Below are 55,831 nucleotides of genomic sequence, written 5' to 3' on the forward strand. Positions count from 1 at the left end.
TGACTGTGGTTGCCGATGACTCTGTCGATGGGGAAATCTGGACGACGCGTTTATTCGGCCAACCTACCGACGTGATCCTAGCCGCATTAGATCACTCGGAAGCCATCGACGGCATCCTGATCACGAAAGACGGTAGCCTCTACTGCTCCAAAGGCTTGGAAAACCGGCTGCAACGCAAACAACTTTCTCAATCACGTGTTTAAATGATTCATAAAAAATTTACAAATTGGAAGGAAGTATTCACATGAATAAATTAATCGGCCTCGTCGGCACAAACTCGGACCACTCCACTAACCGCATGCTGTTGCAATACATCCAAAAGCATTTTGCGGATAAGGCAGACATCGAAATCGTCGAAATCAAGGACCTGCCGATCTTCAACAAACCGGCAGACATGCAGATCCCGGCTGAGGCGAAAGCCTTGGCGGAAAAGATCGAAGCAGCTGACGGCGTCATCATCAGCACACCAGAATACGATCACGCAGTTCCTGCTTCCCTGATGAGCGCTTTGAGCTGGTTATCCTACGGCATCTACCCCTTCGTCGACAAGCCCGTCATGATCACAGGGGCTTCCTATGGCGTACTGGGTTCGTCACGGGCGCAAGCGCATTTGCGTCAGATCTTGGATGCGCCGGAATTGAAAGCCCGCATCATGCCAAGTTCTGAGTTCCTGCTTAGCCATTCTTTGCAGGCTTTCGACGCAGACAACAACCTGAAGAATCCGGATCAGGTCCAAGAGCTGGAAGGCTTGTTCGAGGACTTCCTAATATTTATCAACATCATGAAACAACTATCGCACACCCACGCCGCACACGTTAAAGCAGCTGAAAACTTTTCTTGGGAAAATAACTAGAGATCGGAGACAAACATTATGAAATTAGTCGGTATTGTAGGTTCCAACGCGGAAGTGTCATATAACCGCATCTTGTTGAAATACATCAAAAAGCAATTCAGCCACTTGTTCGACCTGGAGATTTTGGAAATTAAGGACATCCCTTTGTTCAATCAGAGTGATGACCAAACAAACAGCGCCCCTGTCCAAAAACTGACCCAAAAAATCCTGCAGGCGGATGGCGTCATCATCGCCACTCCTGAACATAACCATACGATCCCTGCAAGCTTGAAGAGTGTACTGGAATGGTTGTCCTTCAAAATCCATCCATTGGAAAACAAACCGGTCATGATTGTGGGAGCTTCCTACTATGATCAAGGATCTTCTCGGGCCCAACTGCACCTGCGTCAAATTCTCGATGCACCAGGCGTCAATGCCATCGTCCTTCCGGGTAATGAATTTTTGCTGGGAAAAGTCAAAGAAGCCTTCGATGAACAGGAAAATCTGAAAGACAAGCGCACCATCGATTTTCTGGGCACTTGCCTGGAAAAATTCACTCAGTTCATCACGTTGGTCTCTGCTGTTGAAGGACCGAAAAAACCGGTTCTCGATCCGGAAGATCTGTACGCTACCGGAAAGATCGCAACAACGATTGAAGGCGTCGATAAAGAAGCCGATGACTGGCTGGAACAAGCCGCTGAGCTTGTGGGCGCTGTGGAAGGCAATACCTACGTCAAACTGGAACGCGGCTTGTTGACTGTTGATCAGCTGAATTACTTCCTGGCGTCGATGCCGATGGAATTGACGTATGCAGACAGCAACAACCAATTCCTTTACTATAACCATACGAAACCTGCCGAAGAAATGCTCGCTGCGCGCGTGCCCGGCCAAGTCGGAAACCCGCTCTCCAAATGCCACCCGGAAAGAGTGCATAAAGGAGTGGAATGGGTACTTCAACAATTGCGTTCCGGCACAATGGATGCCTTCCGTGTCAACGTTCCGACGCATGGACCGGACAAGTATGTCGTGCATAATTATCAAGCGCTGCATGACAAAGACGGCAACTATGCCGGCGTCAACGAATATATCCTCGACTTCAAACCGATCATTGACTGGTATTTGACCCAGACCGGCCAAAAACTGATTGGCGATGTCGATGCCGTTTCCAGCGCTTCCGTCAAAGACCACCACAGCGATGATGTGGATGCTGGTACAAGCGCGTCGGTTAAGGCATAAGCACTGTGCAGAGATGCTTTTCATCTCCAAAAGCAAAATCTATATCAAAAAGACCTCATACTATAAAGTAATGAGGTCTTTTTGGATAGAGTTTAGTATAACTATTTTAACGGAACGATATTTTATTACTCTTTTACAAAACTAACCGTTATTTTAGGTGCATCGCGACTATAATCCGGAACTTTCTTAGCGAAGTTTTGCAAATGAGGCGTTGCATTATGTAACTCAATTGCTTGTTGATTTTCCCATTTTTCAACCATTACAAAATTATTTTCATCTGTAACTGCTTCGTAAAGTTTATTAGACAAGCAACCTTCTTCTTTTTTGGATGCCTGAATTAATTCCGAAATTTCATTTAAAAATTGTTTTTTTTGCTCAGGTACAATATAAAATTCTGCATTGATTACTATCATTTCTCCACCTACTTAAAATTAGTTATTTTCTCTGGCGCAAACCGCACGGATTCATAGCCTTCTTCCATTGCTTTGCCGATTGACAAGATCATAACCGGCACATACCGTTCCTTGTCGAGATCGAACGCATCCGCCAACTGATCTGCTTCAAAGCCGCCGATAGGGTTCGTGTCATAGCCATGGGCGCGGGCAACCAGCATGAATTGCATCGCTGCCAAACTCGAATCGATTTTGACAACATCATTCATCTGCTCTTTAGAAAAGTTCTTGTAGTAAGGAATGATTGCGGCTAATTGTTGGTCTCGGACTTCGGCGGACATTTTGCCTTGTGCGACAGCTGCATCGTAGATTTCTTCTCCATACTCGTAGCATTGCATATCGCCGAATATCAGAACCATTGCTGACGAAGTATCATTTTGTCTGGTATTGAAACGGATCAGCGGTTTCAATTTGGCTTTTGCTTCCTCACTCTCAACAACCACAAAACGCCAAGGTTGCATATTCACGGATGAAGGTGTAGTCGTAGCTTCCTGAATCATTTCCAACATTTCTGCTTGACTGATTTTAAAATTTTCATCATAAAGACGGATCGATTTTCTTCCGAATGCGATATCCGAAAAATCGTTATTGATAAATTTATTGGTCATGTTTATAGCCTCTTCCTTTTTAACTTTGTAAGTATAGTTTATTCAGCAAAATGGATAATTGCTCTGCTTCCTCGTCGCTTAATGACAGTGATAAGGAAAATTTCCCCTGATCATGTTCTTTTCCGCACGCCTCCAAATCTTGTATTGCCCTGTCGGATAATTGAACAAAGACCTCTCGGTTGTTCTCAGCATTCCGTTCCCGGATGACATAGCCCTTTTGTTCCAATATTTTCAGATGGCGTGTAATAGCCGCACTGTCTATCTTCAGTTCTGTCTGAATCTGATTTTGGGAACACGTCCCCTTGTCTTTCAGGAACATCAGCATCTCATAGCGCGTCAAGCTGAAACCTGTTTCTTTTTCGAACAGCGTATTGATTTCCTGATTTGTGAGCTTAATCTGATAAAGCAATCTGCTGATTTCTCTCAAGTTCATACCAATTCACCTCGATTTTGCGGATTATCCTGACTGATCAAACAATTGACTTGTCAACTGTTGACCTGTCAATCATAACGTAGGAACTAACTTTTGTAAAGTAACTTGCTTAAAATTACCCGCTATCCAAAAAGAGCCTCGTCTTTGGGACAAGGCCTTGCAATGAAAATAGATGGACTGATCAATCGATTTCTAATTTGAACCGTTACAGCTATTAATTGATGTCTCGAACTTGCTGAGAAGTAATCAATTCAAAGGTTTCAAGCTTACTTCCGTCCAGATCTGCAGGATTCAAATAGACTGCACTGATTTGGTTATTCCCGTAAGTTTTGTAATAATAAATGCCTTTTTGCGTATTCATGCATGCCGAATAGATCGTTAGTTCTTCTCTGCCATCTTCGTTGACAGCACACCCTTTTGTAAAGGCCACAGCATCCAAAATATGGAAAAATTGAGCCACCTCTGAGCCTTCATCTGTTTCTTCCGTCGCATTCACTTTCGTAAAAGCAGCACGCACAAATCGCGATGGAGAAGAAAGATCGCCTGGCAAGCCGATACTGCCCATACCGATGCTGGATGCCGACAAATCCACTTTTCCGGAGAATCGATTGGTCGGAGGGGCTGATGTAAGATTCAGGTAATTATTCAGATTCGTCAAATGATAATCAAACGTTGGGTTATTCGTCAGGACACCCACTGGATTATCAAATATCTTCAATCCATGCGACATAGGTTCAACAACAATCGAGCGCTTCTGATCTGAGATGATCCAATGCAGTGGTGCCAAAGGCAGAAAATCATTGAATGGTTCATTTATCAGAATCGTATTTCTCAATACAGCCACGGCTTCTTCCACACTGCTGCAGTTGCCGAGAATAAAGGGAATGAATTCGAAAGGAGCAATATTTTCCATTCCTTCTTTTCTGGACAAATAACAGGCATTCCCAGGAAAATTTAGTCCCGCCATGCATAACCCTTTTTCATTCATTGCATCATAATACAGCGGATAATTATCGATTACCGCAGCCATCCCGATCATCGCCCAGTGAGACTTGATTGCTGCTTCATTCCTGAACCGAAATTCAAACTGCCGTGGAGTACTCGTTACTTTCTCGTTGAACGAAACATCTAAGTCCAGATTTCTGCCAAAATAAAAATTCATCCCTTCATATGTCACTGCCGTACACATAAAAAATTCCTCTAGTCCTTTGCAGAATACAGGCTATTCTTTTGTATTGTTTCCCTTACTATATTCCTACATTTGGTGAGGTGCAATCACAAAGCTCTCGAGAGTGTTTTCTCTTTTTCAAATGATCTTACACTTAATTCTGACTCCAAACAAAAAGACCGCACTCTTTCGAATGAGATCTCCAGATTTGAGATATGCTAGCGATCAGAACTTGTTCATTCATACAACGCTAATTACTTGTACAGTATTTCTGTCATTCATTGCTCCAAAGTTTTATAAGCCAGCTTACTTATTAAAAATTTTTGGACCTTTACGCATGTTCTTGATATCATTTTTCGGCGTGTCGATTTGCTTGGATTTTCCGCCGCCTTGTTTATTCTTGATTATCTCTAGCATTTTCTCTTTTGGACTCACTGTTTACACCGCCTTTGTTGATGGAATGCTCCATACTTTCATTTTATTGAATTTATGCCATAAAAAAAGCACCAGCAAGATGCCGATGCTTTAAGGTTGTTAATTGATTTTTCAGAACGTTGATACAATAAATGTTAACGTTTAGAGAATTGTGAAGCTTTACGCGCTTTTTTCAAACCTGGTTTCTTACGTTCAACCATACGTGGGTCACGTGTTAACAGACCAGCTGCTTTTAATGGTGCGCGGAAGTCAGGATCTACTTCTAGCAATGCACGAGAGATACCGTGACGAGCTGCTCCAGCTTGTCCAGTGAATCCGCCGCCGTTTACGTTAACGAAGATATCGTAGCTACCTAAAGTACCTGTAAGGTTTAAAGGTTGTTTGATTACTTCATATAAGTAAGCGAATGGGATGTATTCTTCCATGTCTTTTTTGTTGAAAATGATTTTACCTGTTCCTGGTAATAAACGTACGCGTGCAGTCGAATTCTTACGACGACCAGTTGCGATATATTGTGCTTGTGCCAATGAATTTCCCTCCTTAAATTAGGTTAGTGATGTCTAAAACTTCTGGTTGTTGAGCTTCGTGTGGGTGAACTGCTTCACCGTATACGTGTAACTTAGTGAATTGTTTAGCGCCTAAAGAGTTCTTTGGCAACATGCCTTTAACAGACAATTCAACTAATTTTCTTGAGTTCTTAGCACGTAATTCACCAGCTGAAATTTGTTTTAGCCCACCTGGATAACCTGAATGACGGGAATAAATTTTGTCAGATGCTTTTTTACCTGTTAATGTAACTTTGTCTGCATTGATAACAATCACATAATCACCAGTATCTACGTGTGGTGTGAAAGTTGGTTTGTTTTTACCGCGTAAAATAGTTGCAACTTGTGTTGATAAACGTCCCAATGGGATGTCAGTTGCGTCGATTACGAACCATTTACGGTCCATTTCGCTTGCTTTAGCCATGTATGTTGTACGCACGTTTGTTTCCTCCATATTCTTCTCTGTCTGTTTGATCCAATTGAGTTTCCGGGGCTCATCGTGGGGCAAACAATACCGTCTTATATGATACGACATTCCAAAAGGATTGTCAATGATTCAAAAGAAATAATTTGTCCTTTTCATCCCCCAAAAAAAGTCTCCACATACCACATAGCTGCGATTGTGAAGGCTTCTCTGATTATTTCTTCAGATATAAATATAATTGCTCGATGACCTCGGCCGGCACAAACGGATAGGCCCCTTTTCCGGATGTCTTGTAGGGTTTGAATGCTTCGATAATGGCGTTATCTTTCACGATGTCTTCCACCGCAACGAACGCGCCTTTTTTTGTGAGCGTCACTTCAAAAGCTTCATATTCTTCAACCGGGACATTCTTTTTCGGGGTCGAGTAATGCGCCATGCTGGCCTGCACGGAAAGGATCACATCGTTCGGACAACCGATTGCTTCATAAAATTGGGGCATAGCAGCTGCCACAAAATCCGGCACATCGCCGCGTGGGATCCGCTTGAGTTCCTTTGTGAACGTTATCATTCTTACACTCTCCTTCATTCGTTCTTATACTTCCATTATACGCGAGTTTCAGTATTTTAACACCATTCGAGAGAAATAACCGCTCAAGCCTGATCGGTTATTTCTCACAACTTCACTGACTTTAAATCCATAAATATATTGACCACATTCAGCCCTCATGATACCATTGCAATAACATTAATTTTAAATGATAAAAAGATGGCAATACTTTTGTGTATGTCATTTCGGATAAAGGAGAATCGACGATGGACAGTATCAGCATTCAAAGCTACCTTGCGCAATTAGGCAATAGAAAAGATCCAAATACCGGCGCCGTCAGTGCACCGATTTATTTGTCCACAGCATATGGACATCCTAGTCTGGGCCAATCAACCGGCTATGACTACACACGCACCGCCAATCCGACTAGGGACATCCTTCAGGAAGGTTTGGCTGTTCTTGAAAATGGCGTTCAAGGGTTTGCTACCAGCTCCGGCATGAGCGCCATACAGCTTGCTTTCAGCATTTTTCCGGCCAACAGCCATTTTATTGCATCTAGGGATCTTTACGGCGGCAGCTTCCGCTATTTCCAGGATATGGAGAAAAAAGGCTTCTATTCCTTCACTTATGTCGATGACCCGATTGATATCACGTCCGCCATCCAGGATAATACGGCCGCAGTCTACATCGAAACGCCGACGAATCCGTTGATGAAGGAAACGGATATCTCCTCGGTGGCTGAGATCGCCAAAAAACACGGTCTGCTGGTGATTGTGGATAATACCTTCTACACACCTCTGTTGCAGCGTCCTTTGGATTTGGGTGCTGATATCGTCGTCCACAGCGCCACCAAGTACCTCGGCGGCCATAATGACCTGTTGGCGGGGGCTGTCGTAACGAACGATAAAGCACTCGGTGAACAGTTGGCTTTCCAGCTGAATACGGCCGGCGGTACTTTGGATGCCTTCGACTGTTGGCTCTTGGTCCGCGGAATGAAGACTTTGCCGTTGCGCATGAAGCAGCATCAAGCGAATGCACAGGCAGTCGTTGCTTATCTCGAATCGGAAAAACTGATCAAATCGGTCTATTATCCGGGTAAAGGCGGTATGCTCAGCTTCACGCTGCATGATAAAGCAACTATCCCTGTCGTCTTGGATGCCCTGAATATTTTCACTTTCGCTGAAAGCTTGGGTGGCGTCGAAAGCCTGATTACCTATCCGACCACCCAGACCCATGCCGACATTCCGATTGAAGTCCGCGAATCTTATGGTTTGACCGACGATCTGCTGCGCATCTCGACTGGAATCGAAGATGCGGATGATTTGATCGCCGATCTGCGCCAGGCCTTTGCGAAGGCTGCTGTAACAGCCATAGTCTGAGAAGATAGATCGAAAAATAAAAGTTGCTCAAGCGCACAAAAAGCGGCTGCGGAAAAGATTTCGTCTTTTCCGCAGCCGCTTTTTCAGCATACTTCTTTATTCTTCGTTCTGTTTGGTTTCAAATGCCTTTGTGATCGTCATCAAGGAGCGGAAGAGGTCTTCCACGCTGTCTTCGTAGGCTTTGTTCTCGGTCAGACGGCGCACTTTATCCAACACCTTATCTTCCCTGGATTGGTCAAGAATCGGCAGCTTATGCTCTTTCTTGATCCGCGCGATCTCCGTCACTGCATCCATCCGGCGTTCGAACAGTGTTACCAACTCCCGGTCGATTATATCGATCTCCGCTCTTTCTTTTTCAAACATCGCTTTTCCCCCTAACCGTTCCTTAATTTTTCTTCATCATAATAGACTTCCACGAGATACAATCCCTGCGACGGGGCTGTCGGTCCGGCTTTGCGGCGGTCTTTCACTTCCAAAAGGCGGTCGATTTCCTCGACCTTTTTCAGGCCGTCAGCGATCTGCAGCAGCGTTCCCACGAAAATTCTGATCATATTATAGAGAAAGCCGTTGCCCCTGAATGTGAAGACCAGCTCGTTATTCACTTCGTCCTTCCTGACGCTGGCTTCGTAGACCGTGCGGACTAGATCGGTTTTATCCGTCTTTGTCGAGCAAAAACTGGTGAAGTCGTGTTCACCTTCCAGTTTTTTGATGGCCTGCTCCAAATTCTCCATATTAAAGCGGTAAGGATGGTGCGTCGTGTAGAGTCGTTTAAAGGGATTCGGGAAGCGATCAAGATCGACCCGGTAAATGTATTTTTTCCCTAGCGCGTGGTAGCGCGAATGGAAATCCTCTGCAGCGCGTTCCACCGATTTGATTAAAATGTCATCGGGCAGCAGGCTGTTCAGCGCCCGCAGCAGATGATCCGGCTTAATCGCAGCCGGGTAATCGAAATGGATAACCTGTCCAAGCGCATGGACGCCCGAATCGGTCCTTCCGGAAGCTTGGATCGGAATGATCTGCCCGTTCGACATTTTTTCCAACGCCTTTTCGATTTCTGTCTGGACACTGTTGCCGTTAGGTTGGACCTGATAGCCCACATAACTTGTTCCGTCGTATTGCACGATGCATTTGTACCGTTGTGCAGTCATGGTTGGCGTATGCCCCTTTCTTATTTTGCTGATGTATGTGGTAGTTTTTCCATTTTAAAAGGGACCGGAATTGCTACCCGGTCCCCAGACTCGTTCTCTAGCGGCTTAATCAGCCCGTATGCGCTCATGAGCGGAAGAACAGTAACAAACCTGTCAATGCGACAAACGCCAGCATACTCAACGTATCGCGCTTCTGCCAATCAAGGATGCGGTACTTCGTCCGGCCTTCTCCGCCTTGATAGCCACGTGCCTCCATGGCATTTGCCAATTCATCAGCCCGGTTGAAGGAGCTGACGAAGAGCGGCACCAAAATCGGTGTGACGGCCTTCATCTGCTTGACGATGTTGCCTTCGCCGAATTCGACACCGCGGGCCCGTTGTGCATTCATGATCTTTGAAGCCTCATCCATCAGCGTCGGCACGAAACGCAACGCGATGGAAAGCATCAGCGCAATTTCATGGACAGGAACTTTAAATCGTTTCAATGGTCCCAACAGCTTTTCAATCGCATCGGTCAACGACAACGGCATCGTCGTGAGCGTCAGCAGCGTCGAAATGAAGATGATGAGAACGAAACGCATGAAGATGAAGGCCCCATTGATGATTCCGAAGGAAGTGATGCTGATGGGTCCAAATACAAAGTACGTTTCCCCTCCCCGCGTGAAGAGGATCTGCAGCAATACAGTGAAAAGGATCAACCAAATCAGCGGTTTCACGCCGTTCAGAAAGACTGACAGTTTAATATCGGACAGGATAACGCACAAGAAAGTAAACAGCGTCATAATCAAATACGTCTGCCAGTTATTGGCAAGGAAGATGACCATGATGAAATAGAAAGCACCTATCAGCTTTGCGCGCGGATCCAGTCTATGGACCAACGAGCTGCCTTGGATATAGCGCCCGAACAGTAATTTATCCAACATGATTGCCACCCTCTTCCTTAGCGGCATTTTTGGAGCCTTTATTTTCGTTGATTTTAGCGATCAACACAGCCGCCAGCTGTTCGGTACGAAGCGGTCTTTCGTCGCCGAAGTCTACTCCGGTCCGTTTACTCAACCTATCCAGAAATGCTAGCGCATCCGGTAAGCCCAACTGCTTTTCTTGCAGCCATTGGGCATCCTGGAAAATCTCATCGGGCTGTCCCATTTTGACGACTGTCCCTTTTTCGAGAATGACAACATGATCCGCATAAGTCGCGACATCATTCATCTGATGCGTGACCAATACAATCGTCAGACCTTTGTCGATATGGAGTTGATTGAACATATTCATGATTTCCCGTCTGCCCGCAGGATCCAATCCTGCCGTTGGTTCATCCAGAACCAGCACTTCCGGTTCCATGGCCAATACGCCGGCTATCGCTACGCGTCTCATTTGACCCCCTGAGAGGTCGAATGGGGAACGATCCATGAAGGATTCATCCAAGCCAACCAAAGGCAATACGCGCTTCACAATCGCCATTGCATCCTCTTCGCTGACGCCGAAGTTCATCGGTCCGAAGGCGATATCCTTAGCGATCGTCTCCTCGAACAGTTGCGACTCCGGAAACTGGAACACAATCCCTACCTTTTTCCGGAGGTCCTTCAGATTTTTGTTGTTCGATTTGTTCGTTATAATGCGGTCCCCTATCGTCACACTGCCTTCAGTGGGTTTCAATAAAGCATTCAGATGCTGCGTGACTGTTGATTTTCCGCTGCCGGTATGCCCAATCAATGCCGTATAACTGCCGTCCGGGATATTCAGGTTCACATCATAAAGAGCCCGGCTTTCGAAAGGCGTTCCGGCTGAGTACGAGTAGCCTACTTTTTCGAAAGTAATGTCCATAACCAGTTCACCATCCCTTCCTCAGTCAAATAGTCTTCAGGAACTTCCAGTCCCTGTCTCTTCAATTGGTATTTCAGTTTTTCTGGGAACGGTATATCCAAACCGATATCGATGATTTCCTTGCCCAAGCTGAATATTTCTTCCGGCGTGCCGATCCGGGTCAATTGCCCAGCCTCCATCACAAAGATGCGATTCGCTTTTGCAGCCTCATCAATGTCATGGGTGATCGAAATCACCGTCAGATTTTCTTTTTCTTTTATTTCCTGGATGGTCTCGATGACTTCATGACGGCCTTCCGGATCCAGCATGGTCGTTGCCTCATCGAGGATGATGATATCAGGAGACAAAGCCACGATTCCAGCGATCGCCACCCGTTGCTTCTGCCCGCCCGAAAGTCGTGCCGGTTCCTTGTCCATGAAGTTGGCCATATTGACAGCCGCAACCGCATCGGCTACCCGCTTGACCATTTCCTCACGGGGAATGCCGACATTCTCCAAGCCGAAAGCAACGTCGTCCTGCACTGTTGAACCGACAAACTGATTGTCCGGATTCTGGAATACCATTCCGATTTTCTTACGGACATCCCAAACCGTCTCTGCATTCAGAGCTACTCCTTCGATGATGACTTCTCCGGAGTTCGCTTCTATCAGGCCATTGATCGTTTTGGCCAAAGTTGACTTGCCTGAACCATTAGGCCCGATGATGGCAATCCATTCACCTTGCTGGATTGTCAACGAAACGTTGTTCAATGCCGGCCTTGCATCTTCCTCCGAATAGGAAAAAGTCACATTGCGCAACTCGATAATTTCATTCATGATTGCAGTCCTACTTTCTCTTTTATTGAATCTGTTAGTCCGTATCGGATCATCCGCCCGCAGACAAGCGGGTATAAAAAAAGATGAAAAATACGGCAAGGAAATGTCTACTTTAGTAAGTATAAACTACTCTCCCGTATTTTTCATCCACTGTCTTGACACAGCAAGGAAATAAAACGCTTTTATTTATATATCAAAAGAAACTAGAAAATATATTGGCATTTTCTAGTTTCTTTTGATAAAAAAAGGCACTTTTTTTGATGAAAAAATGCCCTTCCGAAAATCATGCGATCTTCGGAAGAACCTTGAGCTAGACTAGGGAAGCAAGAAGCAGACCCATCATCATAACACTCTATTTCATCTAAAAGTGAACGTTTCATCTTTATGCGATTGAATTATACTAATTCAATGATAACCATTTGTGCAGCATCGCCACGGCGAGGTTCAGTCTTCAAAATACGAGTGTATCCGCCTTGACGTTCTGCATAGCGAGGTGCGATATCAGAGAATAATTTTTGTAACGCTGATTGAACAACGATTTTATCATCTTCTTCACGAACATCTGCTACTTCGTTACGAACGTATGCTGCAGCCAAACGACGAGCAGCTAAATCTCCACGTTTGCCTAAAGTAATCATTTTTTCAGTAGTTGAACGAATTTCTTTAGCACGTGCTTCAGTTGTAACGATGCGTTCGTTGATGATTAAATCAGTAGTCAAATCACGAAGCATTGCTTTTCTTTGAGCGCTTGTGCGTCCTAATTTACGGTAAGCCATCCTAGGTTTTCCTCCTTTGTGCAGTACTAGTCGTCTTGACGCAAGCCTAGATTAAGATCATTCAGCTTGTTCTTCACTTCTTCAAGTGATTTGCGTCCCAGATTACGTACTTTGATCATCTCTGCTTCAGACTTGTCTGTCAATTCTTGAACTGTATTGATGCCTGCGCGTTTCAAACAGTTATAAGAACGTACGGATAAATCCAATTCTTCGATAGTCATTTCCAGCATTTTCTCTTTATGTGTTTCTTCTTTTTCAACCATTATCTCGGCCTTGCGGGCTTCATCGGTCAGATTAACAAAAATATTCAAATGTTCCGTTAAAATTTTGGCAGCCAAGCTGACTGCTTCTTCTGGGCTGATGGAACCATCTGTCCAGACATCCAACGTTAATTTATCGTAAATATTTTTTTGTCCGATGCGAGTATTTTCAACCTGATAATTCACCTTGCTGATTGGAGTATAAATGGAGTCGACTGGCAAAACACCGATCGGCATATCTTCCGTTTTGTTATATTCGGAACGAACATAGCCACGGCCATTTTTTACATCCAAACGAACATGAAAATGTGCTCCCTCTGAAACTGTACATATATATAAATCAGGGTTTAAGATTTCCACATCGCTGTCATGGGTAATATCCGCTGCAGTCACGACTGCTGGACCTTTTACGTCAATCTCGATTGTTTTGTCTTCGTCCGTATACAATTTCAAAGCTAATTTTTTGATGTTCAGAATGATTTGGGTAACATCCTCGACAACACCATCAATCGTTGAAAATTCATGTAGAACACCATCGATTTGGATAGTTGTTACAGCTGTACCAGGAAGTGAAGATAATAGAATTCGACGTAATGAGTTCCCAAGTGTTGTTCCATAACCGCGTTCTAGTGGTTCTACAACGAATTTACCGAATTTGGCATCTTCGCTGATCTCAATCGTTTCAATTCTTGGTTTTTCAATTTCGATCATTTATCAATTTACCCCTTTCAAAACGTGAAGTTCATGTTAGTGAGTCCATTGCGTTTCGTTACATAACAGTACAATTCTCAATTAAACACGACGACGTTTTGGTGGACGGCATCCATTATGAGGAACGGGCGTTACATCGCGGATTGCGGTAACTTCCAATCCTGCAGCTTGTAATGAACGAATGGCAGCTTCACGTCCAGAACCAGGACCTTTAACAGCTACTTCGACTGTTTTCATGCCATGTTCCATAGAAACTTTAGCTGCTGCTTCTGCAGCCATTTGTGCAGCATAAGGAGTAGATTTACGAGAACCTCTGAATCCTAATGAACCTGCTGACGACCATGAAATAGCATTTCCATGAACATCTGTAATCATAACAATAGTATTATTAAAAGTTGAGCGGATATGTGCTACACCAGCTTCAACATTCTTTTTTACGCGGCGTTTGCGAGCTACTTTTTTAGCCATGAAGTTTTGACCTCCTTCACTTAATTATTATTTTTTCTTACCAGCGATTGATTTAGCTGGGCCTTTACGAGTACGTGCATTGTTCTTAGTGTTTTGTCCGCGAACAGGCAAACCACGACGGTGACGCATTCCTCTGTAAGATCCGATTTCGATCAATCGTTTAATATTTAGGTTTACTTCACGACGAAGATCACCTTCAACCTTTAATTTATCCACTTCAATACGGATACGGTCTAATTCATCATTCGTTAAATCACGAACACGAGTATCTTCTGAAACCTCAGCTGCTGCTAAAACTTTTTGAGCTGTGTTTAATCCGATACCAAAAATATAAGTTAATGAAATAACTACACGTTTGTCACGCGGAACATCTACTCCTGCGATACGAGCCATTTATAGGCACCTCCTTGTTATTATCCTTGGCGTTGTTTGTGTTTGGGATTTTCGCAAATCACCATAACACGACCATTGCGGCGAATGACTTTGCATTTTTCGCAAATGGGTTTTACTGATGCTCTAACTTTCATTTAAATTCCCTCCTATTTAGTGATGGAGTGCAATTATTTAAAGCGGTAAGTAATGCGTCCACGAGTAAGATCGTACGGAGATAATTCTACCGTAACTTTATCGCCTGGCAAAATGCGGATGTAATGCATTCTAATTTTACCAGATACGTGAGCTAATACTATGTGACCATTTTCAAGTTCGACTTTAAACATTGCATTGGGCAAAGTTTCAACGACAACTCCTTCGATCTCAATGACATCGTCTTTCGCCACGCCTGCTAACCTCCTAACATTCTGTTGAGCTGATTAATCTCATGTCTTGGCAATTTTTACTCTAACTGCTAGATTATACCATAGCAAGTATCTATTGAAAAGAAATTTACGATTAACTTCAAATGACATTTGCGACTATTCTATAATCTTTTGGATTTCAGTAAACAACATGTCGATGCCGATTTCGCCATCCACATTGTGCAACAATCCTTTTTCGCTGTAAAATGCAATGATTGGTTGAGACTGTTCAAGATTAATCTGAATGCGATTTTCTACGGTTTCAGGTTTATCATCTTCGCGTTGATAGAATTCGTGTCCGCCACAACGATCGCACGTTCCTTCTACTTTAGGAGGATTGTTTGTTTTGTGGTAAGTCGCTCCGCAAGAGCGGCAAATGATTCTACCCGTTAGACGTTGCATCAAAACCTCAGGGTTCACATCAATGTTAATAACAGCATCGATTTTTTTGTCGAGTTCATTCATGATAGCTTCAAGTGCTTTTGCTTGTACGAGGGTTCTTGGAAAACCATCCAACAAAAAGCCTTTTTCAGTATCAGATTCTGCTAATCTCTCTTTAACGATTCCGTTTGTAACTTCATCTGGAACAAGTTCGCCTTTATCCATATATGATTTTGCTTCCAGGCCCAAAGCTGTCTCATTTTTCATAGCAGCTCGGAACATGTCCCCTGTAGAGATATGCGGAATATTGTATTTCGCGATGATCTTTTCAGCCTGTGTTCCTTTTCCAGCACCGGGAAGACCCATAATAATTAGGTTCATCATTTTACTGCCTCCTAAAGATGTAAGCATATGTGACGAGGAAATCACTTTCCCCCTCACAAACTTACTATTGAATAAATCCTTGGTAATTACGTTTAACCATTCGACCTTCAATTTGTCTTGCCGTTTCCAATGCAGTACCAACTACAATCAGAAGACTTGTACCGCCAAGGGCGAGCGAGTCCGGCAAATCCCACAAACCTGAGGCAATGATTGGCAATAGCGCAATCAGTCCAAGAAATAGCGCGCCGACCGTACTTAATCGCATAATCATACCGGAAATGTAATCTTCTGTCCCTTTACCCGGGCGTACACTTGGAATATAGCCGCCTTGCTTTTGCAAGTTCTCTGCCATTTTTTCAGGGTTAATCTGAATGAAGGCATAGAAGTAAGTGAAGACAACGATCAATACCGTATAGATTGTTGCACCGATGGGTTCACGGTAATTAAAGATGGTTGACAAAATTTGATACCAGCTGGCTTCACTTTGACTTGCCGCGAAAAATCCAAGGATCGTCTGCGGTGTCATCATGAAAGAACTGGCAAAGATTACTGGAATGACTCCAGCTGAATTGATTTTCAAAGGCAAATGCGCGGATTGATTCGAACCGGAAGCACGCTTGGAATATTGAATGGGGATTTTACGTTCAGCTTGTTGAACGTACACAACGAGTATGACCACCAATAATATTGCTATCAATAGCGCGACCGAGAACAAAATATTGTTCATCAAATCGGATCCTGCATCCACAAAACGATCATTATAGTAAGTGTAAAGATCTGAAGGGATTCTTGCGATGATACCAGAGAAAATGATCAATGAGGTTCCGTTTCCGATCCCATGCATTGAAATCGATTCTCCGATAAAAACAACAAGCATCGAACCTGCCGTCATCACTAACGCGATGATCATATAAGTTGTCATCCCCGGATCATTTACCAGCCCAAATGCTGAGAGTTGGTTGAAACCGATCGATAGACCGACAGACTGTACAAATGCTAAAATGACTGTCAAATATCTTGTTACTTGATTTAATTTTCTTCTACCTACTTCACCCTGTTTAGACCATTCCACGAATTTGGGAACAATATCCATTTGTAACAATTGAACAACAATAGAAGAAGTGATGTATGGCGAGACACCCATAGCGAAAATGGAATACTGACTCAGTGCTCCACCTCCGAATGTGTCCAACAGACTGAACAAGCCCGTCGATGCCAAGTTTGCGATGGCACCCGCATCAACACCCGGTACAGTAATATGTGTTCCGAGACGGAACACAATCAGCATACCTAGAGTAAAAAAGATTCTATTTCTAATGTCCTTCGCCTGAAATGCATTTTTCAGAAGAGCAAACATTAGATCACCTCAACAGTCCCACCTGCAGCTTCGATAGCTTTTTGTGCTGCTTCGGAGAATTTATTAGCTTTAACTGTCAGTTTTTTCTCAACGCTTCCGTTGCCTAAAACTTTGATGCCTGATTTTTCATCTTTGACAATACCAGTTTCAACTAATAAAGCTGGAGTAACTTCTGTACCATCTTCGAAACGGTTTAAGATTTCTAAGTTGATGACAGCATATTCCTTACGGTTGATGTTCGTGAATCCACGTTTTGGAAGACGACGGAACAATGGAGTTTGTCCACCCTCGAATCCAAGTCTCACACCGCCGCCTGAACGGGCTTTTTGGCCTTTATGTCCACGACCGGATGTTTTACCATTACCGGATGAAGATCCGCGACCGACACGGTTACGTTCTTTACGTGAGCCTTCAGCAGGTTTTAATTCATGAAGTTTCATAGTAACTTGGCACCTCCTTCAATCTGATATTTATTATTTAACTTCTTCTGATGTTACTAAGTGGCTTACTGTGTTAATCATGCCCAAGATAGCTGGGTTAGCTGGTTTCACAACAGTTTTGCCGATTTTGGACAATCCCAAAGCCTTGCAAGTATCTTTTTGGTTTTGAGGACGTCCGATCAAGCTGCGTGTTAAAGTGATCTTTACTTCTGCCATGATGTAGTCCTCCTTATCCTAGTAATTCTTCAACTGATTTGCCGCGTAATTTCGCAACATCTTCAGCATTTTTCAATTGTTTCAAGCCATCGATTGTAGCACGTACCATATTGATAGGTGTGTTAGAACCAAGGGACTTGCTTGTGATATCAGCGATACCAGCTAATTCAACAACGGCACGGACTGGTCCGCCTGCGGATACTCCGGAACCGGATTTAGCAGGTTTCAACATTACGTTACCGCCACAGAAAGTTCCGATAACTTGGTGTGGGATTGTTGATTCAGACATTGGAACTTCAATAAGGCTCTTTTTAGCAGATTCGATAGCTTTACGAATAGCTTCTGGAACCTCGGCTGCTTTACCAGTACCGAATCCTACATGTCCGTTTCTGTCTCCTACAACAACTAAAGCAGCAAAGCGCAGACGACGTCCACCTTTAACAACTTTTGTTACACGATTGATTGCAACAACGCGATCTTCTAATTCAATATGAGCTGGGTCAACATAAACCATGTGTGGTTATCCTCCTTTTCCTAGAAATCTAGTCCATTTTCGCGGGCAGCTTCAGCCAAAGCCTGCACACGACCATGGTACAGATAGCCACCACGGTCAAAGACTACTTTTTTGATACCTTTAGCAACAGAACGTTCAGCAATTAGTTTTCCAACTGCAGCAGCAGCTTCAGTTTTAGTACCGCTTGCGATTTCTGATTCTTTTGTAGAGGCACTTGCTAGCGTCACACCCGCTACGTCATCAATTAATTGAGCGTAGATGTTTTTGTTGGAACGAAAAACGTTCAAGCGTGGGCACTCTGCAGTACCAGAGATTTTTCTTCTTACGCGTGCGTGTCTAGCTTGGCGCACTTTGTTTTTATCTGGTTTAGTAATCACAATTGTCACCTCTTTAATTTAATTTTGTTGGGTCGTTCAGGAAGCAAGTAATAATAGCGGACTATTATTTACCTGTCTTACCTTCTTTACGACGGATAATTTCGTTAACGTATTTGATCCCTTTACCTTTGTAAGGCTCTGGTGGGCGTACGCCGCGGATGTTGGCTGCCAAAGCGCCAACTTTAGCTTTATCGTAACCTTTAACGATAATTTTAGTGTTAGATGGTACTTCCACTTCAATACCGTCTTCAGGTGTGAATTCCACTGGATGAGAATATCCTACGTTCAATACAAGTTTTTTACCTTGTAATTGAGCACGGTACCCAACCCCTACTAAGTCCAATTCTTTCATGAATCCTTCAGATACACCTACAACCATGTTGTTCAACAACGCGCGTGTAGTACCATGAATGGATTTAGTGAATTTCTCTTCGTTAGGACGAGTGAAAGTAACAGTGTTTCCTTCGATATTGATACCGATCATTTCATTAAATGTGCTAGTTAATTCGCCTTTAGGGCCTTTAACCGTAACAGTGTTACCTTGTTGAGTAACGGTTACGCCAGCTGGGATTTCGATTGCTTTATTACCAATACGACTCACAGGGCTGCACCTCCTTATTTTCTCTTATTTTTTTAAATTACCAAACGTAAGCTAATACTTCGCCGCCGATGTTTTTCGCTCTTGCTTCTTTGTCGGTGATAACACCTTCAGAAGTAGACACGATTGCGATTCCTAAACCATTCAATACTTTAGGGATGTCGCCAGTTTTAGCGTATACACGCAAACCTGGTTTTGAAATACGTTTCAAACCAGTGATGACGCGTTCGTTGTTTGGACCATATTTTAAGAATACACGGATAACACCTTGTTTGTCGTCTGAAGTGTAATCAAAGTTTTTGATGAAACCTTCAGCCTTAAGAATGTTAGCGATCTCTAATTTTGTCTTTGATGCAGGCACTTCTAAAGATTCGTGACGTACCATGTTGGCATTACGAATACGAGTTAAGAAATCTGCGATTGGATCTGTCATGACCATTTACATTATACCTCCTTTTGCGAGTATGGTTAAATTACCAGCTAGCCTTTTTCACGCCGGGAATTTGTCCTTTATAGGCAAGTTCACGGAAGCAAATACGGCAAAGTTTGAATTTGCGATAAACTGAATGTGGACGTCCGCAACGTTCACAACGAGAGTAAGCTTGAGTAGAATGTTTTGCGGGACGCTTGTTTTTAGCAATCATGGATTTTTTAGCCAATTATTATTCGCCTCCTTAGCTTATTTTTGGAATGGCATTCCAAGTTGAGTCAATAATTCTCTTGATTCTTCGTCAGTGTTAGCTGTAGTTACGATAACGATATCCATACCACGCACTTTGTCGACTCTATCATAGTCAACTTCTGGGAAAATCAATTGTTCTTTGATACCTAAAGTATAGTTTCCACGACCATCAAAAGATTTTTTGCTGATCCCACGGAAGTCACGTACACGTGGTAATGAAACTGTTACTAGTTTATCCAAGAAGTCGTACATTCTTTCGCCACGTAGAGTAACTTTAGTGCCGATAGGCATACCTTCACGTAAACGGAATGCTGCGATTGATTTTTTAGCTAACGTGATGACTGGTTTTTGACCAGAGATCAAAGTTAATTCTTCAACTGCTTTATCCAAGTTTTTTGTATTTGAAACAGCATCACCCACACCCATGTTGATGACAATTTTGTCAATTTTTGGTGCTTGCATGATTGAAGTGTATTCAAATTTTTCCATCAATGATGGAACGATTTCTTTTGTATATCTTTCTTTTAAACGGTTCATTTAGAATATCCTCCTTCCTCTAATAATTAATCAATGATTTCGCCGGTTTTTTTGGAAACGCGGACTTTTTTGCCATCTACGACTTTAGATCCTACGCGAGTAGGTTCGCCAGTTTTAGCATCAATTAACATAATGTTAGAAACATGGATAGGTGCTGCTTCTTCAAGAATTCCACCTGTTGGGTTTGTTTGGGAAGCTTTGCGATGTTTCTTGACAATATTAATGCCTTCGACAATAACACGATCTTTTTTAGGGAAAGTTTTAAGGATGACTCCTTCTTTACCTTTATCTTTTCCAGTAATGACTTTAACTTTATCACCAGTTTTTACGTGCATGCTTTGTTGCACCTCCTTCATTTATGACAGTTGATTACAATACTTCTGGAGCTAGTGAAACGATCTTCATGTAGTTGTTGTCACGCAATTCACGTGCAACTGGTCCAAAGATACGTGTTCCACGAGGGCTCTTGTCGTCACGAATGATTACACAAGCATTTTCGTCAAATTTGATGTAAGAACCATCTTTACGGTGTGCGCCGTGTTTCGTACGAACGATAACAGCTTTAACTACATCACCTTTTTTGACAACACCACCGGGTGTAGCTTGTTTTACTGTGCAGACGATTGTATCACCAATTCCTGCGAATTTGCGGTTTGAACCACCTAAAACTTTGATAGTTAACACTTCTTTAGCGCCTGAATTGTCGGCAACTCTTAAGCGGGATTCTGTTTGTATCACGTCAGTATCCTCCTTCCGGATATAAAAATATTTATTTGTCTGATTAGATGATTACTGATTCTTCAACAACTTCCAGTAAACGGAAGTTTTTAGTAGCAGATAGAGGACGAGTCTCCATAATTCTAACTACATCTCCCATTTTTGCTTGGTTGTTTTCATCATGTGCTTTGTACTTTTTAGAGTACTTAACGCGTTTGCCGTAAGTTGGATGTGTTTTTGTTGTAGATACTTCTACAACGATTGTTTTATCCATTTTATCGGAAACAACAACACCTTGGTAGACTTTACGTTGGTTACGTTGTTCAGTCATTTCGTTGTGACCTCCTTTGCTGATCTACTATTTTTGCAATTCTTGTTGTCGCAATACAGTTTTAATACGTGCAATTGATTTGCGTACTTCTTTCAAGCGGGCAGTATTTTCTAACTGGCCGGTTGCAAGTTGGAATCGTAGATTGAATAATTCATCTTTGAATTGTTTTTCTTTTTCAATCATTTCAGCAGTGGATAACTCTTTAAGTTCATTAGCCTTCATTCGATTCACCACCAATTTCTTTACGTTTTACAATTTTTGTTTTAACTGGCAATTTGTGAGATGCAAGACGTAGAGCTTCGCGTGCCACTTCTTCAGGAACACCTGCTACTTCGAACATGATTTTGCCGCGTTTAACTGGAGATACCCAACCTTCAGGAGCCCCTTTACCAGAACCCATACGGACTCCGATAGCTTTGGATGTATATGATTTGTGAGGGAATATTTTGATCCAAACTTTCCCACCACGTTTCATGTAACGAGTCATAGCGATACGAGCTGCTTCGATCTGACGGTTTGTGATCCAATGAGAGTCAACAGCTTGCAAACCATATTCACCGAATACTACTTCTTTTCCGCCTTTAGCTTCTCCGCGCATTTTTCCACGGAACTCACGACGGTGTTTTACACGTTTAGGTACTAACATTGGTTATTTCCCTCCTTTCTCAGTTGTTTTTTTTGCTGGTAAAACTTCACCACGGTAAATCCAAACTTTAACACCTAATTTACCATAAGTTGTATCTGCTTCTTCCCAAGCGTAGTCAATGTCCGCACGCAATGTATGCAATGGAACAGTTCCTTCAGAATGAGTTTCAGCACGAGCGATATCTGCACCATTCAAACGACCAGAAACCATAGTTTTGATCCCTTTAGCGCCAGATCTCATTGTACGTTGGATAGCTTGTTTTTGAGCACGACGGAAAGCTACACGGTTTTCCAACTGTTTAGCGATACCTTCAGCAACCAATTTAGCGTCCAAATCTGGTCTTTTGATTTCCACGATGTTGATGTGTACTTTTTTACCAGTCAGTTCATTTAACTCTTTACGAGTTTTTTCAACTTCAGAACCGCCTTTACCGATTACCATACCAGGTTTGGCAGTATGAATAGAAACGTTTACGCGGTTAGCGCCACGTTCGATTTCGATTTTAGAAACAGAAGCTTCGCTTAAGTTCTTTTCGATATATTTACGGATACGTAAATCTTCATGTAAGAAAGCTGCGAAATCTTTTTCAGCGTACCATTTAGCATCCCAATCACGGATGATGCCGACACGCAATCCTAATGGATGAATTTTTTGACCCACAGATTATCCCTCCTTCTTTTCTGATACCACGATTGTGATGTGGCTAGTACGTTTCAAGATTGGTGAAGCTGAACCTTTTGCACGTGGACGGAAACGTTTCATCGTTGGTCCTTCGTTAACATAGGCCTCGCTTACTACCAAGTTTTCGATATCTAAATCATAATTATGTTCTGCATTGGCAATTGCTGACATCAACACTTTTTCTACAACGGGCGAAGCGCCACGCGGTGTGAATTTCAGAATGGAGATTGCTTCTCCGATGCTCTTGCCTCTGATAAGATCCACTACTAAACGAACCTTACGAGCGGCAATGCGAACAGTTTGTGCAGATGCTTTTGCAGCTGTGATTTGTTCTGGCATGTTATTTCCTCCCCTCGTAATTAACGGCGACCTGTTTTCTTGTCGTCTGCGGCATGGCCACGGTATGTTCTTGTTGGAGCGAATTCTCCTAATTTGTGTCCTACCATGTCTTCTTGAATGTAAACTGGAACGTGTTTTCTTCCATCATAAACTGCAATCGTTTGACCGATGAATTGTGGGAAAATTGTAGAGCGGCGAGACCAAGTTTTGATTACTTGTTTCTTTTCGCTAGCTAGAGCAGCTTCAACTTTCTTAATTAAATGTTCATCGACAAAAGGTCCTTTTTTCAAACTACGACCCATGGTGAAGCCTCCTTTCGATTATGTGTTGCTTCAGTCAATTATTGTTGTGATAATTATTTTTTGCGTCCGCGAACGATCAGCTTGCTAGATTTAGCTTTCTTGCTACGAGTTTTGTAACCAAGAGCTGGTTTACCCCAAGGAGTAACTGGCGCTTTGCGTCCGATTGGAGATTTACCTTCACCACCACCGTGTGGGTGATCGTTCGGGTTCATTACAGAACCGCGGACTGTAGGGCGTTTACCCAACCAACGGTTACGTCCTGCTTTACCGATGTTGATCAATTCGTGTTGTTCGTTACCTACTGAACCGATTGTTGCACGGCAAGTTGAAAGGATTAAACGTACTTCGCTTGAGTTCAAACGAACTAATGTATATTTACCTTCTTGTCCAAGTACTTGAGCACTTGTACCGGCTGAACGGATCAATTGACCGCCTTTGCCTGGTTTTGTTTCGATGTTGTGGATAACAGTACCGACCGGGATTTTTGCCAATGGCATTGCGTTTCCGATTTTGATATCAGATCCTACTCCAGATTCGATTTGTTGGCCTACTTCGATGCCTTTAGGGGCAATAATGTAAGTTTTGATTCCATCAACATATTGGATCAATGCGATGTTTGCGGTGCGGTTTGGATCGTACTCAACAGCTTTGACGATACCAATAACTCCATCTTTATTACGTTTGAAGTCGATCACACGGTAAGCACGTTTGTGTCCACCAGCTTGATGACGAACGGTAATTTTACCTTGGTTGTTACGACCGGCTTTTCTTTTGATTGGTTCGATCAAAGATTTCTCAGGTGTTGTTTTTGTGATCTCTGCGAAATCAGAACCAGTCATATTACGACGGCCGTTTGTGGTAGGTTTGTATTTCTTAATCGCCACGTTTTTTCCCCTCCTATTTGATTATTTCAAAAGATTAATTTTCGAATAATTCGATTGTTTTAGAATTTTCAGTCAAAGTGATGATTGCTTTACGGCGTTTTTTTGTATAGCCTTTGTATTTACCCATACGTTTAAGTTTGCCGCGAACATTCATGATGTTTACGTTTTTAACATCTACACCGAACAATGATTCGATAGATTGTTTAACCAATGTTTTGTTAGCACGTACATCTACTTCAAAGGTATATTTCTTTTCATCCATTGCAAGCATAGAAGCTTCCGTGATGATTGGGCGTTTGATAACGTCTGTTGCTTCCATTATATAAGAGCCTCCTCTACCTTAGAAAGAGCAGCTTGTGTCAAGACTAATTTGTTGTTTGAAACAACATCCAATACGTTGATTCCTGTTTCGTTAACGACTGTTACACCAGGAAGGTTACGTGCTGATAATGCTGCAAAATCGTTGTCGTTTTCTACAACAACCAATACTTTCGTATCAACGTTAAGGTTTTTCAACACATTTGCAAATTCTTTTGTTTTTGGTGCATCGAAGTTCAATGTTTCAACTACGATCAAGTCTCCTTCAGCAACTTTCGTTGAAAGAACTGATTTGATAGCTAAGCGACGAACTTTCTTGTTTAATTTATAGCTGTAAGAACGAGGTGTTGGTCCAAAGACAACTCCGCCGCCAACCCATTGTGGTGAACGGATTGAACCTTGACGTGCACGGCCTGTTCCTTTTTGTTTCCATGGTTTACGACCACCACCGCTGACAGCGCTGCGGTTTTTCACTGCGTGAGTTCCTTGTCTTAATGAAGCGCGTTGCATGATGATTGCATCGTATACAACGTTTTCGTTAGGCTCGATCCCAAAGATTTCTTCATTCAAAGTTACTTCACCGTTTTGTGTTCCATCTTGTTTAAATAAGGCTACGTTTGGCATTTTTCTCGTTCCTCCTCTCTTTTATATTATTTGTTTGCAGCTTTGCGGGCTACTTTGATTTCGATTAATGATTTTTTAGAACCAGGTACGTTCCCTTTGATCAGGATTACGTTTTTCTCAACGTCAACCATAACGACTTCAAGGTTTTGGATAGTAACACGATCGTTACCCATACGTCCTGCTAATTTTTTGCCTTTGAATACGCGGGATGGGAATGAAGCAGCACCCATTGAACCCGGACGACGATGGTAACGAGATCCGTGGGCCATTGGTCCGCGGCTTTGTCCGTGACGTTTGATTACGCCTTGGAAGCCATGTCCTTTAGTGGTACCAGTAACATCAACAATGTCGCCGGCTGCAAAGATATCAACTTTGATTTCTTTTCCTACTTCGTATTCTCCTAGCTCAACATTGTTAAATTCACGAATGAAGCGCTTAGGAGCAGTTTTTGCTTTTGCTGCATGACCCTTAGCAGGTTTGTTTGACAATACTTCACGCATTTCTTGGTAGCCTAGTTGTACCGCTTCGTAGCCGTCTGTTTCGTTAGTTTTAACTTGTAAAACAACGTTTGGAGTAGCTTCGATAACTGTAACTGGTACTAACTCACCGTTTGCAGTAAAGAATTGAGTCATTCCTACTTTTTTGCCTAAGATTCCTTTGGTCATGGTAACACCTCCGTTTGTTTTTTATATGATAGGTTTGATTATAATTTGATTTCGATGTCTACGCCGCTTGGTAAATCAAGCTTCATCAGAGCGTCGACAGTTTTTGTTGTTGGGTTGATGATGTCGATCAGACGTTTGTGTGTAAGCATTTCGAACTGCTCACGAGAATCTTTGTACTTGTGAGTAGCACGGATCACTGTGTATAGTGATCTTTCAGTCGGCAATGGAATCGGACCAGAAACGGTAGCTCCCGTTCTTTTTGCTGTTTCCACGATTTTATCCGCTGATTGATCAAGAGCACGGTGTTCATATGCTTTTAAACGAATACGTATTTTTTGTTTTGCCATGTTGTTCCCTCCTTCGTCAGATGTAATTCATAAGACTAGCTCCACGAAAATTCCCCGGCACACCCGCCGTGACAAAGCGACCGGGTGTGTCGCAACCTCTCGTCTCTTAGCTGCGGTTCCCGATTGTACGGTAACCAATACATTATTCATAACCATGAATGCCGTACCAATATATTATACATAATCGCATTAAGCAAAGCAAGTCTTTTCTGAAAATAATAATAAAATTAGTGCCGATTTTTTCAAAATCTTCTGCTCTTGCTCTCAGAATACTTTTTTGCCCTTTCACTATTATACAGAAACCGATCGGGATAGCAAACAATTTGAATTTCTGCCCCGCAACTGTTACCGCGCCTTTTTTTATCGCGGACTGCTTTTCTCGGATTATCAGAGCCCTTTATATTTATATAGAAGAAACACAATTTTTTCGGGAGGCTCATGCAAGAATAATATTTTGTTGCAGCAGCCAGTTCATGTCAGTTTGCTTTTTTGCCACTTACATCTTTTTTACTTTTTTCATGCAGCTACAGCCCTTATCCGATGAGAGTCCGCACACCAATTGCGAAACAGAGATACATTCTTTTTCATAAAGCATTTCGGTACCTTCCCGTGTCAATTAATATCACAATGCCCGTCATCATTTAGATGATTTTCTTTTGTTCAGCGTGTACAGTTAACAACATCACAAGCAGCTGGTCACTCGTCAGATGCCAGCGGAAGGAGATTATCAATGGAGAATATAAATTACGCTGACACAACTTTCGTATTCCTTGCAACAATCTTGGTTTTATTAATGACACCAGCGCTTTCCCTATTTTATGGAGGGATGGTACGGAAAAAAAATATCCTCAGCACAACGATGCATAGCTATGTAGCCATTGCCGTAGTATCTATCCAATGGATTCTCTTCGGTTATTCATTTGTTTTCGGTGGTTACGGACCGTTGATCGGTGATGGTTCTTTCGCCCTACTCAACAACGTTAGTTTTGCACCGATCGACTATGCACCCACGATTCCCCACCAACTATTTTTGATGTTCCAATTGGCATTTGCTGTCATCACGCCGGCTTTGATATCTGGAAGTATCGCGGAACGCATGAAGTTCCCCGCCTTCTTAGCGTTCATCCTGTTATGGACGACATTCGTCTATGATCCTATCGCTCATTGGATCTGGGGAAATGGCGGTTGGATCCGCGAATTGGATGCACTTGATTTTGCAGGCGGCAGTGTCATACACATTAGTTCAGGCGTATCGGCTTTGGTGGCAGCCATCTACATCGGCAAACGAAGCAACCATGATTCGATCAAGCCACATAATATTCCGATGACAATGATTGGTGCCGGTCTTCTTCTATTCGGTTGGTACGGTTTCAACGCTGGAAGCGCAATGGCAATCAACGACATCGCCTTGAATGCCTTCATCGCAACGAACACCTCCGCAGCAGCTGCAGGTCTAAGTTGGATGTTCTGCGAATGGTTGATCCACAAGAAGCCGACAGCGCTCGGATTTGTAAGCGGAATTGTAGCAGGGCTCGTTTCCATCACTCCTGGTGCAGGTTTCGTCAGTCCGTTCGCTTCCCTTATGATCGGATTGATCGGCGGTATCGTTTGTTTCTACGGTGTCACCGTTCTGAAGAAAAAATTTGCTTATGATGATGCGCTTGATGCCTTCGGTTGCCACGGTATCGGCGGAATCTGGGGCGGGATTGCGACAGGAATCTTCGCAACAAGTTCAATCAACCCTGCTATCGAAGGCGGCTTATTGGACGGAAATATTAGACTTTTGGTTGCAGAAGTAATCAGCATCCTTGCGGTAGTTACATATGCCGGTATTGTATCTTATCTCTTATTAAAACTGATCAGCCAATTCATGCAACTACGCGTTTCTGCACAAGAGGAAGAAATCGGATTGGACTATGCCATACATGGAGAAACTGCTTACGGCAGCATCGCTGTAGCATTAAGTGAACCGAACCATTCGAATTCCGATGGATCTGTCGTACTGGGCGAATTGAGAACGGCCTTCCAAAAATTTCAGGAGCGCTCTTTCACAGGTAACGGTCCCGAACTGGCTTTCGAAAACTCGAATCCAGAAGACTTGAATCAATCGGTAGTTGTGGAGTACCAAGCATCTGGAACTACAACAGCCAGCAGTGGCGCGCATAATAAAATCACCAAAATTGAAATCATCACGAACGAAAGCAAATTCGAAGGTCTGAAAAAAGCCCTCAATAACATCGGCATCACTGGCATGACAGTTTTCGACGTATTCGGCTATGGTATGCAAAAAGGCCATTCAACTTATTACCGAGGCGTCGAGACCGAAGCCGATCTGCTGCCGAAAATTCTTGTCGAAGTTGTCGTCAGCACCGTGCCAGTCCACGAGGTAGTAGCTGCTGCCAGAAAAGCATTGTACACAGGCAACATCGGAGATGGGAAAATATTCATCTATAATGTAGAAAATGTCATCCGAGTCAGCACAGGCGACGAGGGCAAGAAAGCTTTGGAATATCCAACCGAATAAGTCCAAATAAAAGAAGATCATCCGGAGTCGCATCCGATGATCTTCTTTTGTCTTGTAGCAGTCCCGGTTCACGTCAATATCCATTTGTCTGAATAAAAAAAATCCCAAGAGCAGAAGCTCTCGGGTTTTTTTTAATCACATTAAATTTTATTTTGAAATAAAATTATTTAGAGATTGAAGCTACAACGCCAGCGCCTACAGTACGGCCGCCTTCACGAATAGAGAACTTAGTTCCTTCTTCGATAGCGATTGGGTGGATCAGTTCAACTTCCATAGTAACGTTATCGCCAGGCATTACCATTTCAACGCCTTCTGGTAAGTTACATACGCCTGTAACGTCAGTTGTACGGAAGTAGAATTGTGGACGGTAGTTTGTGAAGAATGGAGTGTGACGTCCGCCTTCTTCTTTTGAAAGTACATAAACTTCAGCAGAGAAAGTTGTATGTGGAGTGATTGTACCTGGTTTAGCCAATACTTGACCACGTTGGATTTGATCACGTGTAACACCACGCAACAAAGCTCCTACGTTATCGCCAGCTTCAGCGTAATCCAATAATTTACGGAACATTTCAACACCGGTAACAACTGTTTTCTTAGTTTCTTCAGCAATACCAACGATTTCAACTTCGTCACCAACGCGGACTTGTCCACGCTCAACACGGCCTGTAGCAACAGTACCACGTCCAGTGATTGAGAATACGTCCTCGATAGGCATCATGAATGGTTTGTCAGTGTCACGAGTTGGAGTTGGGATGTACTCGTCAACAGCTGCCATCAATTCCAAGATTTTTTCTTCGTAAGACTCGTCGCCTTCCAAAGCTCTCAAAGCTGAACCAGCGATTACAGGAACATCGTCACCAGGGAAATCGTATTCTGTTAACAGGTCACGAACTTCCATTTCAACTAATTCCAATAACTCTTCATCGTCAACCATGTCGACTTTGTTCAAGAATACTACGATGTAAGGAACACCAACTTGACGAGACAACAAGATGTGCTCGCGAGTTTGTGGCATTGGGCCATCAGCAGCAGAAACTACTAAGATAGCGCCGTCCATTTGTGCAGCACCAGTGATCATGTTTTTAACATAATCCGCGTGACCTGGGCAGTCTACGTGAGCGTAGTGACGAGTTTCAGTTTGGTATTCAACGTGAGAAGTGTTGATTGTGATACCACGTTCTCTTTCTTCTGGAGCGTTGTCGATTGCAGCATAGTTAGATGCTTCAGCGAACCCTTTTTTAGCTAAAACTGTTGTGATAGCTGCTGTTAATGTTGTTTTACCATGGTCAACGTGTCCGATTGTACCAACGTTTACATGGGGTTTTGAACGGTCGAATTTTACTTTTGCCATTTTAAATCATTTCCTCCTCATATTAAGTGCTTATAATTTGTCTAGACTCTAAACGTCTATCGTATAAAGTATACCGATTTGTGCTCGAAAAAGCAATATACAAGCTAAGCAACAGCGAGATTACTCTTCGCTATTTTTTCCGCTCTTCTTGATGATATCTTCTTGAACAGCTTTAGGAACAGCTTCGTAATGATCGAATGTCATTGAGAATGTTCCACGGCCTTGTGTAGAAGAACGTAGAGTTGTAGCATATCCAAACATTTCTGATAATGGAATGCTGCTCTTAACGATTTGTGCATTTCCGCGTGCTTCAGTACCTTCGATACGTCCACGACGAGAACTTACGTGTCCCATTACATCTCCTAGATAATCATCAGGAACTGTAATTTCTACAGCCATCATTGGCTCAAGGATTGCAGGGTCAGCTTTTTTAGCTGCGTTACGCAAAGCAAGTGAAGCAGCAACTTTAAATGCTGTTTCAGATGAATCGACATCATGGTAAGAACCATCATACAATTTAGCTTTAACGTCAACTAAAGGATAACCAGCCAATACACCATTTTCCATTGCGTCTTTCAAACCAGCTTCAACTGCAGGGATGTATTCACGAGGAACAACCCCACCGACGATAGCATTTTCGAACTCAAAGCCTTTTCCTTCTTCATTAGGAGTAAATTCAACCCAGACGTGACCGAATTGACCTTTACCACCTGATTGGCGAACGAATTTACCTTCAGCTTGAACGGACTGACGGAATGTTTCACGGTAAGATACTTGAGGAGCACCTACTGTAGCTTCAACTTTGAACTCACGTTTCATACGGTCAACGATGATGTCCAAGTGCAACTCACCCATACCAGCGATGATCGTTTGACCAGTCTCTGGGTTAGTGGAAGCACGGAAAGTAGGATCTTCTTCAGAAAGTTTCTGTAACGCGATACCCATTTTATCTTGGTCAGCTTTTGATTTAGGCTCAATAGCAACTTCGATAACTGGTTCCGGGAATACCATGGATTCAAGGATTACTTGTTTCTTTTCATCACACAAAGTATCTCCTGTAGTCGTATCTTTCAAACCAACTGCAGCAGCGATATCTCCAGCAAATACTTCTGGGATTTCGTTACGGTGGTTAGCATGCATCTGTAGGATACGGCCTACACGTTCGCGTTTGCCTTTAGTGGCATTCTGAACGTAAGAACCACTTTGTAGAGTACCAGCGTATACGCGGAAGAATGTCAGACGGCCCACAAACGGGTCAGTCATAACTTTAAATGCTAAAGCTGCAAATGGCGCTTCGTCGCTTGCAGGGACAGCGATTGGTTCTTCAGTGTCTACGTCAGTACCTGTGATGGCAGCAACATCCAATGGTGATGGAAGGTAATCAATAACTGCATCAAGCAATAATTGAACACCTTTATTTTTGAAAGCAGAACCACAAAGCATCGGGAAAAATTCTACATTACATGTAGCAGTACGAATACCTTGTTTCAATTCTTCTTTCGTAATTTCTTCACCATCAAGATATTTTTCCATCAAGGCTTCATCAGTTTCAGCAACAGCTTCAACTAATTTAGTATGCCATTCTTCAGCTACTTCAAGATATTCCGCAGGGATATCTTCTTCATGGTATTCAGTACCTTCATCGTTGTCATAGATTTCAGCCTTCATTTCGACTAAATCGATGATACCTTTGAATGTATCTTCAGAACCAATCGGCAATTGAATTGGATGCGCATTAGCATTCAGACGATCATGGAGCGTTCCTAAAGAGTATAAGAAATCTGCACCCATTTTGTCCATTTTGTTAGCGAAAATGATACGAGGAACGCCATAAGTTGTAGCTTGACGCCAAACTGTTTCAGTCTGAGGTTCTACACCTGATTGCGCATCAAGTAAAGCGACAGCGCCATCCAATACACGTAGGGAACGCTCAACTTCGATAGTGAAGTCCACGTGTCCAGGAGTATCGATGATGTTTACGCGATACCCTTTCCATTGTGCAGTAGTAGCAGCTGAAGTGATGGTAATACCACGTTCTTGTTCTTGTTCCATCCAGTCCATTTGTGAAGCACCTTCGTGGGTTTCACCGATCTTATGGATTTTACCGGTATAGTACAAAATACGTTCAGTTGCCGTTGTTTTACCAGCGTCAATATGAGCCATGATACCGATATTTCTCGTATTATGTAGAGAAAATTCTCTTTGTGCCATCTTATTTCAACACCTCTCTCTTTTAAAAGTAATTGCAAGTCCATTTTATTGGAAAAATGGTGACTTACACAACCATAAAGCAAATTTCTTGCAAGAAAAAATTCTTGCAAGAAAATTTTACCAACGGTAGTGAGCGAAAGCTTTGTTAGCTTCTGCCATTTTATGTGTATCTTCACGCTTCTTGACTGAAGCACCAGAGTTGTTGGCAGCATCCATAATTTCTTTAGCCAGACGCTCTTCCATGGTATCTTCACCGCGTAGACGAGAGTAGTTTACCAACCAACGCAAGCCTAAAGCCATACGACGATCTGGACGTACTTCGATAGGAACTTGGTAGTTAGAACCCCCTACACGACGTGCTTTTACTTCTAAAACAGGCATGATGTTTTTCATAGCTTGTTCGAAAACTTCCAACGGATCGTTTCCTGTAGATTCTTTAATCATTTCAAATGCGTTATATAAGATGGTAGCAGCTTTACCACGTTTTCCATCAACCATGATACGGTTGATCAAACGAGTCACCAATTTAGAATTGTAAATCGGATCTGGCATTACTTCACGTTTTGTAACTGGACCTTTACGAGGCATTCAAATTCCTCCTTCCTTAACTTTTCTATTTATAGGTTTGATGTTTAATTATTTTTTCTTAGGTCTCTTAGCACCGTATTTAGAACGGCTTTGCATACGGTTGTTTACACCGGCTGTATCAAGAGCTCCACGAACGATATGATAACGTACCCCTGGCAAGTCTTTTACACGTCCGCCACGGATCAGCACCACGCTGTGTTCTTGTAGGTTATGTCCGATACCAGGAATGTAAGCTGTAACTTCTAACAAGTTAGACAAACGTACACGAGCGTACTTACGTAACGCTGAGTTAGGTTTTTTCGGAGTCATTGTACCCACACGCGTACAAACACCACGTTTTTGAGGTGAGTTTGTATTTGTTTGTGATTTTTTGAAGCTATTGTAACCTTTTCCTAAAGCAGGAGATTTTGATTTTTCAATAGCAGATTGGCGCGGTTTACGCACTAGTTGATTAATTGTAGGCATTGATTTTCCTCCTTCCTCGATGGGATAGCTAGGTCCACACATCCAGGTGGTTCCTTTTTAGTTAAAAAAATAAATAAATCGAAATTTTCGACTTACTATTCTTTCTGTGACTATCATACACCAGTCAGCACGACTGAAAGATATGTTCAGGGATCTGTGTACAAAAATCACCTTTTGAATCATACCACGTATATTTCTGACCGTCAACAGTTTGTCTTGTTTTATTTTCAATATTTCCCGTTTTTTTTCATTTAAAAGGGCTACCGCAAATTGCGGCAGCCCCTCACATTCAAGTTAAATCTCTAGATTTCTCATCGTGGGGAACAGCAGAACGTCACGGATTGATTGACTATCCGTCAACATCATCACGAATCTGTCGATGCCGATACCCAAGCCGCCTGTCGGAGGCATACCGTATTCCAAAGCCTCTATGAAGTCTTCATCCACACCATGTGCTTCGTCATTTCCTTGCTCTTTCTCCATCGCTTGCGCTTCGAAACGTTCTCTTTGATCGATCGGATCCGTAAGCTCGGTAAAGGCGTTTCCGTATTCCTTGCCCATAATGAAGATTTCAAAACGGTCCGTAAAGCGCGGATCTTCTTCATTTTTGCGTGCCAATGGCGAAATCGCCAACGGGTGTCCATAGATGAATGTCGGCTGAACCAATGTATCTTCCACAAACGCTTCGAAAAATTCATTGATGATATGCCCTACCGTCATGTTCTTAGTGAAAGGCACATTGTGTTTTTCCGCCAAAGCTTGCGCTTCTGCATCCGTCATCGGTGCCCAGAAATCGACGCCTGTAACGGCTTTGACTGCGTCAACCATGTGGATGCGCGGGTATGGGCCGGCCAAGTAGATTTCGGTGCCGTCATAGACTACTGTTGAAGAGCCTTTGACTTTTGTTGTAACCGTCTCGAAGATGCCTTCGACCACTTCCATCACATCGTGGAAGTCCGTATAGGCTGTATACATTTCCAACATCGTGAATTCCGGATTGTGGGTTGTATCGATTCCTTCGTTACGGAATACACGACCGATTTCATAAACCTTTTCCATGCCGCCGATCACAAGGCGCTTCAGATGCAACTCCAACGCGATGCGCATGTACAATTCCATGTCCAATGCATTATGGTGCGTGATGAACGGTCTTGCGGTAGCCCCACCTGCCATGTTATGCAATGTCGGTGTTTCGACTTCCAAATAACCCAGCCCGTTCAAGTAAGTTCTGATTTCGCTGATAATCTGGCTACGTTGCACGAACTTATTGAAGCTCTCTTTGTTGCTGATCAAGTCAAGATAACGTTGACGATATTTCTGTTCAACATTCGTCAAGCCGTGATATTTGTCAGGCAACGGACGCAATGCTTTCGTCAAATGCACAAGTTGCGTCGGTTTGATGGTGACTTCACCGGCATCAGTTTTCATGATCGGGCCAGTTACGCCAATAATGTCCCCAAGATCCGCTTGCTTAAAGATCGCATAATCCTCTTCCCCAACCACGTCTTTGCGCACGTAAATCTGAATTTGGCCTTTACTGTCCTGCAAGTGAGCAAAGCCAACCTTCCCTTTTCCGCGTTTTGTCATGATTCTGCCGGCTACTGAAACGATGGTCTCATCTTTTGCTTCGATTTCCTCTTTCGTAAAAGCATCGAACTCTTGATGGATTGTTGCAGATAAATGTGTTCTTACAAAACCATTTTGAAAGGGTTCAATTCCTTCTTCGCGTAAAGCCTGCATCTTTTCACGGCGAATCAGCAACTGGTCATTCATTTCTTCTGAATGTTTTTCTTGACTCAATGAGGTCACTCCGTTCTTAAATCTTCTTGATTCATAATCTTCTTAATATTGCCAATAAAAGAGTGAAAAATCAAGCCGTCTTAGCTATTTATTTCGATTTTTTCGAATGTACGCGCTTCTTTTGAACCTTCGCGTTCCTCTACTTCGAAAATGAAGCGATCCAACAAGTCAACTACTTCTTGTTGTCTGGATGCTGATGTGACTGCAGCTTTTGTTTTTGAAGCACGCGGAATGCCTTTCAAGTAATAAGCCGCGATGCTACGGAACTCTTTGACAGCTACGGTTTCGCCCTTAAGATCGGTCAATCTGTCCAAATGCAGTTTTGCAATTTCCAATTTCTCGCGCGGGGTCGATTGCGGCAACATTTCTCCAGTTTCCAGATAATGGACTGTCTGTTTGATCATCCAAGGGTTGCTCAAGGCAGCGCGGCCTATCATAACACCATCCACGCCCGTTTCGTCCATCATCCGTTTCGCATCCTCAGGTGACTTCACATCTCCGTTCCCCAATAACGGGATACGCTTCAAAGCCTGTTTAACGTCCTTGAAGATGTTCCAGTCGGCGTGTCCTTCATACATCTGTACACGCGTGCGTCCATGCATCGCAACCGCGGCTGCACCAGCGCGTTCTGCCGCCAAAGCATTCTCCACTGCAAAAAGATGATCGGAATCCCAACCCGTCCGCATTTTCACGGTAACCGGCTTTTCCACGGCATCCACGACAGCGGAAACCATTTCATAGACTTTGCCCGGATCCAACAACCACTTGGCTCCTGCTTCCGCCTTGATCACTTTACTGACGGGACAGCCCATGTTGATGTCGATGATGGCTGCTTCCGTGTTTTCTGCCACGTATTTTGCCGCTTCAACCAAGGTATCCTTATTGCCACCCATGATTTGGACACTCAGCGGATATTCGTTAGGCTCGATGTGCAGCATCCGTAAGGTCTTCTCATTGCGGAATTGAATCCCTTTGTCGCTTATCATCTCGCAGACAACCAAGCCCGCGCCCATTTCTTTAACCGTGACACGGAAGGCCGCGTTGCTGATCCCGGCCATAGGTGCCACTGCAACGGGGTTATTGATTTCAATATTACCGATTTTATACATTTTTTACTCCCTTTTTTACTTATTTATGTTGATTCCATCCATTTTTTGGATGCTAAAAAACTCTTGGACCATTCTATCATCTTACAATCCGTAAGAAAAGAAAAATATCTTATCCAATTATGTATGGTGACTCGCCGATAAGAAAAAAGGACAAGCCATCCGATCGGCCTGCCCTTCTTTTTCCATCTATTATTCTACGCTGAACAGAGGCGTGGACAGGTAGCGTTCTCCGTTATCCGGTGCCACCGTCACGACAGATTTGCCTTTGCCTAAACGGATGGCCACTTCAATCGCACCAGCGATGGCAGCTCCGCCTGAAATCCCCACCAAAACGCCTTCTTCCCGCGCAACGCGTCGAGCCATTTCGAAAGCTTGTTCATTGGAGACTTGGACAATACCGTTGTACAGTGTCGTATCCAATACAGACGGGATGAATCCGGCTCCGATACCTTGTATTTTATGCGGGCCTTTCGGCTTTCCGCTCAACACAGCCGAATCGGTAGGCTCCAATGCATATATCTCCACATTGGGATTGACTTTGCGCAAAGCCTTGCCGACTCCTGTAACGGTTCCCCCCGTTCCCACTCCGGCAATAAAAGCATCCGGCGTCTTGCCTTCAAAAGCCTCGATGATTTCCGGACCTGTGATGGCTTCATGCACAGCAGGATTGGCTGAGTTATCAAACTGCATCGGCATAAAGTGTTCCGGTTGCATTGCGATTTCCCTTGCTCTTGCAATCGAACCATTCATTCCTTCCGCTCCTGGCGTCAGAACCAATTCTGCGCCGTATGCTGCCAACAGTAAACGTCTTTCCATGCTCATCGTATCCGGCATCACAAAAATGGCTTTGTAGCCTTTCGCAGCAGCCAACATGGCCAAACCCACTCCTGTATTTCCGCTTGTCGGCTCAACGATTGTATAACCGGGTTTCAGAAGTCCTTCTTCTTCAGCCACTTCAATCATATTCAGAGCGATGCGATCTTTCACGCTTCCGCCCGCGTTGAAAGACTCCAACTTGACGTAAACATCAGCCACACCCTCAGGCACAACTTTATTCAGTTTGATTATCGGTGTTTCCCCGATCAAACTCGCAATTGAAGAGACTATTTTTACCATGTCGATTCCTCCAGCTAAGATAAATTTTACTGATCACTTCCATCAAACGAACAGATTAGTTTCATTGTAGGTTACGCGAAACCGCATTACAAGTGAAACGCTGGCTAATTTAGATGTTGGCGGCACGCTTCTCATCAATGGCCGTAACCAATTCCTGAAGATCAGCTTCCGAATAATGGTATTTTTCGCCACAGAAATGGCAGACCACTTCAGCCCCGTGATCCTCAACAATCATCTCATGAAGTTCATCTTTACCGATTGAACTCAAACCACCAGCGAAACGTTCTCTTGAACAATCGCAGTGGAAACGAACCGGCATCTTTTCCAGGACTTCCACATTTTCTTCGCCCAATATACGCGCCAAGATCTGTTCAGGCGTTTCACCGTTTTCCATCAATCTGGAGACTAAGGGAATAGCTGCGATATTTTGTTCCACTTTTGTGATGGCTTCATCGCTGGCGTCAGGCATCACTTGAATCATGAATCCACCAGCCGCTTTGATCGAATCATCCGTATCAACCAGTACGCTTAACCCGATAGCTGAAGGGATTTGCTCAGAATTTGCCATATAGTAGGTGAAATCCTCGCCCAATTCGCCGCTGACCAGAGAAACTTGTCCCGTGAACGGTTCCTTCATACCCAGATCTTTGATGACGGTCAAAGTACCTTCAGTCCCCACAACTGCGCGTACATCCAGTTTGCCATCACCGTTCAATGCAAGGTTGACATTCGGGTTAGAAATATAGGCTTTGATATCGCCTTTTCCGTTCGCATCAGCGAGTATACGGCCTCCCAAGCCATCTCCGTTCACGATCACGGTCATTTTTTCCTCATTCTTCAATCCAGCTGCAGCCAGCAATAAAGTCCCAACCATTGTGCGGCCCAAAGCTGCAGAAGAGGCACTCCATGTATCATGCCTTTTTTGAGCCTCAGCAACCGCTTCTGTAGCGTCGATCGCATAGGCCCGGAATTGTCCTTCATAGGCTAACGCCTTAATTAAATAACTACTCATGTATAATCCTCCATTGCATTCTTAAATTGTTTCTCTATCATTCTACTATAGGTCAAGCTGAAAGCAACAACACTTTGCTCACTTGGTACTGTGAAACCACGCGGTGATGACAAAAAGTCCGGGATTTTCGTCCCAGACTTTTCGCAAAATTCTATTTGTTTTATTTTTTTTCAGTATCTGTGTCTTGATTTTCCGATTCATTTTCTGCTTTTCCATCGGCAGCAGGTAATGAATCTTGGGATTCATCATCAGCAAGCATCTGCTCTTCCTAATGAATTTTTTCAGCTTCTTTCTTTTCAAGGGCCCGTTTGGCCTCTTCAAAAGACTGTGCTTTTTCGCTTGGATATTCTTCTGTATTTGAGTCCGAAGGCATTTGGCCGGTTTCGAACAGGCTGCGGATTGTTTTCTCATCCAATGTTTCCAGTTCCAACAATTTCTCAGCGATCAAATTCAGTTGTTCACGGTGTTCTTCGATGATTTGACGCGCTCTGATATGCGCGTCATTCATCATACGACGGACTTCCGAGTCGATTTGGTAAGCAATATCTTCAGAGTATGCTTTGGTTTGACCGTAGTCACGACCGACGAATACTTGATGATTTCCTTCATACTGTACAGTACCCAACTTATCACTCATACCGTATTCGGTAACCATGCTTCTGATCAAGCCCGTAGCCTGTTCGAAGTCGTTGCTTGCGCCTGTAGTTTGGACGTTGAAGACAACTTCCTCCGCTACACGTCCACCAAGCAATCCGACAACTTGTTCCAACAACTCATCCTTGGTCATGAGGAATCGATCTTCTTTCGGAAGCATGATTGCATATCCACCCGCGCGACCGCGTGGAACGATCGTAACTTTGTGGACAATGCGCGCATCGCTCAGTACCATACCGACAATCGTGTGGCCGGCTTCATGGTAGGCAACCATTTCGCGTTCGCGCTTGCTGATGACACGATCCCGCTTGGCAGGGCCGGCGATGACACGGTCATGCGCCTCATCCACATCAAGGGCATCAATTTTTGTTTTGTTCCGTCTGGCTGCAACCAACGCAGCTTCGTTCAACAGGTTTTCCAGATCTGCTCCAGAGAAGCCTGGTGTTTGTTGCGCGACAACTTTCAGATCGACATTGCTTGCCAACGGTTTGTTGCGGGAATGTACTTTCAATATCGCTTCACGGCCTTTTACATCCGGTCTTCCCACCAAAATCTGGCGGTCAAAACGGCCTGGACGAAGCAATGCCGGATCGAGTACATCGGAACGGTTTGTTGCGGCAATTACGATGATGCCTTCATTACCTGAGAAACCGTCCATCTCAACCAACAGTTGATTCAGTGTTTGTTCACGTTCATCATGGCCGCCACCCATACCTGCGCCACGTTGACGCCCAACTGCATCGATTTCATCGATGAAGATGATTGCAGGAGCAGCTTTTTTGGCTTGATCGAACAAGTCACGAACACGGCTGGCACCGACACCGACAAACATTTCTACGAATTCAGAACCGGAAATCGAGAAGAAAGGCACACCAGCCTCACCAGCGACAGCTTTGGCCAATAAGGTCTTACCTGTACCTGGAGGTCCTTCAAGCAAAACGCCTGCCGGAATTCTTGCGCCAAGTGCAGTGAAACGACGTGGATCCTTCAAAAATTCAACTACTTCAACAAGCTCTTGTTTCTCTTCCTCTGCACCAGCAACGTCAGAAAAACGTACTTTGATAGGCTTTTTGGTGGCATCTTCAGACTTCGTTTTGCCGAAGTTCATCACATTGCGGTTACCGCCTTGTCCGCCTCCAGCTTGACCCATCATCATGTACATGAAGAATATGAAGATGACGATCGGTAATACGCTGAACAGGATACTGATCCATGCACCGGACTGATCTTCTTCCAACGACACCATTTGTGTTTCCGTCGTTTCAGCGCTTTCCGTGATTTGTTTCAGTGTTTCGTCATTCGGTAAAACTCTGGTTGTAAAATTCTTTGTTGTTGTACTGGTCGTATCATCAAACAATAGTAAATCGCTTGACGAATCAGCCACTTCCAGTTCTTGTTCGCTGCGGTACTCACCGCTGATTTCATAAACGCCTGCACCCGGTTGGATCGTAAAATTATCCACCTCTTCCGAGTTCAATGCATCCATAAATTCGCTTGATGAAATTTCTTGGCTCGTCTCTGTTTCCATGCCGCCTGTAATCATCGAAACCACTGCAATGATCGCAAGGAAGATCAGAACATAAAAGCCGCTGCTTTTAAGAAAATTATTTTTTTTCATTAGAACCTCCTCGTCAGATATCGTTCTTCGCAGACTTTATCTTACGTCTCATCTTTTTTGTGTGCTCAATATACTAGTATCTCATTAATCATATCATATCTGACCAATTTTAACGAATGATTTTACTCATAAACTTTGGTTTTTAGAATACCGATATAAGGGAGATTGCGGTACTTTTCGTTGAAGTCCAATCCGTATCCAACAACGAACTCATTCGGAACGTTGATACCAATGTAATCCGCTTCCAAATCCACTACGCGGCGTTCTTTTTTATCCATCAATGTGACTACTTTTATGGATTTGGCTTTACGGTATTTGAATATTTCAATCAAGTAGCTTAAAGTCCGCCCAGTGTCGATGATGTCCTCCACAATCAACAGATCGCGTCCGTCCACGGTCGTATCCAAATCTTTCAGGATTTTCACATCGCCGCTTGATTCCATTCCCGCTCCATAGCTGGAAACGTCCATGAAATCCAGCTCCAGGTCGCAGTCCATAGCACGCGATAAGTCGGTCATGAACATGACGGCTCCTTTCAGTACACCGATCACTAATGGATTTTTCCCTTCATATTCTTTCGTCAATTGCGCGCCCAAGTCTTTGACTACTGCGCTGATTTCTTCTTCACTGTATAATACTTCCTCGATATCAGGATGCAACATTTCTTTCACCTCAAAAATTTATTTTATGTAGATCAATCTGTAACACGTTTGTTCGTTGTAATTCTCGGACAACCAGACGGACTGGGCATAGCCCGGCACCCATAAGATACGTCCCTCGCCATCAGTGACGATACAGGCTTTTCGTCTTTCTTCATCCGGAATTTTTTTATCCACAAAAAGCCGGCTCACTTTTTTTGTGAATGGCTGGTCTTTGTTCAAAACGATCTTATCGCCCGAACGCCGGGAACGCACAGTAATAGGCATATATGCCGTTTCGTCCTTGATGACGACGCTTAGAGCATTCTTCGGAAGTTCTTTTAAAAACGCATTATCGCTATGAAATAATCCTATTCTACCATCATATGGCAAGGTTACCCATTTATTTAGCTCCAATTCTTCAGAAAAAGCAGAAAAAGCGGTTCTGGCCGAATCAGGGGATAAGAAAATAAGTTTATCATACCTTTTTCTGGCCTGCCACCCTCCCACCAAAGATATTTGCTTTTGCGGAGATTGGTTCTTGGCAAGATCCATCACAGCAGTCAGTTGGCTCCTCCGGAAGTCATATCCTGCCGGTATCAGCTGTTCCGTCACAAAATAGCTGAGCACGAGCCGCTGCAAGGAAATGTCACAGGCCTGCCACCCGACCAGATCCAAAACCCAATCCGCAGCATCTCTGGTGAACAACGAGCGAAAAGAATCCGCTACAATTGGCTGAACGACCTTCAACACATCCTGGAGATCTTCCGAAAAATCGCCGAAATGCCTGGATGCCTGTTGGTTTTCCAACTGCAGCAACGGGATGATGCTGTTCCGGTATCTGTTTCGCGAAAACGTCAGTTCCGAATTGGTGCTGTCTTCCAGATAAGGGATTCCGGCCATCCCGCAGATCCGGTAGAGATCGTCTTTTTGGAACGACAGCAACGGACGAACGAGTTGCCCTCGGCCAAAAGCGCGTGAAAAAGCGATGCCTGATATGCCCTTCAACGTGCTTCCCCTCACCAAACGCATCAGAATCGTCTCCAGCTGATCATCCGCATGATGCGCTGTCACCAAGTGGGTCGCTGGCCATTTTTGCATCATGTCGGCAAAGAAGGCATAGCGGAATTCCCTTGCTGCCATTTCCAGGTTTGACTTCGGATGTTTTTTTTCTGACCAATGTTCGGCGAAAAAAGCTATTCCTTGATTCCTGCAGTAGTCTTTAATCATCCGGAATTCATCATCTGATTCTTCCCTGAGATGATGGTGGACATGCACCACTGCGAACTGTGGTTGCCATTCCCGCGGCAATTGTTGGATTAGCCCCAATAATGCCATGGAATCTACGCCGCCGGATACCGCTACAAGCAAGCGGCTTTCTTTTTCCCATAGTCGGTGACGTTCCACTTCTTTGCATAGACGCAGAATATATTCCTGCATAGCACCCCTGCTTTCTTTCTTCGTAAAGCAAAAAAGAGGGTGTGACAATCGGTTTCCCTTTTGCCCATCCTCTAGAAATTACTGTTTTCTATCCACGTCTGCCGCCACGGCCACCGCGTTTGCCTTCCGTATTGCGTTTGATGGAAGTCAAACGGTCTTCGCTATCCTTCAAGAAGCTGCTCATCAACGAGTCAAAGTCGTTTTTAAGACCTTTATCCTGATGGGCTGAGAAATCTTTTCTGCCTTTAGAAAAAGAGCCTTCCGGGCGAGGAGTTGTACTTTTTTGATACGGTCTGCTTTCTCGTTGAGGTCTGGAAACTTCCCCTGCTGGCTTATCCACAGCTTTACGGATGGATAAACCGATCTTCCCATCATCCGCAATGGACATCACCTTAACGGTCACTTCATCGCCAACCTTCAAAACGTCCTTTATTTCCTTTACGAAAGTATCAGAAATTTCACTAATATGAACTAGTCCTGTCTTACCGCCACCTAAATCAATGAATGCACCAAAATTTGTAATCCCTGTAACTTTTCCTGATACTTTGTTCCCAACTTCTATTGACATAAAAAAAAAGTTCCTCCTTCATTTTTGCTCAACTAATTATACCATGGATTATGCAGAAAAAAATAGAATCTTTATCCATCGCTGTATTCATGAATCCAAATCTTCCGCATTCTCTTGTTTCTCGGCCATTTTTGTCTGATTATCCTCTGGCAAACTAAAGATGATCTCGCCGTCTCTGCTCAAATAATATTTACCGCGTGCCAATTTGGCGATGTATTCGTCATCCTGCAACAGTTTGACTTCATAAGTCAATTGCGTATTTTCGTCCTCAGCCTGTTTTTTATCAGTTTGGGCCAAAACGATTGCAGCATCCAATTTACGGATTTCCAACCAGTTTCCGACTGTTTTCCACAGACAAGGCACAATCAAGGCAACGCCGAAGAAAAAAATCAGGGACATTCTTCTCATATGGGCTTTCTTTTCCCTCTGAAATATACGTTTCTGACTGTGCTGCGTCTTCGTAAAATCATTTTGCATCACGGTTACGTTGTCAGCTGGCTTTTTCTTCGTCTTTTCCTTCACCCAAATCGCCTCCTTGAAACTTCCAACCCCGCATTATCTCCGAATCGTTTTACTCATGTAAAAGTATAGAAGAAACGGCGCGGATTGTCCATGGCCTTTCGCATCATCAGAAGCGATTTTCTTCCGTTCTGGGTGCGACCGTTTCGCTGATGAGGGTATACATTTCCTGCGCTTCATCCTTTTTAGTCGTTTCCACAATTTTGTCGATGCGAACGACGACGGTTTTGTTTCCGAATTGCAGCGTCATTTCATCTCCGACTTTGACAGTCGAACTCGATTTTGCTTGCTTGCCGTTGATCAGGATGCGCCCTTTGTCCGCCACTTCTTTGGCGACCGATCTGCGTTTGATCAAGCGGGATACTTTCAAAAATTTATCTAGTCTCATCGGAATTCCCCTTTTCTTTTGCTTTTATCGCTTGCCACATCTTATCGATTTCTTCGATCGTATCGGCTTTCACTACGTCAAAAACATGCGGATGGCGTCTGCGCAATTTCCTGTTCAATGTTTCCAGGACATCCTCCATCGTGAAGAAGCCTTCCCGTTCGCCAAAGGAGGCGTGATAGAGAACCTGGAGCAGAATATCGCCCAACTCTTCGATCAGGTTATCGATATCATCGTTCTGGATCGCTTCGGCCACTTCTTCGCATTCTTCCTTCAGATAAGGCAACAGGCTTTCGTGCGTCTGCGATTGCACCCAAACATCTTTTTCTACGATGGCATCCATGTAAGCTTGGGTCAACTCAAAGCTTTTCGTTCGCTCATCTTTCTCAAGCGGTGGAACATACAAGGAGAGCAAGTTGTGCACGCCCTCTAGCCTGTCCATCTCGTACAACGGGCACCAAGTCACTTTCTGCATCTTTGTCCCTGCCGCATCGACCAATGCCACTTGGTGTTCATCCGGATATTTCTCCATCAGCTTCAATTTTACATCACTGGCCACAAATTCATTGAAAACTTGCATGATGATCAGGTGATTGCCTAAGCTCAGCTGGTCCTGGTGGAAGGTCAACCCATCCACCAATTGGAAACCCTCGATCGGATCGATGGCTACCGCCTGAAAGAAATCGTCGATGAAACTCTTCCCCCCGACGATTTCCACTTCGATCCCCGCCTCGTTCTCCAGCAGATGCTTGACGGAATCCTCCGCAACCAACGGGTGTCCCGGTACTGCATAAATCAGATCCTGCGTTTTTGCCTTTTCCAATAACTGATCTGCGATCTGACGGTATACGTCATCAAAATTATCCTTCGATTCATATATGTCATCAAAACTTTCAAACTGCACGCCTGCAGCCTTCAGATTTTCAACGACCGGGTGCTCTTTGGTCCGCAGATGGACGAAGTCAGCTGCCAGCAAGCGACTGTGTACGCCATAAGGCAGTTGTTCCAAATCTCCGGCTCCAAGCCCCATTATTTCAATTTTACCCATATAATTCTCCTTCTGGAAAGCTTTCCTATTTTAAATCGCTCGTTTTATCCGGCAATTTGCGCAGCAGTTTTTTCCCGAACGGAATACTTACCCACTCCCGCAAAGTTAAGAGCCTCACCTTTAAAATATACCATAAGAATACGCCCACACCAGCACAAACTGTCACCACAGCTATCACGGAATCCGTCAGCCGGCCTCCATCAGTGAAGAGATACCTTTCCAGACCGACCCGCAACGCCCATACCGTAACAAAAAGGACAACGCATCCAGCCAGCAGTTTGCGGACAAAGTGATCCGTGAACCAGACATCCCGCAAGGCGCGTTCACTGTTCATCCAAAGCACCAACACCATGGCAGCCAAACCGGCTATCAAAGCAATGCTTGCTCCCATCGTCCCCAGCGGTTCCACCAACAGCAAATTGCCGAAGAATTTGACCGTAAGCCCCGCTGCCAGTGCAACCAAAGAAATCTTGTACTGACCCAAACTTTGTAGGATGGAATGATAGGCTGTCATGATCGAAGCCGCAAAAATGGCCAAAATGTATACGGACAGAACGGCAATTCCTTCCCGGTCCCCAAAAAGCATGTTGTTGACATTCGGCAAAATAGCCAACAATCCCGTTACCGCAGCTGCTGAAAAAACGCTTGTCATCCGCAGCAACGACACAGCTGATCGGGTGAATTCGTTTTGGCGATTTTGTGCGTGCGCTTGGCTCATCATCGGAATGAAGCTGGCCGAAAAACCAGTCCCCACCACCATGCCCAACTGCACAAGCGGCTGCCCACGGTCATAGATTCCCTTGACATTTTTGGCCAAGTCGCTGGCTTTACCGCCGTCCAACAAGCCGTTGTAGAGTGTAAACGAATCAATGAGCTGGAACAGGACCAAGATAGCGCTCAACAGGCAAATCGTCGCCCCTTCAGTCGCGTAACGGCGGATCAGACGTCCCCATTGGGCATCCGACGATTCCTGTTTCAGAAGTCGCCCATCCAGCACCAGCGTATCATCATTCTGCCTTTCTTTGTGATAGGCGACCAACAGGATAAGACTGCCAAGGATCGCACCGATAGTCGCACCGCTCATGGCATTTGCGCCCATCGCATAGAGATCCCCTTTTGTTTGTGTGTACAGATACGCCGCAAAAAGAATCGCACCGACACGCACGAGCTGCTCCGCTACTTGCGAAACAGCTGTCGGCTCCATGCGGTAATTGCCTTGGAAATACCCCCGCAATGTTGCCAATATCGGCATCCACAAAAACATCCAGGATACCGATTGCAAAATCGGCTTCAGCTCCGGATCTCCCATCAGTAGCGCCAGTCGACCTGAAAAGCCATAAATCCCCATGAACAGGATGAATCCGAAGACGCCAAGTATGACCAGGCTGCGTTTCAATATCATCCTGCGGGTCCCGCTATCCGGCGTTTCCGCAATCATCTTCGAAAGAAATACCGGAAAACCCGATAGAGCGAACGTCATACCGATACCATAGATAGGATAAACTTGCTGATAGACATAAAAGCCTGTGTTTCCCACCATATTCTGGAACGGCACACGATACACCGCACTGAGTATTTTGCTGATGAAAGCGGCCAAAGACAGCAACAGCGCACCTTTCATCATCTGCTTCAAGCGATTATTTTCCATCTGTTCCATCCGTTTCAGCTACGCAAGCTTTGATGAAAGCATTCAAATGATTCAGCCATTGGCGGTTCGGTAATTTCCCAATAACCACACTGACAACCAATTTGGCATTATTCAGATTAATCTGCGCCTTCAATGGTATGTTGCTGAGGGCTTCAAACACTGCAGGCCCCTGCAAGCGGACAGTCGCTTCTTGAGAAAAGGTGATGACGACCGTTTCGCCTTGGCGCTTGATTGTTTCGATTTGACTCTTTTCTGCGTAATTTTTTATCAGACCAACCTCCAACAAATCGGAAACCTCTTGCGGATAATCACCGAAGCGGTCAATCAGATCTGCATCGATTTCATCATGATCAGCGACACTTTCGATACGCTGGATCCGTTTGTAGAAGTCGATTTTCTGCCGTTCATCCTCTATATAATCGGCTGGTATATAAGCATCTATACTCAAATCAATTTCGACGATCGAACGCTTCGATTTCGCTTTCAATCCACGTTTGGCCGCAACTGCTTCTCCCAGCATCTCCGAGTAGAGGTCGAATCCAACCGAGTCGATGAAGCCGTGCTGTTGCGCACCCAATAGGTTCCCAGCTCCACGTATCGACAAGTCACGCATAGCAATCTTGAAGCCCGCGCCCAGTTCCGTGAATTCTTTGATCGCCTGCAGTCTTTTTTCACTGACTTCAGTCAGCATCTTGTTCGGCTGATACATCAGATAGGCATAGGCAATCCGATTTGTCCTACCGACACGTCCGCGCAATTGATACAGTTGCGACAAGCCCATCCGATCGGCATTTTCGATGAAGAGCGTATTGACATTCGGGATGTCTACACCTGTTTCTATAATGGTTGTGGTGACCAGCACATCGTAGCGGCCTTCGATGAAATCCATGATTACATTTTCGAGTTGGACTTCCGTCATCTGGCCATGCGCCACTGCGACACGGACATCGGGGACGAGTTCGCGGATCTCCTGGGCTTTCTTCTCGATGGTTTCCACCCGATTGTAGAGGTAGAAAGCCTGACCTCCGCGGGCCAACTCTCTTTCGATCGCATCCCGGACGGCTCCGTTATTCTGTTCCATAACATATGTCTGAACCGGATAGCGGTTTGCCGGCGGCGTTTCGATGACGGAGAGATCTCTGACCCCTAGCATCGACATATGCAGAGTACGCGGAATCGGTGTTGCCGTCAACGTCAATACATCCACAGAAGCTTTCAGTTGTTTCAAGCGCTCTTTATGTTTCACACCAAATCGTTGTTCTTCGTCGACCACCAATAATCCCAAATCAGCGAAAACAACGTCCTTCGATAAGATCCGGTGCGTGCCGATAACGATATCAACTGTTCCTTTCCGGATGCCGGCAAGTGTCTCATCTTGCTGTTTCTTCGTGCGGAAGCGGCTCAACAAACCGATTTCAAATGGGTACTCTTCAAATCGTTGGGTCAACGATTCATAGTGCTGTTGCGCCAAGATGGTCGTAGGGACAAGGAGAGCAGCTTGTTTTCCTTCCTGCACTGCCTTAAAGATGGCCCGCATCGCAACTTCCGTTTTTCCGTAACCTACATCACCGACAAGCAAGCGATCCATCGGCTTGATGCTCTCCATGTCCGCCTTGATTTCAGCAGTACTACGCAGTTGGTCATCCGTTTCGGTGTAAGGGAAGGCGTTCTCGAATTCGAGTTGCTCCGGCGTATCCGGTTGATAGGCGTACCCTTTTTCTGATTCGCGATTGGCGTACAGTTCGATCAATTCATCAGCGATATCTTCGATTTTCGAAGCAACTTTCTTTTTCGTTTTCGCCCATTCCGTCCCACCCAATTTGTGCATTTTGGGCGTTTTGGCATCGGAGGAGACATATTTTTGGATCAAATGGATTTGCGTCACAGGAATGAATAATTTGGCTCCCTCCTGGTATGCGATCGACATGTAGTCTTGGTGGACACCTCCAACTTCAATCGTTTCCATGCCTGTGTAGAGTCCTATCCCGTGATTTACGTGAACGACATAATCACCGGGATTCAGTTCCGTGTAACTCTTCAGTCTCTCGGCATTCGTCATTTTTTGGCGATGCGGCTGTTTCTTAGTGACTTTATTGAAAAGTTCCTTTTCAGTGACGAATACCACTTTTTCCTGCGGCAATTCGAATCCGTTCGCCATTCCGCCGACCAGGATATTCACCTTATTCTCGATAAACGGATCGTTGCCTTTGATGTAGCTATGGACGCCGAAATCCGCGAATATCCGCTGCACCTTTTCAGCGCGTTCGAAAGACGGGACCATGACAAAAACCGTCATATGCTGCTTAAGCCAACGTTCCATTTCCAGCTTGACTTGCGGCATCTGACTGAAGAAGTTGTTCAGCGTTCGGTATTGGAAAGGATAGACTCCGTGGAAGCGCATATTTCCAAAGCCCCTATGGAACAGTGCGTAATAGATGCGATGCTGTTTGGATTTTTTGATCACCTCGCGGATATCCGCGCTGAAATCCTGTGAAGGCAAGCATACGCCTTCCGACACTTTGGACATTTTCCATTCCGATGATTCGCTTTCTATTGTCCTTTCAACCTCAAGTATGCGGCTGTAATCGTCCACGATCAGCAGCGCATCTTCGGAGATATAGTCCAAAATCGTAGGCTGTTCCGGATAGACTAAGCTTGTGTAGAGCTGCGGATCCTTAGACAGTTCGCCACGTTTCATATTATCCGTCAGTTCGGAGAATACACGAGTCATACTTTCTTTGACTTCTTGATTCTTGATACCTTTGATGGCCTTATCAGCCTTTTTCTCTACCGCACTGGCCTGCTTGACTATCTCCGCTTTCGTGAAAATTGTGTCCTGCGCCGGCAAAATTCGGACAGTTTCGATAGAGTCGACGGATTTTTGGGTGTAGGCATCGAAATAACGCAATGTGTCGATTTCGGTATCGAACAGTTCCATTCGCAAGGGGTTCTCTTCGTTCAGGGCATAGATGTCGATGATGCCTCCGCGAATGCTGAACTCACCTGGGCTGGCAACCATCCGTTCTCGTGAATATCCCATTGCAACCAATTTCTCAGGCAAGCTGTCCATATCCAACTCCATGCCAACGGAAAAATCTAGACAATGCGTTTCCCAGATTGAAGCTGGAGAGAGGATTTTTTTGAATCCGGCAGCTGGGATCACAACGATCCCTTTTTTGCCGCTATTCAGAAAATCCAACGTTTCAACCCGTTGACTGCGGTATTCGGGTGATGAAAACGCCAGTTCCGCCGCAACCGATTCCTCAACCGGGAAGATATACAAAGGAACCTCCGGCGCCATTTGACTAATGTCTTCGTACACTTGGGTCGCTTGGAGCAAATTCGGGGTCAAGACAACAATCGTCTTCTGCAATTCTTCGAACAGGATATTCGTCAGCAGATTGCGGCCTGATCCGGAAAGCCCTGCTACCAACTGCGGTAGTTCTGAATTGATTTCAGACAATAACGTCTGTATATTTACTGTTTCCTTTAAATATTTTTCTATATCTTTCATTGATATTCTCCTCATTAATCATATGTTCTGCAGAAGAAAAGGTTATCGCTTTCATCTCGATTCATTATTGCAGATTGTACAGCAGACACAAAAGAGGTCCAGCTAAAGCTGAACCTAACCTCTTTTATTGAATTGATTCATTGTTTCCAAAAAATTGTTCCCTTTGATGAAGTGGTCGATTGCATCCACACTTTCTTTTACGGAGTGCAACATTTCGGCGTGTTCATCTTTCGGAAAAGGACTCAAAACGTGCTGAACGACCGTCATATTGTGTTGAGGTCTTCCGACCCCGATGCGGATTCGGTTGAAATCCTGAGTACCTAGGTGCTGGATCAAGCTTTTGATGCCATTATGCCCGCCAGCTCCACCTTTTTGTCGAAGCCTTATTTTCCCTACAGGCATATCCATATCATCGTATACGACAACCAGATCTTCGATTGCAATGTTGTAGTAGTCCATCAATGGTCTCACCGCTCTTCCCGAATCATTCATGAATGTCAGCGGCTTGACGAATAAAACTTTTTCACCGTCTACGGTGGTCTCTATGTATAACGCTTCAAATTTATTTTTATTGTATTTCTCTTTATTCTGAAAGGCCCACTCGTCTAAAGTAATAAAGCCGACATTATGCTTCGTATCGGTATACTTAGGACCTGGGTTCCCCAATCCAACGATCATTTTCATTTATATTCCCCTATTTTTCCAGTTGTTGTTCACTCCGTCTGGGAACAAGTACCTTCTTCCCTTTACGCCAAAAAAGGCCGCACGAATTTCCTCCGCACAGTTTACATGCACTTAGTATACCATACTCCTCGCATATTCGTAAGAAATCGGATTGGCATGGGCAAAAAATATTATGAATGTTGTGAACAAACTCGCAAACCCCCATTGTAAATAGAAGTGTTTTATTTTATAATATATTTATATATCATTTCACAGGTTGTTCACTTTCTATCACTGTCGCGCAATCATCGTTGGTTCTGAAAATCTTTGCCGATCGGGATAGGCCCAAAGAGTAATCACCTTTGTTTAGTGTTATAATAGAACCAGCAAATAGCGAGAGGAGCATTATAATGGCAGAATTGAGTGGAAATACGGGACAAAAAATTATTTTAGTCGGTGACGGCGCTGTTGGATCAAGCTATGCGTTTGCATTGGTTACTCAAAACATCGGTCATGAGTTGGGTATCATCGATATCAACAAAGCAAAAACAGAGGGAGATGCGATCGATCTTTCCCACGCTTTAGCTTATACTTCACCGAAGAAAATTTACGCAGCATCGTACGCAGATTGTCACGACGCTGATATCGTAGTATTGACTGCGGGAGCTGCCCAAAAACCTGGCGAAACCCGTCTCGATCTAGTAAGCAAAAACTTGCGCATATTCAAATCAATCATCGGAGAGATCATGGCTAGTGGATTCGACGGCATTTTCTTGGTCGCATCCAATCCAGTGGATATCCTTACTTATGCAACTTGGAAATTTTCAGGACTTCCCGCTAACCGTGTCATCGGTTCAGGCACTTCCCTGGACAGCGCTCGATTCCGCCAAAGCATCGCTGCACTTGTAGGCGTAGATACCCGTAATGTTCACGCCTATATCTTAGGGGAACACGGCGACACCGAATTCCCCGTGTGGTCCCACGCTAACGTTGGCGGCCTGCAAATTTACGAATGGGTGAAACAAACTTCTGCTGTCGATGAAAAAGCTTTAGTCGACGTCTTCTTCAAAGTACGCGACGCTGCGTATGAAATCATCGAGAAAAAAGGAGCGACTTTCTACGGAATCGCTGTAGCCTTAGCCCGTATCACAAAAGCAATCCTGAATGACGAAAACGCGATTATGCCTTTATCCGTCTATTTGGATGGAGAATACAACCACAAAGATGTCTTCATCGGCGTTCCGGCAGTCATCAACCGATCCGGTATCCGCAATATCATCGAAATTCCTTTATCTGATGCAGAACAGGAAAAAATGGATCTATCCGCTACAACACTGAAAAAAGTGTTGGAAGAAGGATTCGCCAGCCTCGAAGCGGACGCAAAATAATCGTTTCCAATCCAAAACACCCGCCCTCCTATAGGAGAATGCGGGTGTTTATTTGTTTTCCGTGGTTTTCGGTGATGTGGGGTTTGATTTTTGGGGTTGGGGGCTGTTAGGGGGATCGGAAACATGGATTCTTTCGAGTTATTCATCTTTTCCAGCACCACTATCTAAACCTGCCTACACCTGCTCTCTCCACATAACTCCTAACCAACGGACAACCGCACCTTCAAACAAAAAAGCCCTCCCAAGGGAGGACTTTTTTCAACAATCGCATTCTTAGTCGATGATGACAAATTTTTCTTGGAACAATGGGCTTACTGAGCGGTTTTCGTGGATACGTTTGATTGCTTCAGCGATTAATTGTGACACAGAAACCATTACGATCTTATCGCTGACTTTCTCAGCAGGGATATTGATCGAATCAGTAACAATCAATTCTTTGATTACGGAGTTGTTGATGCGGTCCATGGCTGGACCTGACAATACAGCATGTGTGCAGCAAGCATAAACATCCAACGCGCCTGCATCCTGCAGTGCCTGGGCTGCCAATGTGATTGTACCTGCAGTATCGATCATGTCGTCAATCAGGATACATTTTTTGCCTTCGACATTACCGATGATATTCATGACTTCAGCAACGTTCGCTTTCGGCCTTCTCTTGTCGATGATGGCGATCGGAGCTTTGATGAATTCAGCCAGTTTGCGGGCTCTGGTCACGCCACCGTGATCAGGCGAAACAACGACTACGTCATCATGCAAAACTTCATGGTCCAAGAAATAGCTTGCCAATAGCGGAGCTCCCAACAAATGATCGACAGGAATATCGAAGAAACCTTGGATTTGAGGAGCATGCATATCTAGGGTCAACAATCTGTCAGCGCCAGCATTGGTGATCATGTTCGCCACTAATTTCGCTGTGATCGGCTCACGTGATTGCGCTTTGCGATCTTGGCGTGCATAACCATAATAAGGCAACACGATATTGATCGTTTTGGCACTCGCGCGCTTCAAAGCATCGATCATGATCAAAAGTTCCATCAGGTGGTCGTTTACCGGAGAACTTGTCGATTGGATGACGTAAACGTGGCAACCGCGGATACTTTCATCGATGTTGATCTTAATTTCGCCGTCGCTGAATTGAGATGAAGAAAGGGTTCCTAACTCGACACCAACATCAGCCGCAATTTTCTCAGCCAAAGGGCGATTTGAACTTAAGGAAAAAATCTTAAGTTTTGGATCTTTGTAATGTTCTGTCATGATAATCCTCCGTTAATCTTTTGTTTTTACCAAATTTAACACATGTTGATATTATAATTTCAAAATTATTCTACCATACATGTATAAGGTTTTGTTTTATTTTTTGGCTGGCGGCAATTTCTCCCAGTAGCCTGACTTGTTCTCTTGGCGGCTGCGAGCAATGCCCATCGCGCCTTCAGGCACATCTTTCGTGATGGTCGAGCCTGCAGCAAGGAATGTATTGGCTTCGACAGTGACTGGCGCCACAATATTCACGTTGCAGCCGATGAATGTATTGTCACCGATGCTGGAACGGTGTTTGTTTTTTCCGTCATAGTTCACGAATACAGTGCCGCAACCGACGTTGATGTTTTTACCGAGATCAGCATCTCCCACATAAGTCAAATGTCCAACTTTTGTGTCTTCGTTCAAAATCGCATTCTTCACTTCCACAAAATTTCCGATGTGGACGCGTTTTCCAATGTGGCTGTTCGGTCGTAAGTGGCTGAATGGACCGATGTTGCTGTCCGATTCCATCACGGAGTCTTCCAAGTTTGAACTTCTGACTTGTACGCGGTCACCGATTGTTGTGTTGCTCAGTTCTGAGCCCGATCCGATGAAGCAATCTTCCCCGATGATCGTTTTCCCTTTCAGGAATACATTCGGTTCAATAACTGTGTCGCTTCCGATGACCACATCCGACTCGATGTAGGTATTATCCGGATCGATCAAGGTAACGCCGTTGCGCATGTGTTTTTCATTGATGCGTCTCTTCATGTAGACGGAGGCTTCAGCCAACGCCACACGATCGTTCACTCCCAAAGCTTCGCCCATGTCGCTCATCTGGTAAGCTGTCACGATTTCACCTTGGTTCTTCAGGATTTCGATGACATCCGGCAAGTAATACTCGCCTTGCGCATTGTTGTTGCCTACTGATTGCAGCGCGGCAAACAAAAACTTGTTATCGAACGCATATGTGCCGGTATTGATTTCTTGCACGAGCACTTCTTCCGGAGAAGCATCTTTTTGTTCCACAATTTTTTCTACATTATCTGACGCATTTCTGATGATGCGGCCATAGCCGTTCGGATCAGCAGCATGCGCAGTCAGGATAGTTGCTTTTGCTTTTTTCTCTTCATGGTATTGCAACAAGGATTCCAAAGTTTCAGCCGTCAGGAGCGGTGTATCTCCGCAGATGACCAACGTAGTGCCTTCTTCGTTCTCCAGCACAACTTGCGCTTGCAGGACAGCGTGCCCTGTTCCCAATTGTTGCGCCTGCAATACATATTCCGAACGATCCCCCAAGCATCCTTTAACAGTATCCGCACCGTGCCCTACAATTGTCACTACCTTTTCAATGCCAGCAGCCTCTACTTGATCCACGACGTGCTCTACCATTGGTTTTCCGCAAACTGCATGCAGTACTTTGTAAAGCTTACTTTTCATGCGCGTTCCTTGACCAGCAGCAAGTATGATTGCAAAACGATTAGCCATAAGCAACTCCTATCTTTTCATTTTATTCCTTCAACTAAATTATCTTAGCGTAAAATCTTGCTTTTTTCAATATGATGCCGTATATAAATACAGACTTCTTTTCATTTTCTAATGGAAATACGAAGAATGCGTATACATTATTTCTTATTGACCGGTTTTTTGTTTATAATGATGAACAGAAAGATACATTGAAAGGATTGGTTCCAATGACAAAACCGACTGCATCATTCTGGATACACGAGTTGTTGCTTCAACCGCACGCGGAAGGTGGCTATTTTCGCGAAACCGGCCATTCTCATGAACTGATCGTCACCGACGACCGGAGAGAACGCTACCTATACAGTAATATACTTTTTTTGCTGACTGCAGATAACCCATCCCATTTTCACCGTTTGAAGGCCGATGAGGTCTGGTATTTCCATGAGGGCAGCGCCTTGACGATCCACCTGTTGCATCCCGATGGCCGTTATGAAGCGGTCAGTATGGGGCGCCATCCAGAAAAAGGTGAACTCTTCCAATTCACAGTTCCGAAAGGGGTCATCTTCGGAAGCAGCGTAGAAGGCTCGTCCGGAGACTATGCTCTTGTGAGCTGTATGGTTTCCCCAGGATTCGATTATAATGATTTTGAATTATTGACTTATGATGCAT

At 44.2% G+C, this 55,831-nt stretch carries 69 protein-coding genes (2 of these 69 only partly in view); 7 read left to right on the forward strand and 62 right to left on the reverse strand.

What is annotated here, in order from left to right:
• The 3 genes in view from TES5_RS01245 to TES5_RS01255 are tightly spaced (at most 41 nt apart) and all read left to right on the forward strand, a layout consistent with a single transcriptional unit that may run on beyond the window.
• A protein-coding gene (locus tag TES5_RS01245) for an FAD:protein FMN transferase (protein WP_068558910.1) crosses the window boundary here: on the forward strand, nt 1–203 show its 3' end. The gene continues 754 nt to the left of window position 1, outside the view; the window shows 203 of its 957 coding nt (coding positions 755–957); the start codon falls outside the window, past its left edge; the stop codon is at nt 201–203.
• 41 nt (nt 204–244) lie between these two features.
• Nucleotides 245–853, forward strand: a complete 609-nt coding sequence (locus TES5_RS01250; RefSeq protein WP_068558911.1) for an NADPH-dependent FMN reductase — start codon at nt 245–247, stop codon at nt 851–853.
• Between the two features lie 18 nt (nt 854–871).
• Complete coding sequence (locus TES5_RS01255; protein ID WP_068558913.1) at nt 872–2,068, forward strand: NAD(P)H-dependent oxidoreductase; 1,197 nt, start codon at nt 872–874, stop codon at nt 2,066–2,068.
• Between the two features lie 125 nt (nt 2,069–2,193).
• Here TES5_RS01255 and TES5_RS01260 read toward each other — a convergent pair whose 3' ends face one another.
• The 8 genes from TES5_RS01260 to TES5_RS01295 form a co-directional block, all read right to left on the reverse strand.
• Nucleotides 2,194–2,481: a putative quinol monooxygenase gene (locus TES5_RS01260; protein WP_068558915.1), complete on the reverse strand. Its 288-nt coding sequence runs from the start codon at nt 2,479–2,481 to the stop codon at nt 2,194–2,196.
• An 8-nt stretch (nt 2,482–2,489) separates the two neighbouring features.
• Nucleotides 2,490–3,128: a nitroreductase family protein gene (locus TES5_RS01265; RefSeq protein ID WP_068558917.1), complete on the reverse strand. Its 639-nt coding sequence runs from the start codon at nt 3,126–3,128 to the stop codon at nt 2,490–2,492.
• A 19-nt stretch (nt 3,129–3,147) separates the two neighbouring features.
• Complete coding sequence (locus TES5_RS01270; RefSeq protein WP_068558919.1) at nt 3,148–3,561, reverse strand: MarR family winged helix-turn-helix transcriptional regulator; 414 nt, start codon at nt 3,559–3,561, stop codon at nt 3,148–3,150.
• A 214-nt stretch (nt 3,562–3,775) separates the two neighbouring features.
• On the reverse strand, nt 3,776–4,750 hold the full coding sequence (gene bsh, locus TES5_RS01275) for a choloylglycine hydrolase (protein WP_068558921.1): 975 nt from the start codon (nt 4,748–4,750) through the stop codon (nt 3,776–3,778).
• A 285-nt stretch (nt 4,751–5,035) separates the two neighbouring features.
• Nucleotides 5,036–5,164, reverse strand: coding sequence for a hypothetical protein (locus TES5_RS15670; protein WP_068558923.1), 129 nt, complete (start codon nt 5,162–5,164; stop codon nt 5,036–5,038).
• A 134-nt stretch (nt 5,165–5,298) separates the two neighbouring features.
• Nucleotides 5,299–5,691 carry a 30S ribosomal protein S9 gene (rpsI, locus tag TES5_RS01285; protein WP_068558925.1) on the reverse strand — a complete coding sequence of 131 codons (393 nt, stop codon included), beginning with the start codon at nt 5,689–5,691 and terminating at the stop codon, nt 5,299–5,301.
• 13 nt (nt 5,692–5,704) lie between these two features.
• Complete coding sequence (rplM, locus tag TES5_RS01290; RefSeq protein ID WP_068559350.1) at nt 5,705–6,148, reverse strand: 50S ribosomal protein L13; 444 nt, start codon at nt 6,146–6,148, stop codon at nt 5,705–5,707.
• 199 nt (nt 6,149–6,347) lie between these two features.
• Nucleotides 6,348–6,701 (reverse strand): hypothetical protein, encoded by a 354-nt coding sequence (locus TES5_RS01295; RefSeq protein WP_068558927.1) that lies wholly within the window; start codon nt 6,699–6,701, stop codon nt 6,348–6,350.
• A 245-nt stretch (nt 6,702–6,946) separates the two neighbouring features.
• Here TES5_RS01295 and TES5_RS01300 point away from each other — a divergent pair, with 245 nt between their 5' ends.
• Nucleotides 6,947–8,059, forward strand: a complete 1,113-nt coding sequence (locus TES5_RS01300) for a PLP-dependent transferase (protein ID WP_068558929.1) — start codon at nt 6,947–6,949, stop codon at nt 8,057–8,059.
• Between the two features lie 96 nt (nt 8,060–8,155).
• Here the strand turns inward: TES5_RS01300 and TES5_RS01305 are convergent, their stop codons facing one another.
• From TES5_RS01305 to rpsJ, 34 genes are all read right to left on the reverse strand, one after another.
• Entirely contained in the window at nt 8,156–8,422 is a 267-nt protein-coding gene (locus TES5_RS01305; RefSeq protein ID WP_068558932.1) for a chorismate mutase, read from the reverse strand.
• Between the two features lie 11 nt (nt 8,423–8,433).
• Nucleotides 8,434–9,207, reverse strand: a complete 774-nt coding sequence (truA, locus tag TES5_RS01310) for a tRNA pseudouridine(38-40) synthase TruA (protein WP_068558935.1) — start codon at nt 9,205–9,207, stop codon at nt 8,434–8,436.
• A gap of 124 nt (nt 9,208–9,331) precedes the next feature.
• Nucleotides 9,332–10,129, reverse strand: a complete 798-nt coding sequence (locus TES5_RS01315; RefSeq protein WP_068558937.1) for an energy-coupling factor transporter transmembrane component T family protein — start codon at nt 10,127–10,129, stop codon at nt 9,332–9,334.
• Nucleotides 10,119–11,030, reverse strand: coding sequence for an energy-coupling factor ABC transporter ATP-binding protein (locus tag TES5_RS01320; protein WP_068558939.1), 912 nt, complete (start codon nt 11,028–11,030; stop codon nt 10,119–10,121). Before TES5_RS01320 ends, TES5_RS01315 begins: the two co-directional genes overlap by 11 nt.
• The gene (locus TES5_RS01325) at nt 11,006–11,845 is read right to left on the reverse strand and encodes an energy-coupling factor ABC transporter ATP-binding protein (protein WP_068558941.1); all 840 of its coding nucleotides are present in this window, start codon (nt 11,843–11,845) and stop codon (nt 11,006–11,008) included. The genes TES5_RS01320 and TES5_RS01325 overlap by 25 nt, the downstream gene beginning before the upstream one ends.
• Before the next feature lie 395 nt (nt 11,846–12,240).
• The gene (gene rplQ / locus TES5_RS01330) at nt 12,241–12,621 is read right to left on the reverse strand and encodes a 50S ribosomal protein L17 (protein WP_068558943.1); all 381 of its coding nucleotides are present in this window, start codon (nt 12,619–12,621) and stop codon (nt 12,241–12,243) included.
• Between the two features lie 26 nt (nt 12,622–12,647).
• Nucleotides 12,648–13,592: a DNA-directed RNA polymerase subunit alpha gene (locus tag TES5_RS01335; protein WP_068558946.1), complete on the reverse strand. Its 945-nt coding sequence runs from the start codon at nt 13,590–13,592 to the stop codon at nt 12,648–12,650.
• Nucleotides 13,593–13,673: 81 nt separating this feature from the next.
• Complete coding sequence (gene rpsK, locus TES5_RS01340; RefSeq protein ID WP_068558948.1) at nt 13,674–14,060, reverse strand: 30S ribosomal protein S11; 387 nt, start codon at nt 14,058–14,060, stop codon at nt 13,674–13,676.
• Nucleotides 14,061–14,087: 27 nt separating this feature from the next.
• Nucleotides 14,088–14,453 (reverse strand): 30S ribosomal protein S13, encoded by a 366-nt coding sequence (gene rpsM, locus TES5_RS01345; RefSeq protein WP_068558950.1) that lies wholly within the window; start codon nt 14,451–14,453, stop codon nt 14,088–14,090.
• A gap of 20 nt (nt 14,454–14,473) precedes the next feature.
• Nucleotides 14,474–14,587: a 50S ribosomal protein L36 gene (gene rpmJ / locus TES5_RS01350; protein WP_062470716.1), complete on the reverse strand. Its 114-nt coding sequence runs from the start codon at nt 14,585–14,587 to the stop codon at nt 14,474–14,476.
• A 33-nt stretch (nt 14,588–14,620) separates the two neighbouring features.
• Complete coding sequence (infA, locus tag TES5_RS01355; RefSeq protein WP_068558953.1) at nt 14,621–14,839, reverse strand: translation initiation factor IF-1; 219 nt, start codon at nt 14,837–14,839, stop codon at nt 14,621–14,623.
• A gap of 135 nt (nt 14,840–14,974) precedes the next feature.
• On the reverse strand, nt 14,975–15,619 hold the full coding sequence (locus TES5_RS01360; RefSeq protein WP_068559351.1) for an adenylate kinase: 645 nt from the start codon (nt 15,617–15,619) through the stop codon (nt 14,975–14,977).
• Nucleotides 15,620–15,686: 67 nt separating this feature from the next.
• Complete coding sequence (gene secY, locus TES5_RS01365) at nt 15,687–16,979, reverse strand: preprotein translocase subunit SecY (RefSeq protein WP_068558956.1); 1,293 nt, start codon at nt 16,977–16,979, stop codon at nt 15,687–15,689.
• Nucleotides 16,979–17,419 carry a 50S ribosomal protein L15 gene (gene rplO / locus TES5_RS01370; RefSeq protein WP_068558958.1) on the reverse strand — a complete coding sequence of 147 codons (441 nt, stop codon included), beginning with the start codon at nt 17,417–17,419 and terminating at the stop codon, nt 16,979–16,981. Before rplO ends, secY begins: the two co-directional genes overlap by 1 nt.
• 33 nt (nt 17,420–17,452) lie before the next feature.
• Entirely contained in the window at nt 17,453–17,635 is a 183-nt protein-coding gene (gene rpmD, locus TES5_RS01375) for a 50S ribosomal protein L30 (protein WP_068558960.1), read from the reverse strand.
• A gap of 13 nt (nt 17,636–17,648) precedes the next feature.
• Complete coding sequence (rpsE, locus tag TES5_RS01380; RefSeq protein WP_068558962.1) at nt 17,649–18,149, reverse strand: 30S ribosomal protein S5; 501 nt, start codon at nt 18,147–18,149, stop codon at nt 17,649–17,651.
• 20 nt (nt 18,150–18,169) lie between these two features.
• A complete protein-coding gene (gene rplR, locus TES5_RS01385; protein ID WP_072763662.1) occupies nt 18,170–18,526 on the reverse strand; it encodes a 50S ribosomal protein L18 in 357 nt (118 codons plus the stop codon).
• A 64-nt stretch (nt 18,527–18,590) separates the two neighbouring features.
• Complete coding sequence (rplF, locus tag TES5_RS01390; RefSeq protein ID WP_068558965.1) at nt 18,591–19,127, reverse strand: 50S ribosomal protein L6; 537 nt, start codon at nt 19,125–19,127, stop codon at nt 18,591–18,593.
• Nucleotides 19,128–19,164: 37 nt separating this feature from the next.
• Nucleotides 19,165–19,563 (reverse strand): 30S ribosomal protein S8, encoded by a 399-nt coding sequence (rpsH, locus tag TES5_RS01395; RefSeq protein ID WP_068558967.1) that lies wholly within the window; start codon nt 19,561–19,563, stop codon nt 19,165–19,167.
• A 34-nt stretch (nt 19,564–19,597) separates the two neighbouring features.
• Nucleotides 19,598–19,783, reverse strand: coding sequence for a type Z 30S ribosomal protein S14 (locus TES5_RS14880; protein WP_072763659.1), 186 nt, complete (start codon nt 19,781–19,783; stop codon nt 19,598–19,600).
• Between the two features lie 20 nt (nt 19,784–19,803).
• Complete coding sequence (gene rplE / locus TES5_RS01400) at nt 19,804–20,343, reverse strand: 50S ribosomal protein L5 (protein ID WP_068558969.1); 540 nt, start codon at nt 20,341–20,343, stop codon at nt 19,804–19,806.
• A 26-nt stretch (nt 20,344–20,369) separates the two neighbouring features.
• Nucleotides 20,370–20,678, reverse strand: coding sequence for a 50S ribosomal protein L24 (rplX, locus tag TES5_RS01405; RefSeq protein ID WP_068558971.1), 309 nt, complete (start codon nt 20,676–20,678; stop codon nt 20,370–20,372).
• A 34-nt stretch (nt 20,679–20,712) separates the two neighbouring features.
• Nucleotides 20,713–21,081 (reverse strand): 50S ribosomal protein L14, encoded by a 369-nt coding sequence (gene rplN, locus TES5_RS01410; RefSeq protein WP_068558973.1) that lies wholly within the window; start codon nt 21,079–21,081, stop codon nt 20,713–20,715.
• A 43-nt stretch (nt 21,082–21,124) separates the two neighbouring features.
• The gene (gene rpsQ / locus TES5_RS01415) at nt 21,125–21,391 is read right to left on the reverse strand and encodes a 30S ribosomal protein S17 (protein WP_068558975.1); all 267 of its coding nucleotides are present in this window, start codon (nt 21,389–21,391) and stop codon (nt 21,125–21,127) included.
• Nucleotides 21,392–21,418: 27 nt separating this feature from the next.
• Nucleotides 21,419–21,613 carry a 50S ribosomal protein L29 gene (gene rpmC, locus TES5_RS01420; RefSeq protein WP_068558977.1) on the reverse strand — a complete coding sequence of 65 codons (195 nt, stop codon included), beginning with the start codon at nt 21,611–21,613 and terminating at the stop codon, nt 21,419–21,421.
• Nucleotides 21,603–22,037, reverse strand: a complete 435-nt coding sequence (gene rplP / locus TES5_RS01425) for a 50S ribosomal protein L16 (RefSeq protein WP_068558979.1) — start codon at nt 22,035–22,037, stop codon at nt 21,603–21,605. Before rplP ends, rpmC begins: the two co-directional genes overlap by 11 nt.
• Before the next feature lie 3 nt (nt 22,038–22,040).
• Nucleotides 22,041–22,697 (reverse strand): 30S ribosomal protein S3, encoded by a 657-nt coding sequence (gene rpsC, locus TES5_RS01430; RefSeq protein ID WP_068558982.1) that lies wholly within the window; start codon nt 22,695–22,697, stop codon nt 22,041–22,043.
• 3 nt (nt 22,698–22,700) lie between these two features.
• On the reverse strand, nt 22,701–23,057 hold the full coding sequence (rplV, locus tag TES5_RS01435) for a 50S ribosomal protein L22 (protein ID WP_068558983.1): 357 nt from the start codon (nt 23,055–23,057) through the stop codon (nt 22,701–22,703).
• Between the two features lie 20 nt (nt 23,058–23,077).
• On the reverse strand, nt 23,078–23,359 hold the full coding sequence (gene rpsS, locus TES5_RS01440; protein WP_068558985.1) for a 30S ribosomal protein S19: 282 nt from the start codon (nt 23,357–23,359) through the stop codon (nt 23,078–23,080).
• A gap of 53 nt (nt 23,360–23,412) precedes the next feature.
• Nucleotides 23,413–24,243 carry a 50S ribosomal protein L2 gene (gene rplB / locus TES5_RS01445; protein ID WP_068558988.1) on the reverse strand — a complete coding sequence of 277 codons (831 nt, stop codon included), beginning with the start codon at nt 24,241–24,243 and terminating at the stop codon, nt 23,413–23,415.
• Nucleotides 24,244–24,277: 34 nt separating this feature from the next.
• Nucleotides 24,278–24,562, reverse strand: coding sequence for a 50S ribosomal protein L23 (gene rplW, locus TES5_RS01450; RefSeq protein ID WP_068558989.1), 285 nt, complete (start codon nt 24,560–24,562; stop codon nt 24,278–24,280).
• The gene (gene rplD, locus TES5_RS01455) at nt 24,562–25,185 is read right to left on the reverse strand and encodes a 50S ribosomal protein L4 (RefSeq protein WP_068558991.1); all 624 of its coding nucleotides are present in this window, start codon (nt 25,183–25,185) and stop codon (nt 24,562–24,564) included. Before rplD ends, rplW begins: the two co-directional genes overlap by 1 nt.
• Before the next feature lie 26 nt (nt 25,186–25,211).
• Nucleotides 25,212–25,850: a 50S ribosomal protein L3 gene (gene rplC, locus TES5_RS01460; protein WP_068558993.1), complete on the reverse strand. Its 639-nt coding sequence runs from the start codon at nt 25,848–25,850 to the stop codon at nt 25,212–25,214.
• Nucleotides 25,851–25,888: 38 nt separating this feature from the next.
• Nucleotides 25,889–26,197, reverse strand: a complete 309-nt coding sequence (rpsJ, locus tag TES5_RS01465; RefSeq protein WP_068558995.1) for a 30S ribosomal protein S10 — start codon at nt 26,195–26,197, stop codon at nt 25,889–25,891.
• Between the two features lie 730 nt (nt 26,198–26,927).
• Between rpsJ and TES5_RS01470 the strand changes: the two genes are divergently transcribed.
• Nucleotides 26,928–28,721: an ammonium transporter gene (locus tag TES5_RS01470; RefSeq protein ID WP_068558997.1), complete on the forward strand. Its 1,794-nt coding sequence runs from the start codon at nt 26,928–26,930 to the stop codon at nt 28,719–28,721.
• A 163-nt stretch (nt 28,722–28,884) separates the two neighbouring features.
• Here the strand turns inward: TES5_RS01470 and tuf are convergent, their stop codons facing one another.
• The 18 genes from tuf to pth all read right to left on the reverse strand — a co-directional run bounded on the left by tuf (nt 28,885) and on the right by pth (nt 51,089).
• The gene (gene tuf / locus TES5_RS01475; RefSeq protein WP_068558999.1) at nt 28,885–30,072 is read right to left on the reverse strand and encodes an elongation factor Tu; all 1,188 of its coding nucleotides are present in this window, start codon (nt 30,070–30,072) and stop codon (nt 28,885–28,887) included.
• A gap of 120 nt (nt 30,073–30,192) precedes the next feature.
• Entirely contained in the window at nt 30,193–32,283 is a 2,091-nt protein-coding gene (fusA, locus tag TES5_RS01480) for an elongation factor G (protein WP_068559000.1), read from the reverse strand.
• Nucleotides 32,284–32,400: 117 nt separating this feature from the next.
• Entirely contained in the window at nt 32,401–32,871 is a 471-nt protein-coding gene (gene rpsG, locus TES5_RS01485) for a 30S ribosomal protein S7 (RefSeq protein ID WP_068559002.1), read from the reverse strand.
• Nucleotides 32,872–32,919: 48 nt separating this feature from the next.
• On the reverse strand, nt 32,920–33,336 hold the full coding sequence (gene rpsL, locus TES5_RS01490; protein WP_068559003.1) for a 30S ribosomal protein S12: 417 nt from the start codon (nt 33,334–33,336) through the stop codon (nt 32,920–32,922).
• Nucleotides 33,337–33,630: 294 nt separating this feature from the next.
• Nucleotides 33,631–35,109: a lysine--tRNA ligase gene (lysS, locus tag TES5_RS01495; protein WP_068559353.1), complete on the reverse strand. Its 1,479-nt coding sequence runs from the start codon at nt 35,107–35,109 to the stop codon at nt 33,631–33,633.
• A 107-nt stretch (nt 35,110–35,216) separates the two neighbouring features.
• A complete protein-coding gene (gene dusB / locus TES5_RS01500) occupies nt 35,217–36,245 on the reverse strand; it encodes a tRNA dihydrouridine synthase DusB (RefSeq protein ID WP_068559005.1) in 1,029 nt (342 codons plus the stop codon).
• Nucleotides 36,246–36,434: 189 nt separating this feature from the next.
• Nucleotides 36,435–37,361, reverse strand: coding sequence for a cysteine synthase A (gene cysK, locus TES5_RS01505; RefSeq protein WP_068559007.1), 927 nt, complete (start codon nt 37,359–37,361; stop codon nt 36,435–36,437).
• A 109-nt stretch (nt 37,362–37,470) separates the two neighbouring features.
• Nucleotides 37,471–38,373, reverse strand: a complete 903-nt coding sequence (gene hslO, locus TES5_RS01510) for an Hsp33 family molecular chaperone HslO (protein ID WP_068559008.1) — start codon at nt 38,371–38,373, stop codon at nt 37,471–37,473.
• Nucleotides 38,374–38,641: 268 nt separating this feature from the next.
• Nucleotides 38,642–40,645, reverse strand: a complete 2,004-nt coding sequence (gene ftsH, locus TES5_RS01515; protein WP_083546349.1) for an ATP-dependent zinc metalloprotease FtsH — start codon at nt 40,643–40,645, stop codon at nt 38,642–38,644.
• A gap of 122 nt (nt 40,646–40,767) precedes the next feature.
• Nucleotides 40,768–41,307 carry a hypoxanthine phosphoribosyltransferase gene (hpt, locus tag TES5_RS01520; protein ID WP_068559010.1) on the reverse strand — a complete coding sequence of 180 codons (540 nt, stop codon included), beginning with the start codon at nt 41,305–41,307 and terminating at the stop codon, nt 40,768–40,770.
• A gap of 18 nt (nt 41,308–41,325) precedes the next feature.
• The gene (gene tilS, locus TES5_RS01525; protein ID WP_068559012.1) at nt 41,326–42,723 is read right to left on the reverse strand and encodes a tRNA lysidine(34) synthetase TilS; all 1,398 of its coding nucleotides are present in this window, start codon (nt 42,721–42,723) and stop codon (nt 41,326–41,328) included.
• An 88-nt stretch (nt 42,724–42,811) separates the two neighbouring features.
• The gene (locus TES5_RS01530) at nt 42,812–43,291 is read right to left on the reverse strand and encodes a S1 domain-containing RNA-binding protein (protein ID WP_068559014.1); all 480 of its coding nucleotides are present in this window, start codon (nt 43,289–43,291) and stop codon (nt 42,812–42,814) included.
• A gap of 87 nt (nt 43,292–43,378) precedes the next feature.
• Complete coding sequence (locus tag TES5_RS01535; protein ID WP_068559017.1) at nt 43,379–43,813, reverse strand: FtsB family cell division protein; 435 nt, start codon at nt 43,811–43,813, stop codon at nt 43,379–43,381.
• A gap of 106 nt (nt 43,814–43,919) precedes the next feature.
• Nucleotides 43,920–44,198, reverse strand: a complete 279-nt coding sequence (locus TES5_RS01540; RefSeq protein ID WP_068559018.1) for an RNA-binding S4 domain-containing protein — start codon at nt 44,196–44,198, stop codon at nt 43,920–43,922.
• A complete protein-coding gene (locus TES5_RS01545; RefSeq protein ID WP_068559020.1) occupies nt 44,185–45,243 on the reverse strand; it encodes a MazG nucleotide pyrophosphohydrolase domain-containing protein in 1,059 nt (352 codons plus the stop codon). The genes TES5_RS01540 and TES5_RS01545 overlap by 14 nt, the downstream gene beginning before the upstream one ends.
• A 25-nt stretch (nt 45,244–45,268) precedes the next feature.
• On the reverse strand, nt 45,269–46,891 hold the full coding sequence (locus TES5_RS01550; protein WP_068559022.1) for a putative polysaccharide biosynthesis protein: 1,623 nt from the start codon (nt 46,889–46,891) through the stop codon (nt 45,269–45,271).
• A complete protein-coding gene (gene mfd, locus TES5_RS01555; protein WP_068559024.1) occupies nt 46,881–50,405 on the reverse strand; it encodes a transcription-repair coupling factor in 3,525 nt (1,174 codons plus the stop codon). The genes TES5_RS01550 and mfd overlap by 11 nt, the downstream gene beginning before the upstream one ends.
• A 114-nt stretch (nt 50,406–50,519) precedes the next feature.
• Nucleotides 50,520–51,089 carry an aminoacyl-tRNA hydrolase gene (gene pth / locus TES5_RS01560; protein WP_068559026.1) on the reverse strand — a complete coding sequence of 190 codons (570 nt, stop codon included), beginning with the start codon at nt 51,087–51,089 and terminating at the stop codon, nt 50,520–50,522.
• Between the two features lie 389 nt (nt 51,090–51,478).
• On the opposite strand from pth, the gene TES5_RS01565 reads away from it, so the two are divergent.
• Nucleotides 51,479–52,456, forward strand: coding sequence for an L-lactate dehydrogenase (locus TES5_RS01565; RefSeq protein WP_068559028.1), 978 nt, complete (start codon nt 51,479–51,481; stop codon nt 52,454–52,456).
• Nucleotides 52,457–52,729: 273 nt separating this feature from the next.
• Here TES5_RS01565 and TES5_RS01570 read toward each other — a convergent pair whose 3' ends face one another.
• Together TES5_RS01570 and glmU are read right to left on the reverse strand one after the other, a co-directional pair.
• Nucleotides 52,730–53,710, reverse strand: a complete 981-nt coding sequence (locus TES5_RS01570; RefSeq protein ID WP_068559030.1) for a ribose-phosphate diphosphokinase — start codon at nt 53,708–53,710, stop codon at nt 52,730–52,732.
• 96 nt (nt 53,711–53,806) lie between these two features.
• Nucleotides 53,807–55,183: a bifunctional UDP-N-acetylglucosamine diphosphorylase/glucosamine-1-phosphate N-acetyltransferase GlmU gene (gene glmU, locus TES5_RS01575; protein ID WP_068559032.1), complete on the reverse strand. Its 1,377-nt coding sequence runs from the start codon at nt 55,181–55,183 to the stop codon at nt 53,807–53,809.
• A gap of 206 nt (nt 55,184–55,389) precedes the next feature.
• On the opposite strand from glmU, the gene TES5_RS01580 reads away from it, so the two are divergent.
• A protein-coding gene (locus TES5_RS01580; RefSeq protein ID WP_068559355.1) for a cupin domain-containing protein crosses the window boundary here: on the forward strand, nt 55,390–55,831 show its 5' portion. The gene runs 92 nt beyond the window's last position; the window shows 442 of its 534 coding nt (coding positions 1–442); its start codon is at nt 55,390–55,392; its stop codon lies off the right edge, out of view.

This window comes from Trichococcus sp. ES5, assembly GCF_900067165.1.
In the GTDB taxonomy this organism is placed as follows: domain Bacteria; phylum Bacillota; class Bacilli; order Lactobacillales; family Aerococcaceae; genus Trichococcus; species Trichococcus flocculiformis.

Excerpts from the sequence above, each read along its gene's own strand:
- TES5_RS01540 (WP_068559018.1), bottom strand. The coding sequence starts at position 44,198 with ATGAGACTAGATAAATTTTTGAAAGTATCCCGCTTGATCAAACGCAGA.
- rpsK (WP_068558948.1), bottom strand. The coding sequence starts at position 14,060 with ATGGCTAAAAAAGTAGCTCGCAAACGCCGCGTAAAAAAGAATGTTGAA.
- rpsQ (WP_068558975.1), bottom strand. The coding sequence starts at position 21,391 with ATGACTGAACAACGTAACCAACGTAAAGTCTACCAAGGTGTTGTTGTT.
- dusB (WP_068559005.1), bottom strand. The coding sequence starts at position 36,245 with ATGTATAAAATCGGTAATATTGAAATCAATAACCCCGTTGCAGTGGCA.
- cysK (WP_068559007.1), bottom strand. The coding sequence starts at position 37,361 with ATGGTAAAAATAGTCTCTTCAATTGCGAGTTTGATCGGGGAAACACCG.
- rplV (WP_068558983.1), bottom strand. The coding sequence starts at position 23,057 with ATGCCAGAACAAATCACAGCTGCAAAAGCATCTGCACAAACTGTTCGC.
- TES5_RS01320 (WP_068558939.1), bottom strand. The coding sequence starts at position 11,030 with ATGGACATTACTTTCGAAAAAGTAGGCTACTCGTACTCAGCCGGAACG.
- TES5_RS01265 (WP_068558917.1), bottom strand. The coding sequence starts at position 3,128 with ATGACCAATAAATTTATCAATAACGATTTTTCGGATATCGCATTCGGA.
- hslO (WP_068559008.1), bottom strand. The coding sequence starts at position 38,373 with ATGAGTAGTTATTTAATTAAGGCGTTAGCCTATGAAGGACAATTCCGG.
- rplW (WP_068558989.1), bottom strand. The coding sequence starts at position 24,562 with ATGGAAGCAACAGACGTTATCAAACGCCCAATCATCACGGAAGCTTCT.
- TES5_RS01295 (WP_068558927.1), bottom strand. The coding sequence starts at position 6,701 with ATGATAACGTTCACAAAGGAACTCAAGCGGATCCCACGCGGCGATGTG.
- TES5_RS01315 (WP_068558937.1), bottom strand. The coding sequence starts at position 10,129 with ATGTTGGATAAATTACTGTTCGGGCGCTATATCCAAGGCAGCTCGTTG.
- TES5_RS01250 (WP_068558911.1), top strand. The coding sequence starts at position 245 with ATGAATAAATTAATCGGCCTCGTCGGCACAAACTCGGACCACTCCACT.
- TES5_RS01255 (WP_068558913.1), top strand. The coding sequence starts at position 872 with ATGAAATTAGTCGGTATTGTAGGTTCCAACGCGGAAGTGTCATATAAC.
- rplP (WP_068558979.1), bottom strand. The coding sequence starts at position 22,037 with ATGTTAGTACCTAAACGTGTAAAACACCGTCGTGAGTTCCGTGGAAAA.
- TES5_RS01470 (WP_068558997.1), top strand. The coding sequence starts at position 26,928 with ATGGAGAATATAAATTACGCTGACACAACTTTCGTATTCCTTGCAACA.
- rplD (WP_068558991.1), bottom strand. The coding sequence starts at position 25,185 with ATGCCAAACGTAGCCTTATTTAAACAAGATGGAACACAAAACGGTGAA.
- rpsJ (WP_068558995.1), bottom strand. The coding sequence starts at position 26,197 with ATGGCAAAACAAAAAATACGTATTCGTTTAAAAGCATATGAACACCGT.
- glmU (WP_068559032.1), bottom strand. The coding sequence starts at position 55,183 with ATGGCTAATCGTTTTGCAATCATACTTGCTGCTGGTCAAGGAACGCGC.
- TES5_RS01545 (WP_068559020.1), bottom strand. The coding sequence starts at position 45,243 with ATGGGTAAAATTGAAATAATGGGGCTTGGAGCCGGAGATTTGGAACAA.
- truA (WP_068558935.1), bottom strand. The coding sequence starts at position 9,207 with ATGACTGCACAACGGTACAAATGCATCGTGCAATACGACGGAACAAGT.
- rpmC (WP_068558977.1), bottom strand. The coding sequence starts at position 21,613 with ATGAAGGCTAATGAACTTAAAGAGTTATCCACTGCTGAAATGATTGAA.
- rplC (WP_068558993.1), bottom strand. The coding sequence starts at position 25,850 with ATGACCAAAGGAATCTTAGGCAAAAAAGTAGGAATGACTCAATTCTTT.
- mfd (WP_068559024.1), bottom strand. The coding sequence starts at position 50,405 with ATGAAAGATATAGAAAAATATTTAAAGGAAACAGTAAATATACAGACG.
- TES5_RS01325 (WP_068558941.1), bottom strand. The coding sequence starts at position 11,845 with ATGAATGAAATTATCGAGTTGCGCAATGTGACTTTTTCCTATTCGGAG.
- TES5_RS01550 (WP_068559022.1), bottom strand. The coding sequence starts at position 46,891 with ATGGAAAATAATCGCTTGAAGCAGATGATGAAAGGTGCGCTGTTGCTG.
- rplO (WP_068558958.1), bottom strand. The coding sequence starts at position 17,419 with ATGAAACTTCATGAATTAAAACCTGCTGAAGGCTCACGTAAAGAACGT.
- rpmJ (WP_062470716.1), bottom strand. The coding sequence starts at position 14,587 with ATGAAAGTTAGAGCATCAGTAAAACCCATTTGCGAAAAATGCAAAGTC.
- hpt (WP_068559010.1), bottom strand. The coding sequence starts at position 41,307 with ATGTTGCATCCTGATATCGAGGAAGTATTATACAGTGAAGAAGAAATC.
- pth (WP_068559026.1), bottom strand. The coding sequence starts at position 51,089 with ATGAAAATGATCGTTGGATTGGGGAACCCAGGTCCTAAGTATACCGAT.
- rpmD (WP_068558960.1), bottom strand. The coding sequence starts at position 17,635 with ATGGCAGAAGTAAAGATCACTTTAACACGCAGCTTGATCGGACGTCCT.
- rpsE (WP_068558962.1), bottom strand. The coding sequence starts at position 18,149 with ATGGTTTATGTTGACCCAGCTCATATTGAATTAGAAGATCGCGTTGTT.
- secY (WP_068558956.1), bottom strand. The coding sequence starts at position 16,979 with ATGTTTGCTCTTCTGAAAAATGCATTTCAGGCGAAGGACATTAGAAAT.
- TES5_RS01570 (WP_068559030.1), bottom strand. The coding sequence starts at position 53,710 with ATGACAGAACATTACAAAGATCCAAAACTTAAGATTTTTTCCTTAAGT.
- rpsM (WP_068558950.1), bottom strand. The coding sequence starts at position 14,453 with ATGGCTCGTATCGCAGGAGTAGATGTTCCGCGTGACAAACGTGTAGTT.
- TES5_RS01270 (WP_068558919.1), bottom strand. The coding sequence starts at position 3,561 with ATGAACTTGAGAGAAATCAGCAGATTGCTTTATCAGATTAAGCTCACA.
- rpsH (WP_068558967.1), bottom strand. The coding sequence starts at position 19,563 with ATGGTCATGACAGATCCAATCGCAGATTTCTTAACTCGTATTCGTAAT.
- TES5_RS01360 (WP_068559351.1), bottom strand. The coding sequence starts at position 15,619 with ATGAACCTAATTATTATGGGTCTTCCCGGTGCTGGAAAAGGAACACAG.
- TES5_RS01305 (WP_068558932.1), bottom strand. The coding sequence starts at position 8,422 with ATGTTTGAAAAAGAAAGAGCGGAGATCGATATAATCGACCGGGAGTTG.
- rpsL (WP_068559003.1), bottom strand. The coding sequence starts at position 33,336 with ATGCCTACAATTAATCAACTAGTGCGTAAACCGCGCCAATCTGCTATT.
- rplQ (WP_068558943.1), bottom strand. The coding sequence starts at position 12,621 with ATGGCTTACCGTAAATTAGGACGCACAAGCGCTCAAAGAAAAGCAATG.
- tilS (WP_068559012.1), bottom strand. The coding sequence starts at position 42,723 with ATGCAGGAATATATTCTGCGTCTATGCAAAGAAGTGGAACGTCACCGA.
- rpsG (WP_068559002.1), bottom strand. The coding sequence starts at position 32,871 with ATGCCTCGTAAAGGTCCAGTTACAAAACGTGAAGTAATGCCAGATCCG.
- TES5_RS01260 (WP_068558915.1), bottom strand. The coding sequence starts at position 2,481 with ATGATAGTAATCAATGCAGAATTTTATATTGTACCTGAGCAAAAAAAA.
- bsh (WP_068558921.1), bottom strand. The coding sequence starts at position 4,750 with ATGTGTACGGCAGTGACATATGAAGGGATGAATTTTTATTTTGGCAGA.
- TES5_RS01335 (WP_068558946.1), bottom strand. The coding sequence starts at position 13,592 with ATGATCGAAATTGAAAAACCAAGAATTGAAACGATTGAGATCAGCGAA.
- lysS (WP_068559353.1), bottom strand. The coding sequence starts at position 35,109 with ATGAATGACCAGTTGCTGATTCGCCGTGAAAAGATGCAGGCTTTACGC.
- TES5_RS01300 (WP_068558929.1), top strand. The coding sequence starts at position 6,947 with ATGGACAGTATCAGCATTCAAAGCTACCTTGCGCAATTAGGCAATAGA.
- TES5_RS01530 (WP_068559014.1), bottom strand. The coding sequence starts at position 43,291 with ATGTCAATAGAAGTTGGGAACAAAGTATCAGGAAAAGTTACAGGGATT.
- rplX (WP_068558971.1), bottom strand. The coding sequence starts at position 20,678 with ATGCACGTAAAAACTGGTGATAAAGTTAAAGTCATTACTGGAAAAGAT.
- fusA (WP_068559000.1), bottom strand. The coding sequence starts at position 32,283 with ATGGCACAAAGAGAATTTTCTCTACATAATACGAGAAATATCGGTATC.
- TES5_RS01565 (WP_068559028.1), top strand. The coding sequence starts at position 51,479 with ATGGCAGAATTGAGTGGAAATACGGGACAAAAAATTATTTTAGTCGGT.
- ftsH (WP_083546349.1), bottom strand. The coding sequence starts at position 40,645 with ATGAAAAAAAATAATTTTCTTAAAAGCAGCGGCTTTTATGTTCTGATC.
- rplE (WP_068558969.1), bottom strand. The coding sequence starts at position 20,343 with ATGAACCGTTTAAAAGAAAGATATACAAAAGAAATCGTTCCATCATTG.
- rpsS (WP_068558985.1), bottom strand. The coding sequence starts at position 23,359 with ATGGGTCGTAGTTTGAAAAAAGGACCTTTTGTCGATGAACATTTAATT.
- tuf (WP_068558999.1), bottom strand. The coding sequence starts at position 30,072 with ATGGCAAAAGTAAAATTCGACCGTTCAAAACCCCATGTAAACGTTGGT.